Annotated in this window: 54 protein-coding genes (2 of these 54 running past the window's edge); 25 read left to right on the top strand and 29 right to left on the bottom strand. The window is 66.0% G+C overall.

All coding sequences use genetic code 11. The features are described 5' to 3' along the window. The 7 genes from AX284_RS07735 to AX284_RS07705 form a co-directional block, all read right to left on the bottom strand. Positions 1-286, bottom strand: the 5' portion of a protein-coding gene (locus AX284_RS07735) for a dihydrodipicolinate synthase family protein (protein ID WP_068384491.1). The gene continues 635 nt to the left of window position 1, outside the view; only the first 286 of its 921 coding nucleotides appear in the window; the start codon lies at positions 284-286; its stop codon lies off the left edge, out of view. Further along, positions 283-1,074 carry an AraC family transcriptional regulator gene (locus AX284_RS07730; protein WP_017639212.1) on the bottom strand — a complete coding sequence of 264 codons (792 nt, stop codon included), beginning with the start codon at positions 1,072-1,074 and terminating at the stop codon, positions 283-285. Before AX284_RS07730 ends, AX284_RS07735 begins: the two co-directional genes overlap by 4 nt. Further along, positions 1,071-2,306 (bottom strand): NAD(P)/FAD-dependent oxidoreductase, encoded by a 1,236-nt coding sequence (locus AX284_RS07725; RefSeq protein ID WP_068384489.1) that lies wholly within the window; start codon positions 2,304-2,306, stop codon positions 1,071-1,073. The genes AX284_RS07730 and AX284_RS07725 overlap by 4 nt, the downstream gene beginning before the upstream one ends. After that, the gene (locus AX284_RS07720) at positions 2,303-2,539 is read right to left on the bottom strand and encodes a (2Fe-2S)-binding protein (protein WP_068384487.1); all 237 of its coding nucleotides are present in this window, start codon (positions 2,537-2,539) and stop codon (positions 2,303-2,305) included. The genes AX284_RS07725 and AX284_RS07720 overlap by 4 nt, the downstream gene beginning before the upstream one ends. Beyond that, entirely contained in the window at positions 2,533-3,648 is a 1,116-nt protein-coding gene (locus AX284_RS07715) for an NAD(P)/FAD-dependent oxidoreductase (RefSeq protein WP_068384485.1), read from the bottom strand. The genes AX284_RS07720 and AX284_RS07715 overlap by 7 nt, the downstream gene beginning before the upstream one ends. Next, positions 3,645-4,583 carry a 4-hydroxyproline epimerase gene (locus tag AX284_RS07710; RefSeq protein ID WP_068384483.1) on the bottom strand — a complete coding sequence of 313 codons (939 nt, stop codon included), beginning with the start codon at positions 4,581-4,583 and terminating at the stop codon, positions 3,645-3,647. Before AX284_RS07710 ends, AX284_RS07715 begins: the two co-directional genes overlap by 4 nt. A gap of 106 nt (positions 4,584-4,689) precedes the next feature. Continuing rightward, positions 4,690-5,595, bottom strand: coding sequence for a LysR substrate-binding domain-containing protein (locus AX284_RS07705; RefSeq protein ID WP_059316971.1), 906 nt, complete (start codon positions 5,593-5,595; stop codon positions 4,690-4,692). 154 nt (positions 5,596-5,749) lie between these two features. On the opposite strand from AX284_RS07705, the gene AX284_RS07700 reads away from it, so the two are divergent. The 6 genes from AX284_RS07700 (at position 5,750) to AX284_RS07675 (ending at position 12,309) form a co-directional block, all read left to right on the top strand. Beyond that, the gene (locus AX284_RS07700) at positions 5,750-7,183 is read left to right on the top strand and encodes an aspartate ammonia-lyase (RefSeq protein WP_017639206.1); all 1,434 of its coding nucleotides are present in this window, start codon (positions 5,750-5,752) and stop codon (positions 7,181-7,183) included. A gap of 98 nt (positions 7,184-7,281) precedes the next feature. Beyond that, entirely contained in the window at positions 7,282-8,283 is a 1,002-nt protein-coding gene (locus AX284_RS07695) for an AraC family transcriptional regulator (protein ID WP_064307661.1), read from the top strand. Positions 8,284-8,329: 46 nt separating this feature from the next. After that, the gene (locus AX284_RS07690; protein ID WP_068384481.1) at positions 8,330-8,689 is read left to right on the top strand and encodes a cupin domain-containing protein; all 360 of its coding nucleotides are present in this window, start codon (positions 8,330-8,332) and stop codon (positions 8,687-8,689) included. 114 nt (positions 8,690-8,803) lie between these two features. Continuing rightward, complete coding sequence (locus tag AX284_RS07685; RefSeq protein ID WP_068384479.1) at positions 8,804-9,835, top strand: histone deacetylase family protein; 1,032 nt, start codon at positions 8,804-8,806, stop codon at positions 9,833-9,835. A 23-nt stretch (positions 9,836-9,858) separates the two neighbouring features. Next, entirely contained in the window at positions 9,859-10,959 is a 1,101-nt protein-coding gene (locus tag AX284_RS07680; protein ID WP_068384477.1) for a polyamine ABC transporter substrate-binding protein, read from the top strand. A gap of 144 nt (positions 10,960-11,103) precedes the next feature. Then, a complete protein-coding gene (locus tag AX284_RS07675) occupies positions 11,104-12,309 on the top strand; it encodes a GGDEF domain-containing protein (RefSeq protein WP_068384475.1) in 1,206 nt (401 codons plus the stop codon). Here AX284_RS07675 and AX284_RS07670 read toward each other — a convergent pair. Further along, positions 12,306-13,094, bottom strand: coding sequence for a helix-turn-helix domain-containing protein (locus tag AX284_RS07670; RefSeq protein ID WP_017639200.1), 789 nt, complete (start codon positions 13,092-13,094; stop codon positions 12,306-12,308). The two genes, AX284_RS07675 and AX284_RS07670, sit on opposite strands and share 4 nt — an antisense overlap. Positions 13,095-13,370: 276 nt before the next feature. Between AX284_RS07670 and AX284_RS07665 the strand changes: the two genes are divergently transcribed. Further along, on the top strand, positions 13,371-14,825 hold the full coding sequence (locus tag AX284_RS07665; protein ID WP_068384473.1) for an alanine/glycine:cation symporter family protein: 1,455 nt from the start codon (positions 13,371-13,373) through the stop codon (positions 14,823-14,825). A gap of 159 nt (positions 14,826-14,984) precedes the next feature. Beyond that, the gene (locus AX284_RS07660; RefSeq protein ID WP_017639198.1) at positions 14,985-15,968 is read left to right on the top strand and encodes an asparaginase; all 984 of its coding nucleotides are present in this window, start codon (positions 14,985-14,987) and stop codon (positions 15,966-15,968) included. Between the two features lie 380 nt (positions 15,969-16,348). Here the strand turns inward: AX284_RS07660 and AX284_RS07655 are convergent, their stop codons facing one another. Next, positions 16,349-17,251, bottom strand: coding sequence for a D-hexose-6-phosphate mutarotase (locus tag AX284_RS07655; protein WP_017639197.1), 903 nt, complete (start codon positions 17,249-17,251; stop codon positions 16,349-16,351). 170 nt (positions 17,252-17,421) lie between these two features. Between AX284_RS07655 and ampC the strand changes: the two genes are divergently transcribed. Next, entirely contained in the window at positions 17,422-18,570 is a 1,149-nt protein-coding gene (gene ampC / locus AX284_RS07650; RefSeq protein ID WP_068384471.1) for a class C beta-lactamase, read from the top strand. Between the two features lie 199 nt (positions 18,571-18,769). Here the strand turns inward: ampC and AX284_RS07645 are convergent, their stop codons facing one another. The 4 genes from AX284_RS07645 to AX284_RS07630 all read right to left on the bottom strand — a co-directional run bounded on the left by AX284_RS07645 (position 18,770) and on the right by AX284_RS07630 (position 24,166). Continuing rightward, entirely contained in the window at positions 18,770-20,440 is a 1,671-nt protein-coding gene (locus AX284_RS07645; protein ID WP_068384469.1) for a Na/Pi cotransporter family protein, read from the bottom strand. A 164-nt stretch (positions 20,441-20,604) separates the two neighbouring features. Next, positions 20,605-21,357: a TerC family protein gene (locus tag AX284_RS07640; RefSeq protein WP_017639194.1), complete on the bottom strand. Its 753-nt coding sequence runs from the start codon at positions 21,355-21,357 to the stop codon at positions 20,605-20,607. A gap of 116 nt (positions 21,358-21,473) precedes the next feature. Continuing rightward, the gene (locus AX284_RS07635; protein WP_068384467.1) at positions 21,474-22,808 is read right to left on the bottom strand and encodes a CitMHS family transporter; all 1,335 of its coding nucleotides are present in this window, start codon (positions 22,806-22,808) and stop codon (positions 21,474-21,476) included. A gap of 455 nt (positions 22,809-23,263) precedes the next feature. Further along, positions 23,264-24,166 carry a homocysteine S-methyltransferase family protein gene (locus AX284_RS07630; RefSeq protein ID WP_068384465.1) on the bottom strand — a complete coding sequence of 301 codons (903 nt, stop codon included), beginning with the start codon at positions 24,164-24,166 and terminating at the stop codon, positions 23,264-23,266. A 100-nt stretch (positions 24,167-24,266) separates the two neighbouring features. Here AX284_RS07630 and AX284_RS07625 point away from each other — a divergent pair, with 100 nt between their 5' ends. The 4 genes from AX284_RS07625 to AX284_RS11885 all read left to right on the top strand — a co-directional run bounded on the left by AX284_RS07625 (position 24,267) and on the right by AX284_RS11885 (position 26,522). Continuing rightward, positions 24,267-25,088 (top strand): transporter substrate-binding domain-containing protein, encoded by an 822-nt coding sequence (locus AX284_RS07625; RefSeq protein WP_017639192.1) that lies wholly within the window; start codon positions 24,267-24,269, stop codon positions 25,086-25,088. Further along, complete coding sequence (locus AX284_RS07620; RefSeq protein WP_064307056.1) at positions 25,085-25,891, top strand: amino acid ABC transporter permease; 807 nt, start codon at positions 25,085-25,087, stop codon at positions 25,889-25,891. Before AX284_RS07625 ends, AX284_RS07620 begins: the two co-directional genes overlap by 4 nt. A 63-nt stretch (positions 25,892-25,954) precedes the next feature. Beyond that, positions 25,955-26,167 carry a DUF6434 domain-containing protein gene (locus AX284_RS12095; protein ID WP_064307057.1) on the top strand — a complete coding sequence of 71 codons (213 nt, stop codon included), beginning with the start codon at positions 25,955-25,957 and terminating at the stop codon, positions 26,165-26,167. Between the two features lie 61 nt (positions 26,168-26,228). Then, positions 26,229-26,522 (top strand): hypothetical protein, encoded by a 294-nt coding sequence (locus tag AX284_RS11885; RefSeq protein WP_153015330.1) that lies wholly within the window; start codon positions 26,229-26,231, stop codon positions 26,520-26,522. A gap of 138 nt (positions 26,523-26,660) precedes the next feature. Here the strand turns inward: AX284_RS11885 and AX284_RS07605 are convergent, their stop codons facing one another. The 4 genes from AX284_RS07605 to pdxR form a co-directional block, all read right to left on the bottom strand. Further along, positions 26,661-27,494, bottom strand: a complete 834-nt coding sequence (locus tag AX284_RS07605; protein WP_026083629.1) for a hypothetical protein — start codon at positions 27,492-27,494, stop codon at positions 26,661-26,663. 1 nt (position 27,495) lies between these two features. Then, positions 27,496-29,178 carry a hypothetical protein gene (locus tag AX284_RS07600; RefSeq protein WP_068384463.1) on the bottom strand — a complete coding sequence of 561 codons (1,683 nt, stop codon included), beginning with the start codon at positions 29,176-29,178 and terminating at the stop codon, positions 27,496-27,498. A 15-nt stretch (positions 29,179-29,193) separates the two neighbouring features. Continuing rightward, complete coding sequence (locus AX284_RS07595; RefSeq protein WP_153015329.1) at positions 29,194-30,663, bottom strand: OmpA family protein; 1,470 nt, start codon at positions 30,661-30,663, stop codon at positions 29,194-29,196. Between the two features lie 227 nt (positions 30,664-30,890). Continuing rightward, positions 30,891-32,309: a MocR-like pyridoxine biosynthesis transcription factor PdxR gene (gene pdxR, locus AX284_RS07590; RefSeq protein ID WP_068384459.1), complete on the bottom strand. Its 1,419-nt coding sequence runs from the start codon at positions 32,307-32,309 to the stop codon at positions 30,891-30,893. 90 nt (positions 32,310-32,399) lie between these two features. Between pdxR and AX284_RS07585 the strand changes: the two genes are divergently transcribed. From AX284_RS07585 to AX284_RS07565, 5 genes are all read left to right on the top strand, one after another. Continuing rightward, positions 32,400-33,032 carry an FMN-binding negative transcriptional regulator gene (locus AX284_RS07585; protein ID WP_068384457.1) on the top strand — a complete coding sequence of 211 codons (633 nt, stop codon included), beginning with the start codon at positions 32,400-32,402 and terminating at the stop codon, positions 33,030-33,032. Between the two features lie 14 nt (positions 33,033-33,046). Then, a complete protein-coding gene (locus tag AX284_RS07580; protein ID WP_068384455.1) occupies positions 33,047-33,496 on the top strand; it encodes a GNAT family N-acetyltransferase in 450 nt (149 codons plus the stop codon). Then, the gene (locus AX284_RS07575; protein ID WP_068384454.1) at positions 33,493-34,158 is read left to right on the top strand and encodes a GNAT family N-acetyltransferase; all 666 of its coding nucleotides are present in this window, start codon (positions 33,493-33,495) and stop codon (positions 34,156-34,158) included. The genes AX284_RS07580 and AX284_RS07575 overlap by 4 nt, the downstream gene beginning before the upstream one ends. Positions 34,159-34,225: 67 nt before the next feature. Then, positions 34,226-34,954 carry a response regulator transcription factor gene (locus AX284_RS07570; RefSeq protein WP_068384452.1) on the top strand — a complete coding sequence of 243 codons (729 nt, stop codon included), beginning with the start codon at positions 34,226-34,228 and terminating at the stop codon, positions 34,952-34,954. Beyond that, positions 34,951-36,306, top strand: coding sequence for a sensor histidine kinase (locus AX284_RS07565; RefSeq protein ID WP_068384450.1), 1,356 nt, complete (start codon positions 34,951-34,953; stop codon positions 36,304-36,306). The genes AX284_RS07570 and AX284_RS07565 overlap by 4 nt, the downstream gene beginning before the upstream one ends. 266 nt (positions 36,307-36,572) lie before the next feature. On the opposite strand, the gene AX284_RS07560 is transcribed toward AX284_RS07565, so the two are convergent. The 9 genes from AX284_RS07560 to AX284_RS07525 all read right to left on the bottom strand — a co-directional run bounded on the left by AX284_RS07560 (position 36,573) and on the right by AX284_RS07525 (position 46,154). Beyond that, positions 36,573-38,516, bottom strand: coding sequence for a TonB-dependent receptor domain-containing protein (locus AX284_RS07560; protein ID WP_068384448.1), 1,944 nt, complete (start codon positions 38,514-38,516; stop codon positions 36,573-36,575). Between the two features lie 79 nt (positions 38,517-38,595). Continuing rightward, complete coding sequence (locus AX284_RS07555; protein WP_068384446.1) at positions 38,596-39,030, bottom strand: CBS domain-containing protein; 435 nt, start codon at positions 39,028-39,030, stop codon at positions 38,596-38,598. A gap of 66 nt (positions 39,031-39,096) precedes the next feature. Further along, positions 39,097-39,942 (bottom strand): metal ABC transporter permease, encoded by an 846-nt coding sequence (locus tag AX284_RS07550; protein WP_042134935.1) that lies wholly within the window; start codon positions 39,940-39,942, stop codon positions 39,097-39,099. Continuing rightward, positions 39,942-40,796: a metal ABC transporter permease gene (locus tag AX284_RS07545; RefSeq protein WP_068384444.1), complete on the bottom strand. Its 855-nt coding sequence runs from the start codon at positions 40,794-40,796 to the stop codon at positions 39,942-39,944. Before AX284_RS07545 ends, AX284_RS07550 begins: the two co-directional genes overlap by 1 nt. After that, a complete protein-coding gene (locus AX284_RS07540; RefSeq protein WP_064307070.1) occupies positions 40,796-41,566 on the bottom strand; it encodes a metal ABC transporter ATP-binding protein in 771 nt (256 codons plus the stop codon). The genes AX284_RS07545 and AX284_RS07540 overlap by 1 nt, the downstream gene beginning before the upstream one ends. Then, entirely contained in the window at positions 41,563-42,456 is an 894-nt protein-coding gene (locus tag AX284_RS07535; RefSeq protein ID WP_068384442.1) for a metal ABC transporter substrate-binding protein, read from the bottom strand. The genes AX284_RS07540 and AX284_RS07535 overlap by 4 nt, the downstream gene beginning before the upstream one ends. A gap of 187 nt (positions 42,457-42,643) precedes the next feature. Next, complete coding sequence (locus AX284_RS12140; RefSeq protein WP_017639174.1) at positions 42,644-42,775, bottom strand: hypothetical protein; 132 nt, start codon at positions 42,773-42,775, stop codon at positions 42,644-42,646. Between the two features lie 147 nt (positions 42,776-42,922). Then, a complete protein-coding gene (gene oadA, locus AX284_RS07530; RefSeq protein WP_068384440.1) occupies positions 42,923-44,728 on the bottom strand; it encodes a sodium-extruding oxaloacetate decarboxylase subunit alpha in 1,806 nt (601 codons plus the stop codon). 10 nt (positions 44,729-44,738) lie between these two features. Further along, positions 44,739-46,154 (bottom strand): acetyl-CoA carboxylase biotin carboxylase subunit, encoded by a 1,416-nt coding sequence (locus AX284_RS07525; protein WP_068384438.1) that lies wholly within the window; start codon positions 46,152-46,154, stop codon positions 44,739-44,741. Between the two features lie 138 nt (positions 46,155-46,292). On the opposite strand from AX284_RS07525, the gene AX284_RS07520 reads away from it, so the two are divergent. Next, complete coding sequence (locus AX284_RS07520; protein WP_068384748.1) at positions 46,293-47,267, top strand: LysR family transcriptional regulator; 975 nt, start codon at positions 46,293-46,295, stop codon at positions 47,265-47,267. Here the strand turns inward: AX284_RS07520 and AX284_RS12090 are convergent. Next, positions 47,197-47,418, bottom strand: coding sequence for a PA3496 family putative envelope integrity protein (locus AX284_RS12090; protein ID WP_081594569.1), 222 nt, complete (start codon positions 47,416-47,418; stop codon positions 47,197-47,199). The two genes, AX284_RS07520 and AX284_RS12090, sit on opposite strands and share 71 nt — an antisense overlap. Positions 47,419-47,492: 74 nt before the next feature. Next, the gene (gene hexR, locus AX284_RS07515; protein ID WP_017639169.1) at positions 47,493-48,362 is read right to left on the bottom strand and encodes a transcriptional regulator HexR; all 870 of its coding nucleotides are present in this window, start codon (positions 48,360-48,362) and stop codon (positions 47,493-47,495) included. 340 nt (positions 48,363-48,702) lie between these two features. On the opposite strand from hexR, the gene AX284_RS07510 reads away from it, so the two are divergent. The 3 genes from AX284_RS07510 (at position 48,703) to AX284_RS07500 (ending at position 51,954) form a co-directional block, all read left to right on the top strand. Then, complete coding sequence (locus AX284_RS07510) at positions 48,703-49,221, top strand: Hcp family type VI secretion system effector (RefSeq protein WP_017639168.1); 519 nt, start codon at positions 48,703-48,705, stop codon at positions 49,219-49,221. Between the two features lie 132 nt (positions 49,222-49,353). Beyond that, positions 49,354-51,522, top strand: coding sequence for a DNA helicase II (uvrD, locus tag AX284_RS07505; protein ID WP_017639167.1), 2,169 nt, complete (start codon positions 49,354-49,356; stop codon positions 51,520-51,522). 3 nt (positions 51,523-51,525) lie between these two features. Then, positions 51,526-51,954 (top strand): EamA family transporter, encoded by a 429-nt coding sequence (locus AX284_RS07500; protein ID WP_068384436.1) that lies wholly within the window; start codon positions 51,526-51,528, stop codon positions 51,952-51,954. Between the two features lie 180 nt (positions 51,955-52,134). Here the strand turns inward: AX284_RS07500 and AX284_RS07495 are convergent, their stop codons facing one another. Further along, positions 52,135-53,895, bottom strand: a complete 1,761-nt coding sequence (locus AX284_RS07495; protein WP_068384434.1) for a cation:proton antiporter — start codon at positions 53,893-53,895, stop codon at positions 52,135-52,137. A gap of 272 nt (positions 53,896-54,167) precedes the next feature. Here AX284_RS07495 and AX284_RS07490 point away from each other — a divergent pair, with 272 nt between their 5' ends. The 3 genes from AX284_RS07490 to AX284_RS07480 form a co-directional block, all read left to right on the top strand. Further along, positions 54,168-55,025, top strand: a complete 858-nt coding sequence (locus AX284_RS07490) for a Tim44 domain-containing protein (protein ID WP_017639164.1) — start codon at positions 54,168-54,170, stop codon at positions 55,023-55,025. Between the two features lie 179 nt (positions 55,026-55,204). Further along, positions 55,205-55,606 carry an SMI1/KNR4 family protein gene (locus AX284_RS07485; RefSeq protein ID WP_017639163.1) on the top strand — a complete coding sequence of 134 codons (402 nt, stop codon included), beginning with the start codon at positions 55,205-55,207 and terminating at the stop codon, positions 55,604-55,606. Between the two features lie 68 nt (positions 55,607-55,674). Further along, positions 55,675-56,045, top strand: partial view of an SDR family NAD(P)-dependent oxidoreductase gene (locus AX284_RS07480; protein WP_007160108.1) — the beginning only. It continues 388 nt past the right edge of the window; 371 of the gene's 759 nt are visible here — the first part of the coding sequence; its start codon is at positions 55,675-55,677; the stop codon falls past the right edge of the window.

The following is a 56,045-nucleotide window of genomic DNA, read 5'->3' as shown; positions in this document are numbered from 1 at the left end:
GGGCGGTGCGGGTGGCGTTGAGGCTGGTGAATTCGGCCACGCCGCAGATCACCGGCACGCGACCACCGGCGGCGTCCTTGGCGACCTCCACCAGGGCGATCTTCTCTTCCAGGGTCAGGGAGGTGTTCTCGCCCACGGTGCCGCACATCACCAGACCGGAGACGCCATCGCGCACCAGGTTGCTGATCACGCCATGGGTCTGGTCCAGATTGACCGAGAAGTCATCGTTGAATTGAGTGGTGACGGCGGGAAAGACGCCGCTCCAGTTGACGCGGGGAGTGCTCATGCAGGGGTTTCCTCCAGACGCAGACGGGGCTTGAGAGAGTCGCGGTATTGCCGGGGCGACAGGCCGGTGAGACGGCGGAACTGGCGGCTGAAGGCGCTGTGGTCGGTATAGCCACAGGCCAGGGCCACTTCGGTGACGGGCAGATCGCGGGCCAGCAGGCGCGAGGCGGCGTCGAGCCGGGCCTTGTGCAGCAGTTGCTGGGGCGTGAGGCGCAGGATGCGTTTGCACTGGCGTTCGAGCTGGGAGACCGACAAGCCCACCCGCTGACTCAGTTCGCCCACCGAAAGCGGCTGGGCATAGTGTTCGCGCAGATAGCGATCGACCTCGGCCACCTTGGCGTGGGCCGGATGATCGGCGGCCGGCGCCTGCAGATCGTGGGAGATGCCGGCCATGCCCATGAGTCGACCCTGGGCGTCGTGCAGCGGCAGCTTGCGGGTCAGGCACCAGCCCGGGGTGCGGCCGGCATAGAGATGCAGTTCCAGCTGGTCGTCCAGCGCCAGGCCCTCGCGCAGCACGCGGCGATCCTGTTCGGCGTAGGCGCCACCCAGGGGGGCGGGAAACACTTCCTCGGCGGTCTTGCCGAGCAGTTCGCTGACGTCTTCATAGCCGCAGCGCTGGGCCAGGGTCAGGTTGACCAGCACATAGCGCGCCTCCAGGTCCTTGACGAAGAACACCACGCCGGGAATGGCGTCGAGCAGCGGCGCCACCAGGCTCAGGCTCGCCAGCAGCGCGGGCAGGTCGGCGGGCCGGGCGCGGTTCAGGGCGTCCAGGTGGGCAGCGGCGTTCATCTCTCGTCCTCGGTCAGGGCCAGCAGGCTGTCGATACGGGTGGGTTGCAGGGGAAAGCGCGGCACCGGGGGCGTCCAGCCCAGCAAGACGCGGGTGGCCTGGCCGCAGATGCGGCCCTGGCAGGCACCCATGCCGCAGCGGCTGCGCAGCTTGGCCTGGGTCCAGTCGCCATGACCAACCAGGGCACCCAACGCGACGTCCTCGCAGCGGCAGACCAGGGTATCCGGCTGGGCCAGCCGGGCAATGGCCGGATTCAGAGCGAAGGTGCGGGCCAGCTGGGCGGCGAAGCGGCGCCAGGCACGGGCCTCGGTCTGCACCCCAGCGATGGCGTCGAGCTGGTCACTGGCGACCAGGCCGGCGATACGGCCGGTGGCCTGGGCCAGTTCGTTACCGCCGATGCCGGTGCATTCGCCGGCCGCCAGGATGTGTGGCTGGCTGGTGCGCTGATGGTCATCCACCGCCACGGCGCCATCCAGGGTCGCGCAGCCCAGGCTCTGGGCCAGTTCGACATTAGGTACCAGGCCGTAGCCACAGGCCAGGCGGTCGCAGGCGACCTCCCAGCGACGGTCGCCCTGGCGCAGGCGCACGGCTTCGAGACGCTCGGTGCCGAGCGCCGCCTCGACCCAGGTGCCGGGGCTATAGCGGGGAGTGGCCAACGTCAGCGCCTGGCGCAACTTGTTCGGCCAACGCCAGAGCCCCAGGCCGAAGTCGAGCACGGCACGGCGCCTGGCCTGTTCGGCGACCAGGGCGATGTGGGCACCCGCTTGGCGCGCCGTGGCGGCACTGGCCAGCAGCAGCGGACCGGTACCGGCGACGACGATGCGTTCATCGGCGACTTCGACGCCACCCTTGATCAGTGCCTGCAGGCCGCCCGCACCGGTCACGCCGGGCAGGGTCCAGCCGGGAAACGGCAGCAGCAGTTCGCGGGCGCCGGTGCAGAGGATGAGGGTGTCGAAGGCCAGGGGGCGGCTGCCGTGGGCGTCTTCCAGCAGCAACTGGTGCGATCCCAGGACCGCGGCGACACGGGTCTGGGTGAGCAGGGTGACGTCCGCCGGCAACTGACCGACTTCGGCGGCGACTTGGCCCGCCCGCGCGCGCCAGATCTGGCCGCCGGGCAAGGGATTGTCGTCCAGCAGCACCAGCTTCAGGCCGTGGCCACTGGCGGCGCGGGCAGCGGCGAGACCCGCCGGGCCGGCGCCGATGATGAGCAGATCGCAGCTCGCGCCATTCATGACAGGCGCTCCACCTGCATGCCGTCCTGGCAGGGGGTCTGGCACGCCAGCCGGCGCACGCCATCGACCTGCACCCGGCATTCCTGGCAGATGCCCATGCCGCAAAAAGGCGCCCGGGCCTCACCGCCTACCGAACGGCGCGCGGCGGGGTTGCTGCTCTTGGCCAGGGCGGCGGTGAGCAGACTGCCCGAGCGGACCTCCAGGCGCTCGCCATCGATGAACAGGGTCAGCATGCCTGGCTCCTTGGCATGGTGGTGAAACGCGCCGGTGCGAAGGGTTCCACGTGGAACGTCGAAGACTCGCCGAACAGTCCTTTGGCGATGGCTTCGGCAGTGGCCGGCGCGGTGGTGACGCCTAGGCCTTCGTGACCGACCGCCAGCCACAGACCGGGCTGGTCGGGGTGGGCGCCGATCAGCGGCAGGCCGTCGGGACTGGCGGCGCGCTGACCGGTCCAGCCCCGGATCAGCGAGGTATGGGTCAGGCTCGGCAGGAAGTCCAGGGCGCGGCGCAGCAGCTGGCCGACCACCGCGGGTTCCACAGCCATATCCGGACGCTCGAATTGCCGCGACGAACCGATCAGCAATTGGCCGGTGGGACGCGGCTGAACGTTGAAGGCCACCGAGGCGCCGCTGCTGGCGTGAGCGCTGGCGCCGTAACCGATTTCCACCAGCTGGTGGCGGACCTGCTCGGGATAGCGGTCGGTGATTAACAGATGACCCTTCTTCGGCACCAGCGGCAGGTCCGGGCATAGGCTGGCGGCCTGCAGGCCGGCGGCAAGCACCACGGCATCAGCGCTCAGCCAGCGACCATCGTCCAGCCGTACGCGCTGGCCTTCGACGGTGCTTACCCGGGCGCGCTGGAATTCGATCAGTGGCGAGCGCTGCAGCAACCAGACGGCGACTACTGGGGCATAGAGCAGACCATCGCCAGGCACTTCCAGGCTGCCGGCCAGGGCAGTCAGTGCCGGCTCTGCGGCGGCAGTCGCCGCAGCGTCGAGCGGCTGGTTGGCGACGCCCTGGGCGTCCAGGCGCTGACGTTTCTCTTCGATCAGCTCCAGTTCGGCGGCGTCGCGGGCCAGCCAGAGGGTGCCGCAGTTGCGGTAGTCGGCGGCGCTGGGCAACTGGGGCACCAGCTCACGCCAGAGTGCCAGGGAGCGGGCGCTCAAGGTCAGTTCGGCGGGGTCGTCATCCATCACCACCAGGTGGCCCATGCCAGCGGCGGAGGCGCCGGGCAGGCCGGCGTCCAGCACCCGCACGCGACAGCCCCGCGCGGCCAGGGCCGCGGCGCAACTGGCCCCAACGATGCCACCGCCAACGACGAGAACCTCCGCCACCGACTTCACCCCGGAATGCCCCAGGCGAAGGGATCGTCGGCGGCCAGCAGCAGGGTCGCCTCGGCCATGACGTGGGCGCGTCCACGGATCACCGGCAGGATGCGGCCCTCGTCGCCCGCCTGGTAATGGGCCTCGAAACGACTGCCGATGACGCTGGCCTGCTGCCAGACGGCGCCAGGTTCGAGATCGCCGTCCGCCGCCAGGCAGGCCAGCTTGGCGCTGGTGCCGGTACCGCAGGGCGAGCGGTCATAGGCGCGCCCTGGGCAGAGCACATAGCTGCGACTGTCGGCGCCGTCCGGGTCGTCGGCGAAGAGTTCGATGTGATCGATATGGCCGCCCTGCTCGCCGGTGATCCCCGCGGCTTCCAGGGCGCCCCGCAGGGCCAGGCTGAAGGTGAGCAGCTCTTCGAGGTTATCGGCGGCGACGCGCTGGCCGTGATCGGCACAGAGAAAGAACCAGTTGCCACCCCAGGCGATGTCGCCGGTGGCCGGCCCATGGCCGGGAATCTCCACCTGCACGCCCTGCCGGTAACGATAGGCCGGGACATTACGCACGCTGACGCTGCCATCGTCGTGCAGGGTGGCGGTGACATCGCCCACCGGCGTCTCGATCAGGTGATCGCCGGTACCGATCCGGCCGAGATGGGCCAGGGACACTACCAGGCCGATGGTGCCATGGCCGCACATGCCCAGATAGCCGACCTCGTTGAAGAACACCACGCCAGCGCTGGCGGCAGGAGATGCCGGCTCACAGAGCAGGGCGCCGACCAGCACCTCGTTGCCGCGCGGTTCGCGCATGCAGGCCCGGCGGAAGGCGTCATGCTCGCTGGCCAGCCGGGTGCGGCGCTCGGCCATGCTGCCCTGGCCCAGATCGGGAAAACCATCGAGGACCAGGCGCGTGGGTTCACCGCCGGTGTGGGAGTCGATGACGCGGATGCGCTGCATGGCTGACCTCCGTGAGAGAGGCTCCAGTGTCGCGCAGACAGGCGCAAAAGGCTTGCAGGACGTCGGCTAGCTAAAAGCCGATATCGGCATAATCGCCTGCCGTCGATCAGCCGCCGTGGCTTTGACTTTCCAGATGTCGCCAGACCTGCTGCACCAGCCGCTTGCGCAACAGGGCACAGCGGTAGAGGCGGATCTCCAGGCCGACCTGCCAGGCGGCGTCGCCACACACGGCCAGTTCGCCCCGGGCCAGTTCCGCGGCCACCGACAACTGCGGCACCCAGGCCACGCCCAGGCCCTGCAGGGCCATGGTCTTGAGGCTGTCGGCCATGGCGGTTTCGTAGAGGGTCACGGCGCGCAGCTTGCGCTGGCGCAGGAGCAGATTCACCGACCGGCCGAGAAAGGCACCCGCGCTGTAGGCCAGCAGCGGCACACTGCTCTGCCCGTCCAGCTGGAACATGGGGCGGCCCTCGCCATCGGTGGCGCAGACCGGCAGCATGGCGGTGTGCGCCAGGTGCAGCGAAGGAAACAGCTCCGGGTCCATCTGCAGGGCGGCGTCGGGATCGTGGAAGGCCAGCATCAGGTCGCAGGCACCGTCGCGCAGGGCGTGGATGGCATCGCCGACATTGGTGGCCACCAGGCGACTGGCCAGCGCCAGGCCCTGGCCACGCAGGCCGGCGATCCACTGCGGAAAGAAGCCCAGGGCCAGGGAGTGGGCGGCGGCGAATTGCAGCACCTCGCCCTGTCCGCCTTCCAGGTGATGCAGATGGCGCACCGTCTCGCCCAGTTGTTCCACCACGCTGCGCGCCGTGACCAGGAACAGCTGACCCGCCTCGGTCAGGCTGATCGGGGTGTGGGATCTGTCCACCAGGGTCAGGCCGACGCTTTCCTCCAGCGCGCGGATGCGTCGGCTGAAGGCGGGCTGGGTGACGAAACGTTTTTCGGCGGCCTGGGAAAAACTGTAGGTGGCCGCCAGGGCCACGAAGTCTTCCAGCCATTTGAATTCGATGTTCATGGCGCCCATACGTCGTCTGATCTCGTGAGGTCACAACCTGAGTTATGCCGATCCGGCATGAGGCTTGGCGGATTGGCATTGGCCGGGATCGGCTGGCAGGCCTAGATTCTAGGGCATCGCGGCGTCCGCCGCTTGATCGAAGCCCAACGCTATCATGTCCGACTCTGCATCATCCGTCCGCCTCGAAAAAGATCTTCTCGGTACCCTCGACGTCCCCGCCGATGCCTACTACGGCATCCAGACCCTGCGCGCCGTGCAGAACTTCCGCCTCTCCGGCGTACCCCTCGGTCACTATCCCAAGCTGGTAGTGGCCCTGGCCATGGTCAAGCAGGCGGCGGCCGACGCCAACCACCGGCTCGGCCACCTGCCAGCGGCAAAGCACCAGGCGATCAATGAGGCCTGCTCGCGCATCATTCGCGGCGAATTCCACGACCAGTTCGTGGTGGACATGATCCAGGGCGGGGCCGGCACCTCGACCAACATGAACGCCAACGAGGTGATCGCCAACGTCGCTCTGGAGCTGCTCGGCCATGCCAAGGGCGAGTATCGCCACCTGCACCCGAACAACGACGTCAACATGGCGCAGTCGACCAACGACGCCTACCCCACCGCCATCCGCCTGGGCCTGCTGCTCGGCCATGACGCCCTGCTCGCCAGCCTGGACAGCCTGATCACCGCCTTCGCCGCCAAGGGTGTGGAATTCGCCGAGGTGCTGAAGATGGGTCGCACCCAGCTGCAGGACGCGGTGCCCATGACCCTCGGCCAGGAATTCCATGCCTTCGCCACCACCCTGGGCGAAGACCTGGCGCGGCTGAAGAGCCTGGCGCCGGAGCTGCTCACCGAGGTCAACCTGGGCGGCACCGCCATCGGCACCGGCATCAACGCCGACCCCGGCTACCAGCTGCTGGCCGTGCAGCGCCTGGCGGACATCAGCGGCCAGCCGCTGACCCCGGCCGCCGACCTGATCGAAGCCACCTCGGACATGGGCGCCTTCGTGCTGTTCTCCGGCATGCTCAAGCGCACCGCGGTGAAGCTGTCGAAGATCTGCAACGACCTGCGCCTGCTCTCCAGCGGCCCGCGCACCGGCATCAACGAGATCAACCTGCCGCCGCGCCAGCCGGGCAGCTCCATCATGCCGGGCAAGGTCAATCCAGTGATCCCCGAGGCGGTCAACCAAGTAGCCTTCGAGATCATCGGCAACGACCTGGCGCTGACCCTGGCGGCCGAGGGCGGCCAGCTGCAGCTCAACGTCATGGAGCCGCTGATCGCCTACAAGATCTTCGACTCCATCCGCCTGCTGCAACGCGCCATGGACATGCTGCGCGAGCATTGCATCACCGGCATCACCGCCAACGTCGAGCACTGCCGCCGCCAGGTGGAGCACTCCATCGGCCTGGTCACCGCGCTCAACCCCTACCTGGGCTACGAGACTTCCACTCGCATCGCCAAGACGGCGCTGGAAACCGGTCGCGGGGTACTGGAGCTGGTGCGCGAGGAAAACCTGCTGGACGAGGCGACCCTGGACGACATCCTGCGCCCGGAAAACATGATTGCCCCGCGGTTGGTGCCCTTGAAGGCCAAGGCCTGAGTCCCGCACGCCAGACTTGAGCGGTAAGCGCGGCAACTCCTCGTGGGCGCGGTATCCTTCTTGCTTGGAAGGCTGCCACCGCCCCGGGGAGTTTGCCCATGCGTCAGTCCGGTCTGATCAATCTCAACCTGGTGTCCCTGGTCCTCCAGCAACTGGCGGCCGACACGCCTGCCCGGGCGGAACCGCTGCTGGCCGGTAGCGGCCTGCAGCTGGACGACCTCGAACAGCCCCATCGCCTCATCACCCTGGCCCAGGAACAGCGGGTCATCGCCAACGCCCTGCCCGTCGCGCCGCCCGAACTGGGGCTGCTGCTGGGCTGGCGGCTGCGGGTCTCCGGCTACGGCCTGCTCGGCTATGCCCTGCTCAGTGCCCCGACCCTGGGCGCGGCGTTGCAGGCGGCCCTGGCCCACCAGGGCCTGCTCGGTGCCTATTTCAGCCTGCGCCTGGAGCGCCACGGCGAGCTGGCCTGGCTCAGGGCGGATGACCACCCCTTCGCGCCAGAACTGGAACGCTGCAACGCCGAGTGCTGCCTGGCCTCGCTGCGGGCGATTTGCTGCGACCTCCTGGGCACGTCTCTACCCCTGGTGCAGGTGGCTTTTCGGCACCCCGAGCCGACCTATCGCGAGCGCTATGACGATTGCTTCGGCGCCGCGCCCCTGGCCTTCGGCGCCGCCTTCAATGGCCTGGCCTTTCCCGCCACCTGGCTGGAGCGCGGCCTGCCGCTGGCCGATCCGGTGACCCATCGCGACGCCCTGGAGCAGTGTGGTCGCCTGGCTCCGGAACAGGATCGCCAGCGCGCCCTGCTCGCCCGCATCCGCACCCTGCTGGGCGCCGACCTGGCTGCACCACCCTCCTTCGCGGCCCTGGCCGGCCACCTCGGCATGGCCCCGCGCAGCCTGCGCCGCCACCTGCAGGCCGGCGGCAGCGGCTATCAGCAACTGCTCGACGAGCTGCGCTTCGCGCGGGCGCGTGATCTGCTGGCCCAGGAACGCCTGCCCATCTATCGCATCGCCGAGGCGATGGGCTTCAGCGAGACGGCCAGTTTCCGCCATGCCTTTCGCCGCTGGAGCGGACAGTCGCCCCGGGGTTATCGGCTCTAGCGGCAGGCGTATGCTGAGCGCTTTCCGTCCCCAAGGAGGATTTTCCATGCCCTTACTGAAACTGCTCGCGGACCGCGGCCAACCCACCAACCAATACCGCCTGCCGGCGGAAAAGCGCCTGGAGGGCGATCCGCTGCAGAGTCTCTGGCTCGACTACGAAGATGGCAGTGGTGTCTTCGCCGTCGGCCACTGGCACAGCGAGGTGGGCAAGTGGCGGGTGAGTTACACCGAGGAGGAGTACTGCCAGATCCTCGAAGGGGTGAGTCTGGTCACCGATGACCAGGGCCACGCCACCCGCCTCGAACCGGGCAGCAGCTTTGTCGTGCCGCGTGGCTTCCAGGGGACCTGGGAGGTCGTGGAGCCGACCCTCAAGCGCTTCGTGGTCTACGAAGCCAAGGGCGGCTGATGGCCGGCGCCGGGCGAAATCTGGCCGGATCTATCCCCTTTTGGCCGCTGCGCCTCTCGTCGCGGGGCGCCGGGCTGGCAAGAATCAGGACAGAGCCCGCCGCCCGGAGTCGCCATGCGCATCCACCACAGTCCCGATCACGCCCTGCACCACGGCCGCTGCGAATTGATCGATGGCCAGTTGCAGCCCTGTTTCGAAAAGCCCCAGCGCGTCGAATTCATCCTCGCCGAGTGTCACCGCCGGCAGCTCGGCGAGGTGGTGGCGCCCCGCGACTTCGGTCGAGCGCCCCTGGCACGCGTCCATAGCGCGGCCTATCTCGACTTTCTCGCCGGTGCCTGGGACGAATGGGCCGCCGGGGGCGAGACCGTGGATCTGCTGCCCTATACCTGGCCCGCACGCACCCTGCGCCAGGTGCTGCCGCCCACCAGCCTGCATGGGCGTCTGGGCTACTACAGCTTCGACGGCGGCGCGCCTATCACCGCCGGCACCTGGCAGGCCGCCTACAGCGCCGCCCAGGTGGCCCTGAGCGCTGGCGCCGAGGTCGCCGCGGGCACGCGTAGCGCCTTCGCCCTCTGCCGTCCGCCGGGCCATCACGCCGCCGCCGATGTCATGGGCGGCTACTGCTATCTGAACAACGCCGCCATCGCCGCCCAGGCTGCCCTCGATGGCGGCGCCCGGCGGGTCGCCATCCTCGATGTCGACTACCACCACGGCAACGGCACCCAGGACATCTTCTATGCCCGCGACGACGTGCTGTTCCTCTCGCTGCACGGTGATCCGGGTTTCGAATTCCCCTTCTTCCTCGGCTATGCCGACGAGACCGGCACCGGGGCGGGCCAGGGCTTCAACCTCAATCTGCCGCTGCCCGCCGGCAGCGCCTGGGACAGCTGGAGCGCCGCCTTGGAAGTAGCGCTGGCGCGACTCCAAAGCTATGCCCCGGACCTGCTGCTGGTCTCCCTGGGCGTGGATACCTTCAAGGCCGATCCCATTTCCCAGTTCAAGCTGGAGAGCGACGACTACCTGCGCCTGGGCGAACGCCTGGCGCGGCTCGGTCTGCCGACCCTGTTCGTCATGGAGGGCGGTTACGCCGTGGCGGAGATCGGCATCAACACGGTGAACGTCCTGGCCGCCTTCGACGGCGCCTGATCCCTATCGCGAGGAATCCGACCATGCACAGCCTCCTGCGTCCGCTCACCGCCCTGCTCGGTGGCGCCCTGCTCGCCACCGCCGTCCAGGCCGCCGATCCTGGCGAACTGCGGGTCTACAACTGGGCCGACTACATCCTGCCCGAGACGCCCAAGGACTTCGCCAAGCAGACCGGCATCCGTGTCACCTGGGACACCTTCGACAGCAACGAGTCGCTGGAAGCCAAGCTGCTCACCGGCCGCTCCGGCTACGACCTGGTGATCCCCTCCAACCAGTTCCTGGAAACCCAGATCAAGGCCGGAGTGTTCCAGAAGCTGGACAAGACCAAGCTGCCCAACTGGCAGAATCTCGATCCCGAGTTGCTCAAGCTGCTGGAGGTCAACGATCCGGGTAACCAGTACGGCGTGCCCTACATGTACGGCACCATCCTCATCGGCTTCAATCCGGCCAAGGTCAAGGCGGCGCTGGGCGCGGACGCACCGGTGGACAGCTGGGACCTGGTGTTCAAGCCGGAGAACATGGCCAAGCTCAAGAGCTGCGGCGTGGCCATGCTGGATTCGCCCTCGGACATCCTGCCGGTGGTACTGCACTACCTGGGCCTGGACCCCAACAGCGCCAACGCCAAGGACTACGAGAAGGCCACGGCGCTGATGCTCAAGATCCGCCCCTACATGGCCTACTTCAATTCCACCAAGTACATGACCGATATCGCCAACGGCGATATTTGCGTGGCAGTGGGCTATTCGGGCAGCTTCTACCAGTTCGGCAACCGCGCCAAGGAGGCCGGCAACGGCGTGGTGGTGGACTGGCGGCTGCCACGCGAGGGCGCGCCCATCTGGTTCGACACCTGGGCCATTCCGGCCAGTGCCGCCAATGTCGACCAGGCCCATGCCTTCATCAACTACCTGCTCGAACCCAAGGTGATCGCCGGAATCAGCGACTACCTCGGCTACCCCAACGCCAACAAGCCGGGCATGCCGCTGGTGACCGCCGCCATCCGCGACAACCACGACCTGGTGCCCACCCCGGAAATGCTCAAGAAGCTCTATGTGGTGCAGCCGCTGCCGCAGCCCATCGAGCGGGTCCGCACCCGTGCCTGGAGTCGCATCAAGGCTGGCAACTAGCGGCAACGGCGTCCACGACCACCCGAATGGTAGCCAATGGCTACCATTCGGCGGTTACATCCCCGCGTCCGGGAACCCTCTATCGCGCTAAGGGACTTACTGTGCTGAAGTGACCCATTGGATTTACCTGCCAGGTACGGCGTCATGTCCCTCAGTCTCGCCCTCACCCGAGCGCTGGCTCGCCCTTTCTGGGCCCTGCGCTTCGAGTCGGTATTGGAACGGCATTACCAGCAGGACATCGCCCGTGCGCGCCGGCGCCACCTGCTCATCAGCCTGACGGTCGCCATCCTGGCCTACGCCAGCTTCTCGATCTGGGACTGGATCCTGATGACCGAGGCCTTCTGGGTCATCAGCCTGCTCAGTGCCTTGGTGGTGCTCGGCGGGGGCGTGACGCTCTTGGCCCTCAAACTGATGCCGGCCGAGCATCCGGCGCGCGAGTGGCTGGGCATCCTGCCGTGTCTGCTGGCCTATGCACCGCCGCTGTTCGACCTCCAGGCGAGCGATGTCGCGCATCGCGCCCTCTGGCTGGCCACCCTCCCCCTCATGACGCTGTTCACCAACAGCTGCATCGCCCCACCCCTGCGGCAGGCGGCGGCACATAGCCTGTTCGCCCTGCTGACCATCGGCCTGGCCACCCAGATGCATGGTCTGCCCGTCGTGGAGGCTTCGCTGGTACTCACCCTGGCCGGCGCCACCGTGGTCTTTACCCTGCTCAACAGCTTCTGGATGGAAAGGGCCCGCCGGCAGGGCTATCTGCTGATTCTGCGTGATCGGTTGCGCAACGAAGAGCTGGCCGCCACCAACCGCGTTCTGGAACAGCAATCAGCCACGGACCCCCTCACCGGCGTGGCCAACCGCCGAGCCCTGATGCAGGCCCTTACCACCGCCCTGGCGCGTCCCCCGATCCGACCGCTGCTCCTGCTGATGATCGATGTCGATCACTTCAAGGCCTTCAATGACCGCTATGGGCATCCGGCCGGCGATCGCTGCCTGCAACGGGTCGCCACCGCCCTGGCCAATGAATTGCGCGCCGGCGACTGCCTGGCCCGCTACGGTGGCGAGGAGTTCGCCATCCTCTGCACCCCTTCGCGCGAGGAGGATGCCGGCAAACTGGCCCAGCGCCTGCTCGATGCGGTACGACGTCTGGAGATTCCCCACCTCGGCCCCTCTGCCGGTCCGCGCGTGACCGTGAGCATCGGCGGCGCCTGCGCCCGACTGGACCACGACTGCGCCGAAACCTTTATCGAAGCCGCCGATCGCCAGCTCTACTGGGCCAAGCAGGCCGGGCGCGACCGCGCCATCCTGGAGGATTGCGATCGCTGCCAGACCCAGGTCGCTGAACCCAGCTAGCCCAGGCGATAGACCCGATCGACCAGAGTCGCGCTGGCCAGGCGCTGGCGCAGATCGTCGTCCAGGTGAGGGTCCTGCCAGTCGTAGAGACCGATGCGGCCATAGGCCTGACCGCGCCGGGGGCGGGTGCCCAGGTACTCCCAGACCACTCGGGTGCAGGCCGGCTCGCGGCGGTCGGAGGCGCTGACGCCCAGCTTGAGGCCGTTGAGGCGATCGATACGATTGCGCGCGCTGGGCAGCAGCACCGTCTGCGACAACTCGTTGCCGGTGAGGGATTCGTAGTCGGTGAAGAACAGCCGGCTTTCCAGGCTCATGGCCAGGCCTAGGTAACGAAAGCGTGCCTGGCTCGTGGCCTCGCCCTGACGACGCAGGCGTTCGAAACGCACATAGCGAAAGACGCCTTCCTCCTCGAACAGCCGCACCAGCCCACAGAGCACTACGCCTGGGGTGGAGAGCGACGGATAGTATTCGTGGTAGTAGCCCTGGTAACGGACCAAGCCTTCCTGGCGTTCGCCGAACAGGGCCAGCGCCTGCCCCGCCCACCCCGTCTCCTGGCTGACCGGTGCCCCCAGGCGCGCCGCGAATTGCCGTTGCGGCAGCTGCAGATCACTGGCCGGCAGCCCGAAGAACTCCGCCAGTCGCTGCAGGTTGTAGGGCGACGGACGGCTCTGGCCGTTGAGGTAGCGATTGAACTGGGCACGGTTGATACCGACGGCGCGACAAACGGCGGCAATCGAGCGGTGGCGCTGGCAGAGCAGCTGCAAATTGGCGGAAAAATCGCTCATGAACCCTGCCCAAGCTTGACAGACGGCCGGAAAACTAGCATCAAGTCGCGCCATTTTGAAGCGAGGCGCGGAATTGTCCACGCCGGTGGGATAGCCGAACCTAGGCGGCCCGGTCCGTCTTACTGCCCGTTCCACCCGGACCGATCCGTCCCAGCGCCCTGTCCCGGTCGTCTCCCCACGACCGGGCACGGCGTCGGGAGCGGGATATTCCACAATAATAGCCCCAAGGCTTGCGAGCCGGCCTTGGAGCATCACTAGCATGCTCGAGGATTCTTCATGCACTACCTAGAAATGCTCAACGACTTCCTGTCCGGCCACGTGCTCATCGTGCTGATCGTCGGCCTGGGCAGCTATTTCACCCTGCGCTCGCGATTCGTGCAGGTGCGCCACTTCCCGCACATGTTCACGGTGTTCAAGGATTCCCTGCGCAACAGCGGCGACGGCCTGAGTTCCTTCCAGGCGCTGATGCTCAGCCTGGCCGGCCGCGTGGGTGCCGGCAACATCGCCGGTGTGGGCCTGGCCGTGACCCTGGGTGGCCCCGGTGCGGTGTTCTGGATGTGGGTGACCGCCCTGGTCGGCATGGCCAGCAGCTTCTTCGAGTGCACCCTGGCGCAGGTCTACAAGCGCGCCGATGGCGACGGCCTCTACATCGGCGGTCCGGCGTACTACATCCAGCACGGCCTCAACAAACGCTGGATGGCGCTGATCTTCTCGGGCCTGCTGCTGGTGACCTACGGCTTCGCCTTCGTCGGCCTGCAGTCCTTCACCGTGACCCACTCGCTGGAAAACGCCTTCGGCCTGCCGGTGCAGTACACCGGGATCGCCCTGGCCATCCTGCTGGGCCTGGTGTTCATCGGTGGCATCAAGCGCATCGCCGCGGTCTCCGACGTCCTGGTGCCGGTCAAGACCCTGGCCTACATCGCCGTCACCCTCTATGTGATCGTCACCCAGATCGATCTGGTGCCCGGCACCCTGCTGACCATCGTCAAGAGCGCCTTCGGCCTGGAGCCGGCCTTCGCCGGTCTGCTGGGCGCCGCCATCACCATGGGCGTCAAGCGTGGCGTCTTCGCCAACGAAGCCGGTCTGGGCGCCGCGCCCAACGTCGCCGCCGTGGCCGCGGTCAAGCACCCGGCCGCCCAGGGCGTGGTGCAGGCCTTCAGCGTCTTCCTCGACACCTTCGTCATCTGCACCTGTACCGCGCTGCTGATCCTGCTCTCCGGCTTCTATGCCCCGGGCTTCGACGGCGACGGCATCGTCCTGACCCAGAACTCCCTGGCCGCGGTGGTCGGTGACTGGGGCCGCATCTTCATCAGCGTCGCCCTGTCGCTGTTCGTCTTCACCTGCATCCTCTACAACATCTACCTGGGCGAGAACGGCCTGCGCTACCTGCTCGGCCGCGGCAAGGCCGTGCTGCTGGGCTATCGCGGCCTGGTGCTGGTGCTGATCTGCTGGGGCTCCATGCAGAACCTGACCACGGTGTTCGCCTTCGCCGACATCACCATGACCTGCCTGGCCTTCGTCAACCTGATCGCCCTGGCCATGCTGATCAAGGTCGGCATGCGCATCCTCAACGACTACGACGCCCAGCGTCGTGCCGGGGTCGACCAGCCGGTGTTCGACGCCGACCAGTTCCGCGACCTGGACCTGGATCGCCAGGCCTGGCCGTCGCTGGATCGTCTGGAAGACACCGTCGCCGAAGCCCGCGCCGCGCAGCCGCGCCAGGCGCACTGACCGCCGCAGCGGTCACCTTGGGCTGCGCTGCGCTCCCCAACCTGCGCCATCCGTAGGTTGGGTTGAGGCGGCTCCATCGCCGAAGCCCAACGGCCCCGAACCATGATTCGCTTGTCTGCCCCCACCTCGCGTGGGGGCAGTCTTATCAGGAAGTCCCCCATGAATTCTCCCTACCTGCACATCCTCTACACCGGCGGCACCATCGGCATGCAGGCGACCGCCGCCGGCCTGGCCCCGGCCGCCGGTTTCGAGGCGCGCATCGAGGCCCTGCTGGCCAGCCGCCCGGAACTGGGCAATCCGGCCTGGCGGCTGCAGGAGCTGCTGCCGCTGATCGACAGCGCCAACATGACCCCCGCCGCCTGGGAGCGCATGGCCCAGGCCATCATCACCGCCGCCGCGGACCCGGCCTGTCGCGGCGTGCTAGTGCTGCACGGCACCGATACCCTGGCCTACAGCGCCGCCGCCCTGGCCTTCCGGCTGCTGGGCCTGGCCATTCCGGTGCTGCTGACCGGCTCCATGCTGCCGGCCGGCGTGCCGGACAGCGATGCCGACGGCAACCTGGCCGACAGCTTCGCCGCCTTTGCCAGTGGCCTGGCGCCGAGCGTCCAGGTGCAATTCCATGGCGAGCGCCTGCCGGCGGCGCGCTGCACCAAGCAGGCCAGCAGCGGCTGGAAGGCCTTCGTGGCAAGTGCCCGGCCGCGCAGTGGTGACGCCCTGGTCGCCGCACCTGCGGCCCTGCGCTTCGACCAGCCGCGCCAGGCGGTACGGGTAGCGGTGCTGCCGCTGTTTCCGGGCGTCGATGGCGCCACCTTGCGCGGTCTGGCGGGCAGCGGCGTGCAGGGGCTGGTACTGGAGTGCTATGGCAGCGGTACGGGCCCCGCCGACGACGCCGACTTCCTCGCGGCGCTGGCCGAACTGCGCGATGCCGGGGTACCGGTGGTCGCCCTCAGTCAGGGTGCTCGCGGCACGGTGGAACTGGGCACCTACGTCGCCGGCAGCGGCCTGGCCGACGCCGGGGTGATCTCCGGTCGCGGCATGACCCGCGAAGCCGCCCTGGGCAAGCTGCACAGCCTGCTCGGCTGCGGGCTGGATCGCGCGGCGGTGGCCGAGTGGATCGGACGTAATCTGTGCGAGGAGTTGTGATCTTCGGCTAGGTGCCGGCTGCTCCCTCACCCCGGCCCTCTCCCAGGGGGAGAGGGGGCGTTTGGGTAGACGCCGCAGCAAGGCAGTGACCCTGCCAAACCAGGAGTGAGTCCTGCGCACGCTCCAATATCCAACACGCCAAAGCCTATCGGAGCCTCCCCTCTCCCTCTGGGAGAGGGCCAGGGTGAGAGTCCGCTTGACGCCTGACAGCCCCAAGCCCTTCGCACCAAACTCCCCTGCGCGCCCCCTCTCCCCCCGGGAGAAGGCCGGGGGAAGGGCCCGCTTGACGCCTGACACAACGCACCAAGCTCCCCTTGAGCGCCCCCTCTCCCTTTGGGAGAGGGCCGGGGTGAGGGCAAGCCCTGACGCCAAAGTAGCCCCTACAGCGCCTCGCGCCACAGGCTCACCGCCATCTCGGCCGAGGCGCCCGGCGCCACGCTGAGGACGTCGTCCATCACCCGGGCGGTCTCGATGCAGAGCATGCCGGTCCAGGCGTCGTCGGCGAACTGGCTCAGGCGCGCGGCCTTGTCGATCCAAGGATTCCACAGCACCGCCGAATGGCTGTTGCGGGTCTCCACGAACAGTCGGCGCTGCCACTGAGTATCGCGGATCGCCAGACGCGCCGGCAGACCGACATAGACCCGGTCGGTCTCGGCGGTGATGGTCGGCTCGCCGTTCTGCCGCTTGCGGGTCCAGCCGTCCAGGCAGTCGTAGTAGTCGGCGTTGGCCAGGCCTTCGATGCCCACTTCGCGCACGTCGCTCACGGCGAAATAGGTGTGCAGCGCCTGGCTCAGCACCAGCGGGTGATCTTCCAGATTGCGCACGCTTAGGGTCAGCTCCAGGCGTTCGCCCACACTCAGGCTCAGGGTCAGCTCGGTGGCATGGGGCCAGCCCGGAGTGGTCTCGGCGGAGGTGCGGTGGTGGAAATCCAGGCGCACCCGGTCGGTATCCACCTCGACGCCACCGGCCTGCCAGGCGACCTGGCGCGCCAGGCCGTGAGCCGGGGCGTCCGCGGTGGTGGTGCACATCGCCTGGACTTCGGCCGGATTCTTCAGCAGGTCGCCGAACCAGGGCCAGCAGACCGGGATGCCGCCACGGATCGGGGTACCGGGCTCGAACACGGCTTCCGGATTGCCCCAGACGATGTCCGGCTCGCCGTCGAAGCCGTAGCGCAGCACATGGGCGCCCTGGCAGGCCACCAGGGCTTCGGCCTGGCCGACGCGGATGCGCCAGACGGGCAATTGGCCCAGTTGGATCTGTTCGACGAGGGGGGCAGCGGACATGGGATGACTCCTGGAAAAGGTGAGAGGCGACTGTAGTCCAGTCGAGGACCGGGCTCCAGCCAGCCATGGACAGCGCCGGCGGCAAAAGCTTCCAACGTCGCCCGCGTCTCATACCCGCGCGGCGGCGCTCGGCTAGACTCCTGGCCTCGTCCCCCAGGAACCGCTTCGCCATGTCGGCTTTCCCGCGCCTTTCCGTTCTGCTCGGCCTGACCCTGCCGCTCCTGGCCAACGCGGCGACCTCTCTCGACGACGAGGTCCGCACCGCCGCCCGCGCGGTGATGGCCGAGCAGGACCTCCCAGGCCTCGCGATAGGCGTCAGCGCTCCGGGCCTGCGCCGGCTCTACTACTTCGGCGTGGCCGACCGCCGCAGCAGCCAGCCGGTGGACGCCGCCACCCTGTTCGAGATCGGCTCCCTGAGCAAGACCTACACCGCCACCCTGGGTGGCTACGCGGCGGCGACGGGCCGGCTGCGGCTGGACGAAACGGTTGCGCAGGTTCGCCCGGCCCTGGCCGGCAGCGCCATTGGCCAGGCCAGCCTGCTGCAGCTGGCCACCTACAGCGCCGGCGGCCTGCCGCTGCAATTTCCCGACAGCGTCACCCGCGACGATCAGACGACGGCCTTCTACCGCGCCTTCCAGCCGCCCTTCCCCGCCGGCAGCCGCCGCCTCTATTCCAATCCCAGCATCGGCCTGTTCGGCGCCCTAGCGGCCCAGCGCCTCGACGAGCCCTTCGCCACGGCCCTGCAGCGCCACGTACTGACGCCCCTGGGGCTCAGTCACACCTATCTGCAGGTGCCGGCAGCGGCGCAGGACCATTACGCCTGGGGCCACGGCAAGAAAGGCGAGCCGCTGCGGGTTAATCCCGGCATCTATGCCGAAGAGGCCTATGGCATCAAGACCACCGCCGGGGATCTGCTGGGTTTCATCGAGGCCAACCTGAATCCTGGCCGGCTGCCGGCACCTCTGGCCAAGGCGATCACCACCACCCAGCAGGGCTACTACCGCAGCGGTCCCATGACCCAGGGCCTGGGCTGGGAGGCCTACCCCTATCCGCTAGCCAAGACCCAGCTGCTGGCCGGCAATACCCCGGCGATGGCCCTGGAGCCGCAGCCGGTGGACTGGCAACACCCGCCATTGCTGGCGAGCGGCGCCCGGCTGTTGAACAAGACCGGCTCCACCAACGGCTTCGGCGCCTATGCGCTGTTCGTCCCCGAGCGTCGGATCGGCCTGGTGATCCTGGCCAACCGCAACTACCCGAATTCCGCACGGATCGAGACGGCCTGGCGGATCTTGCAGCAGCTCGATGGCGGGGTGCAGTAAGCGAACGTGTTGCCGCGGCCATGGCACTCCGCTCTACCGGTCGCCGTAGGTTGGGTTGAGCGCAGCGAAGCCCAACGTCGTCTTGGGACGCAGGCATTGTTGGGCTTCGACGATGGAGCTGTCTCAACCCAACCTACGGACCAAAGCGAGGGCGTAGGTTAGGTGGATGACGGCGCAGCCTCATGCGCGAAGTCCAACCTCAGGCCCCGCCCGACTCCTCCCGCCCCTCCGCCGGCACCTCGTGCTCGGTGGCGTAGCCGGCGTCGGCCGCTTCCAGCACGCCATGGGCGATGCTGCAGAACAGCGAATTGACCCGACGCATGTCGCTGAGCAGCCCCAGGTGCAGGGAGCTGGTCTCGAAGCTCTCCACCACCTGCTGGTGCAGCCGCTCGACATGGGCATGGGCATAGCGCCGCTCCAGCAGGCGGAAGCGTTGCTTGAGCCGGCGTAGACGGCGCGCCGCGTCCAGGTCGCCAGACAGATAGACCGACAGGCATAGCTTGAGGCTGTCGACTAGCAGCCGGTGCAGCGCGGAGAGTTCATCCACCCCGGAGGCCGAGAAGGACCGCCGCGCGGCGATCTTCTTGCTGTCCACGTCGCTGGCCATGCGCTCGATCAGATCGCCGGCCTGCTCCAGGTTGATCGCCAATTCGATGGTCTCGGCCCAGCGCCGGCTGTCGCGCTCGTCCAGGTCATCGCGGGGCATGCGCGCCAGGTACAGCTTGATCGCCGTGTAGAGGGCGTCGACATCATCATCGAGGCGGCGCACCTCGCGGGCCAGCTGCTTGTCGCCGGCGTTGATCAGCACCAGCAGGTGCTGCAGCATCTGCTCGACGACGTCGCCCATGCGCAGCAGTTCGCGGGAGGCGTTGGTCAGCGCCAGGGCCGGGGTGTCCAGGGCGGCGGTGTCCAGGTGGCGCGGCCGCAGGATGGTCTCGGCGCTGTCCTTGGCCGGCAGCATGGCGGTGCAGAAGCGCGCCAGGGGCCCGGTCAGCGGCAGGAACAGCAGGCAGCGCACCAGGTTGTAGGCGACGTGGAAACCGATCACCACCTCGGCGTCGTTGAAGTCGTAGCCCTGCAGCCAGTCGGCCAGCAGGCCGATCCAGGGCAGCACCAGGATGCAGCCGGCCAGCTTGAACAGCAGGCTGCCCACCGCCACCCGCCGCGCCTCGACGCCCTGCTTGGCCGCGCCCATCAGCGCCAGCACGCCGCTGCCCAGGTTGGCGCCCACCACCAGGCACAGCGCCACCTTGAGCGAGATGACCCCGGAGCCGGCCAGGGTGGCGGTGAGCAGCACCGCTGCCAGGCTGGAGTAGGAGACCATGGCGAAGACCGCGCCGGTCAGGGCATCCAGTAGTTGATCACCGGTCAGCGAAGAGAACAGCACCTTGACCCCGGCGGCGTGGGTCATGGGCGAGGCCGCCTCGACGATCAGCTGCAGCGCCAGGATGATCAGGCCCAGGCCGATGGCGACCCGGCCGAGCTGGCCGGCGCGGGTCTGCTTGCGGCCGAGAAAGAACACCACGCCAAGAAAGATCAGCAGCGGCGACAGCCAGGACAGGTCGAAGGTCAGCACCCGCGCCATCAGCGCGGTGCCCACGTCGGCACCGAGCATGATGGCCAGCGCCGGGGTGAGCGGCACCAGGCCCTGGGCGACGAAGGAGGTCACCAGCAGCGCCGTGGCGTTGCTGCTCTGCACCAGGGCGGTGACGGCGATGCCCGAGAGAAAGGCCAGCGGCATGCGCTGCATGCTGCGGCTGAGCACCCGCCGCAGGCTGGCGCCGTATACCCGCAGGATACCGGTGCGCACGATATGGGTGCCCCACACCAGCAGGGCAACGGCGGATAGCAGATTGAGCAGTGTCAGCATCGTGGCGCCCTCCCGGCGCGTGTCCAAGAGCTCCTGGCGAGCTTGTCACAAAATCGTAATGACCGTTCTGCACAGACGCACGAGCCCGAAGGCAGGGCACCTTCGGGCTCGTGGGGACTTGCTGGATTAGGCGGCGGAGACCCGGGTGGGTTCCGCCGCGGCGCTTAGATCTGCTCTTTGCGCAGCTTGACCGCGTCGCGGGCCTTGGCCTTGCCGCGCAGGCGGATGTTGATGGCTTCCACCGCCAGCGAGAAGGCCATGGCGAAGTAGACGTAGCCCTTGGGCACATGGACCTCGAAGGCTTCGGCGATGAGCACGGTACCCACCACGATCAGGAAGGACAGCGCCAGCATCTTCAGGCTCGGGTGCTTGTCGATGAAATTGCTGATGGCCCCGGCCGCCAGCATCATCACCAGCACCGCGACGATGATCGCCGCCACCATCACCGGCACATGGCTGACCATGCCGACCGCGGTGATCACCGAGTCCAGCGAGAAGACGATGTCGATGATGGCGATCTGGATGATGGTGCCGATGAAGCCGCTGCCCTTCTTCTGGGGGGCGTCCTCGTCCTGCTCTTCCTCGCCTTCCAGGCCGTGGTAGATCTCGGCGCTGCTCTTCCACAGGAGGAACAGACCGCCGAAGAAGAGGATGAGGTCACGCCCGGAGATGCCCTGGCCGAAGACAAAGAACAGGTCGGCGGTGAGACGCATCACCCAGGTGATGGACAGCAGCAGCAGGATGCGGGTGACCATGGCCAGGGCCAGGCCGAAGAAGCGGGTCCGCGCCTGCATGTGCTTGGGCATGCGGCTGACCAGGATGGAGATCATGATGATGTTGTCGATGCCCAGAACGATTTCCAGGGCCGTCAGGGTAAAGAAGGCGACCCAGATTTCCGGGTTGGTCAGCCAGTCCATTGCAAATCCTCTTTTAGCTGAGACGCGCTCGGGCGCGCGCTCCAATGGAAAAGGCGCGTCGGACGACGCGCCGTTTTCGAACAGCCGGCAAGGCTAGTCGTACATTTGGTAAAACTCTAGCGGCTGTACAGCGGAAACACACCCAGTAACAAAGCGCCGACCAGCAGGAACATGCAGGTCACGGTGGCCCATTTCAGGGTGAAGCGCTGATGGTCACCGAACTCCACCTTGGCCAGGCCCACCAGCAGGTAGGTCGAAGGCACCAGGGGGCTGAGCAGGTGCACGGGCTGACCGACGATGGAGGCCCGGGCGATCTCCACCGGACTGATGCCATAGGCCGCAGCGGCCTCGGCCAGCACCGGCAGCACGCCGAAGTAGAAGGCGTCGTTGGAGATGAAGAAGGTGAACGGCAGGCTGACCAGGGCGGTAATCACCGCCATGTACGGGCCCAGGGCGTCCGGAATCACCGCCAGCAGGCCCTTGGACATGGCGTCGACCATGCCGGTACCCGAAAGGATGCCGGTGAAGATGCCCGCGGCGAAGATCAGCGAAACCACTGCCAGGACGTTCTCGGCATGGGCGGCGATGCGCTGCTTCTGCATGTTCAGGCAACGGTAGTTGACGGTCATGGCGATGCCGAAGGCGATCATGAACAGCACTGGCATCGGCAGCACGCCGACGATCAGCGCGGCCATCAGCGCCAGGGTCAAGAGGCCGTTGAACCAGCGCAGGTGCGGGCGCCGGGCCTCGGCGCACTGGGAGACGGTGACGTCGGCGCCTTCGGTCTCGCCGATCTGCAGGATGCCCAGACGGGCGCGCTCGCTGCGACCATAGAGGTAGGCCAGGAAGAACAGCCAGGCGATGGCCAGCAGCATGGGCGCGATCATGGGCACGAAGACGTCGGCCGGATCCACGTGCAGGGCACTGGCGGCGCGGGCGGTCGGACCGCCCCAGGGGGTCAGGTTCATCACGCCGCTGGAGAGCAGCATCAGGCAGGTCATGATCAGCGGATTCATGCCCAGGCGCCGGTACAGCGGGAACATGGCCGCCACGCAGATCATGTAGGTGGTCGAGCCGTCACCGTCCAGGGAGACCACCAGGGTCAGGAAGACGGTGCCCATGGCCACCTTGAGCGGATCGCCCTTGACCAGCTTGAGGATCCAGCGCACCGCCGGGTCGAACAGACCGGTGTCGATCATCACGGCGAAGTAGAGGATCGCGAACAGCAGCATCACGCCGGTGGGCGCCAGCTTGCGGATGCCGTCGAGCATCATCGGGCCGAGGGCGTCGAGCTTGACGCTGCCGAGGCTGGCGAATTCACTGGACAGCGCCCAGGCCAGCACGGCGAAGGCGATGGGCACCATGGTCAGGGCGATCAGCGGAGACAGGCGCTTGGTCATGATCAGGTACATGAAGGTCATGACCATGGCGAAGCCGAGGAAAGTCAGCATGGGAATACCTCTGAATTTTCGCGAAGAGAAGGAGGGTTCAGCCGCGGCGCAGCGGCGCGGAGAGGGCGAAAATCCAGGGGAGACGGGCGCGCGGGGACGCCTGGAGGGAAAGATACGACATGGCAAGAATCCTGGTTATTTTTGTAGGCACGTCGCCCGCTCACGGGGGCGGGTCTTGAGCGGATCCTAAGAGGTCAACCTTTCGCCAGCCTTGCGTGGTGGCGAATGGATGTTGCCGGATGTCACGAAGCGGACATGAAGGAAGGGGTTAGCCGCCCCGCTGCCAGTACAAAACGCTCAGCTGCTCGATGCAGCAATCGAGCGGGCTCTGGATCCTGGTGGACCGCCTGCGCGCCGAGAGGGCCCAGGCGCCGATCTGAATGACGCCTGGTGGCAAGAAAAAAGCGGACAACGCCCTGAGCGCTGTCCGCTTTTTTGCCGACTGAATGCGGGCGTCAGCCGCGCAGTCGCGTGTTGAGCACGGCGATGTGCTCCGGGCCGATGCCGCAGCAGCCGCCGATCAGGCTCGCGCCACGCGCCTGCCAGTCCTGGGCGAAGCTCAGGTAGCCGGGCGGATCCAGGTCCGGACGCAGGGGGTCGAGGCCGTCGTTGGCGGTGGCCTCTTCCGGCTGGGGCGGGAAGGCGTTGGCATAGGCACCAAAGGGAATCTCGATCCCCGCCGCGGCGAAGGTCGCCCGCGCGGTATCCAGCGCCGCGGCCATCACCTCGGGCTGGCTGCAATTGAACAGCAGCGCCCCGGCGCCCAGCTCCACCGCCAGCTGCGCGGCCGCGGCCACCGGCTCGCCGGATCTCAGCCGTGGGATCTCGTCGACGTCTTCGTCCTTCAGGGTGAAGGACAGCCACAGCGGCTTGCCATCCCCGGGCAGCCCGGCGGCGATGGCACGCACCTCGGCCAGGGAACTCTGGGTTTCCACCAGCCAGAGATCGACATGGGGCGTCAGACCGCGGATCAGCGGCTGCAGCACCTCGTCCACCCGCGCCGGCTCGAACAGATCAGGACGATAGGAGCCGAACAGCGGCGGCAGCGAACCCGCCACCCGCACCGGCTGACCACTGGCCACCACCGCCTGCCGCGCCAGCTGACCGGCCCGCGCAGCCAGGGCCTCGCCTTCGGCGGCGAAGCGCTCCTCGCCGATATGGAAGGGCACCACCGCATAGCTGTTGCTGGTGATCACCTGGGCACCGGCCTCGATATAGGCGCGATGCACCGCCTCCACCTGCTCCGGCGCCTCGCTCAGGGCCAGGGCCGACCACTCCGGCTGGCGAAAGGGTGCGCCACGGCGCTGCAGCTCACGACCCATGCCACCGTCGAGCAGAACAAGATTCATGTTGGCCATATAGCTATTTCACTTTTCCTTATAACCAAAACAGAGTTCAATATCGGTTCTCATATCTCTCTAATACCAGGCCCTCTTTCCCTTTGCAAAGGACGCCCCCATGAGAACCGCTCTGCTATCGGCCCTCGGCCTGACCCTGGCGCTGGCCGCCACCTCGGCCTCGGCCGGCGCCACCCTGGACCGCATCAAGGCCAAGGGCGAGCTGGTCAATGTGCTCATGGAGAGCTATCCACCCTTCTCCCAGCTCAATGCCCAGAATCAGCTGGAAGGCTTCGACGTCGACGTGGCCAAGGCCGTGGCCGACAAGCTCGGCGTCAAGCTGCGCCTGGAAACCCCTTCCTGGGACGTGATCGCCGCCGGTCGCTGGAGCGGTCGCTACGACGTCTGCATCTGCTCCATGACGCCCAGCCAGGCGCGCGCCCAGGTGTTCGATTTCCCGGTCAACTACTACGCCTCGCCAGCGGTGATCGTGGTCAACGCCGGTGACGACCGCATCCACGGTGCCAAGGACCTCTCCGGCAAGAAGGTCGGCGTTACCAGCGCCTCCTCCTACGAAGGCTACCTGAACAAGGACCTGACCATCGAAGGCCAGGAGGACAAGCCGCTGAGCTATCCCTTCGACCAGGTGCAGGTGGTGCCCTTCCCCGACGACAACGTCGCCTTCCAGGACCTGGGCCTGGGCGCCGGCAAACGCCTGGACGCGGTGCTGACCAACCTGGTGACCGCCCAGCCGCGCCTGGCCCAGGACAGCAAGTTCAAGCTGGCGGGCGCGCCGCTCTATGCCGAGCCCAACGCCGTGGCCATCGAGAAGGGTGATGCGGAATTCGCCGCCAAGCTGCGCGAGATCATCGAGGGGCTGCGCCAGGATGGCACCCTCAAGCGGATCTCCGACAAGTGGATCGGTGCCGACATCAGCCAATGAGTCCGCTACCGCCCCCAGACCAGCGCCGCCCCCTGCTGAGCTTTCGTACCCGCGTTTGGCTGACCTGGCTGGCGCTGCTGGCCGGGGGTGTGTGCTTCGTGCTCGGCTTCGACCTCAAGTTCGCCAGCGTCTGGCCGCGCCTGCCCAATCTGGTGGGCTGGCGCCTGGGGCCCAACGGCTTCCTGCAGGGTGCGGCCCTGACGCTGTTCCTCAGCCTCAGCTCCATCTTGGTATCAGTGCTGCTGGGCTTCGCCGCGGCCCTGGGTCGGCTGTCGTCCAGCGCCCTGGCCTATGGCGTGGCGACCTTCTACGCCTCCTTCTTTCGTGGCACCCCGCTGCTGATCCAGATCCTGCTGATCTACCTGGGCCTGCCGCAGATCGGCGTGGTACCCGGCGCCATCAGCGCCGGCATCCTCGCCCTGTCGCTGAATTACGGCGCCTACCTCAGCGAAATCTTTCGCGCCGGCCTGCTCGGCGTCCCTGCCGGTCAACGCGAGGCAGCCCTGGCTTTGGGCCTGTCGCCGCGGGTGATCTTCTGGCGCGTCACCCTGCCCCAGGCCATGCGCAGCATCATCCCGCCCACCACCAGCCAGTTCATCTCCATGCTCAAGGACTCCTCCCTGGTTTCGGTGATGGGTGTCTGGGAGGTGATGTTCCTCGCCCAGTCCTATGGCCGCTCCAGCTATCGCTATCTGGAAATGCTGACCACCGCGGCGGTGCTCTACTGGCTGATGTCCCTGGCCATGGAATTCATGCAGTCGCGCCTGGAGCGGCACTATGGGAAGGCGTATCGGGGGCGTTAGGGCCTGTGGCTAGGCTGCGAAGCACTGACGTCCGATCGACGCCTCACCACCGGAGTAGCCAGGATGAAAGTGGATTGGCATGGTGCCGAGCTGACTCGTGCCGCCGTTACTGATCGGCACTACAGGCACACGCAGAACGTTCGCCGCTTCATGCTCGCGGCCTGTGGCGAGGCCTTCCGCTTCGATCGCGACCTCATGGCGTGGATCCGCAGGGGAGTACCCAAGACCCTGGGCGATGTGGTGGATGAATGGCACCGTCGGCAACGCGGTCGATAGCGTCTTGCTGTCTCTAATCACTCGCTGATCCTCGCTGTTTATAAGCGGAAGCGGAGGCCACATGACTGAAACGGAAACCACTACTCAAAAGCTGTCCCGTTTTGAAACGGCGCGTTTTTGTCTTGAATCGCTGATGGCCAACTGTTCGCGGTTGATCCAGGCAGAAGAGGCGAAATCAGAGCCGGATCAGGCCTGTATCGATCAATTGAAGGCCAGGCGTCGCGAATACCGCAGACTTCGTAACGATCTGGATTTCGACGATCGAAGACAGGTCGAGGACGCCATAGCCACCTATGGCCCTCAGGCAAAAGCCGCTATGCAACAGACAGCGAGACAGGATCCTGGTGCGAGCTGATTGACTGGGCGCCAACCGGGATGAATGCCGATCGTGCTGGATGACGTCAGCGTAGGAAAAGCTGCTCCTCAAAGGATCGCACCCGGTACAGGCGGAGTGATCCTTTGAAATCGCAATTATGGCAGCAGGATCCAGCCACTACTTGAGATCGGTCGTCAGCTCCGGCGTACCGAAGCTGACGAGCCTGGCATTGGAACGTTCGAAATAGCCCTGCCAGAAACGTTCGAGACTCTGCAGTACCTTGCCAGAACGATAGGCACCCTTGGCATCGTCACCGATCAAGCCCGCACCCATGACATACACCCGGGCGCCGTCCAGTTGGGCGAACAGCTCCTTCTTCTCTACCTTGGCCAGCTCGGCTGCAGGGTCGATTCCACGAATGCGGTTGGCTTGATAGAAGCTGCCGAAGTCGCTGTTCTCCAGCATGTCTGATACCAGCAGAATGATCTGATCCTCGCTAGGCTCCTGGCCTAGGTCTTCGCCAATCTTCTTGAGGCTGGCGAAGATTTCACTGCGCGATATCTCCTCGTTAGGCTTGCCGAAACTCTCGACGAATTGCTTGCCGAACGTCTTCTGGAAAAAAGCGGCCTGCTGTTGCAGACAGGTATCGAGCTTCTTGAGGCTGGCGTTGCCGATATGGTTACGCACCTTCCCAACCAACGGTTTTTCCAGGATGCCGGCAAACTGCAACTTCATGTAGTTGTTCTGCAACAAAGCCGAAAATTGATAGAGCTTGATGCTGTCGCCTGGCTGTAGGTATCTCAGGGTGTGCTCCCAGGCACTGCTTTTGAGCGCCTGGGGCATATTGACCGTTTCATCGATGACCACCGTCAACGCTCGCCCCGACGGGGCTGGCTGTTCGCTGGCCAATTGCGCATAGCGGTAACAGCTCGGCAAGTCGTTACGTTCAGCCGCCATTGTCGCAGGCGCCAACAATAGGCCCACAATTGCCAAGGTTGTGGTCAGGCGCATTTCAGGCACCCTCTTTCTTGGCACGCTTTATCGCCATCTGAACTTTCTGCTTGCTCAGCAGTGCGGCGCTGTCGACACCCAGTTCTTCGCCGATGGCGGTCAGTTCTTCGGGCGAATAGACCGTGAGGTCGCCCAGGTTGGCGATCAAGGCGTTCTGCTCTAGGGCAGGTGCCGGTGCCGATACAGATGCTGGTGCTGGTGCTGGTGCTGGTGCTGGTGCTGGTGCTTCAACGGTCGCGCTCGACGAACGCTCAGGAGCTGAGGTTTCAGCAACAGCAGCCACGTTGTTGAGCGCAGCCAATTCACGCTGCAACGCCTGTTTTTGCTTGGCGGTATCAAGCGCCTCACGCATCGCTTCCAGCTCGCTGGCAGCCTGATGCGCTTTTTTCTGCCGCTGACTTTCGCTGTTCTGCCGCTCTTTCTCGTTGGCATAGAGCGCAAAGCTCCGACGCAGACCACGGTCGGCACTACCGCCTAGAGAATGACGATGCTCGATCCGCTCTTGCAGACTGCTGAGCTTGGCCTCGGCATCTCGGGCGACTCGATCACGCTGACTCTGCTGATAGGCCGCGAATTCGCTGGCACTGCTGAAGCCGGAGATATAGCCCGCTGCTTCCCGTGACTGGGTGCCGGCGAACGAACGGAAAACGCCGATCAGGATGCCGATGATCTGTACGCCGATGAAAATGACCGACAGGATGAAGAAGGTGAGTTTGTAGGCGAAGATCTGATCGCCAGCCACTTCACTGGCCGCACGCTGGTCAGCCGCCTGACCATCGGCAGTGGCTTCGCTGGGCAACTGGAAAGGCGAAGCGTCTGGGATGAGCGCCGAACTGCTACCCGACGCATAGGGCGAACCGTTTACCTGCTGGGTTTCCAGCTCGTTGATGGTGGACGCTCGGATAAAATAGGCACCAATGGCCAGAGTTAGAATAAGCGCCGTAGCAATGATAGTGGTCCACCAGGTCGGGGAGACCGTGGCGTTGTGCTTTACTCGATTGATGATATGCAGGTACTTGGGCTCTTTATCATCGAGGCCGGTACGGTCCAGATCGACGTTGGCATCGGCCTGAAGATCCTTGGCGTTGTTGTTGCGCCGAGCCTGCCGATGCCATTCGCGGGCTTTGCGGATAAGGCCGTTGCGGTGAATCTCGGCACCCATGAGGTGGGTAGCAGGAACCAGAATGGTACCGATCAGCAGGGAGATGACGATGGCCGAGAATTCCGCCTGATTGGCGGAAATATTGTTGGCAATGAAAGGCGCCAGTACCAGGGCGAAGATGAACGCCTCAAGGATCACCAGAAAGATACTGCCGATCCACAGGGGCAATCCCGTAGGTTTGCGGCCGCGCTCTTCCACCTTGTTCAGATAGTTTGCGCATTTGTCGTAGAAGGTTGCGTCCTTGTTCACGCGCTCATAATAGCGATGGTATTTCGCGCATAGTTCACGCTCGGCCTTGTACCAGGCCGTCCCGCCTTCTTCACGATCCTGCATGAGATCGCGTTTGGACGCCTTGGCGATGAAGCCCACGACCGGAAAACTGACGCCCAGATTGAGAAAGAAGTACTTAACCTCATCCCACCAGCGGATGATTACCACGACCAATACCAGCAGGCTGATCAGCGGCCATATCGCGTAGCGATAAGCCGCCAGCGCTGTTGTCAACGTCTCGAAAAGTTCCATGTTTCGTCCCCGGAATCAGCCGCGCACAGGCGCGTAAGTCGCTATGTAAGGTTTGGTGCCATTGTCGTAAAACAGGTCGCCGTCGATACTCTTGTCGCCGGTCTTTTTAATTACTACATCAATACAACTTACCGGTGCCTGCTCGGGCTTTTCCAAGAAGACCCGGTAGAGAATGGCGTCTTCGCCTTCATAGGTATTGGCGACGGCCGTATAGGCATCGCTGGGTCCGCCTTTGTTTTTTTCATAGTTCTGGGTAATGAAGACTTTCGGATCCTTCACCAGCGCAGCGTTGTCACGCAGCACGGCAACCGGCGACAGGGTCACAAGATGGCCATTGACCAGACCGGCCCAGGCGCGCCCGTTCATGCCGGGCAGGTATTCGCGCGTGACATGGTCAGATAGCGCAGCGCCGGTCGCGAAGCTTTTGACCTCGCCGCTGACGCGCGGGGCGTCCTGTTGACAGCTGCTCATGGGTACCTGGGCATAGGCACTGGAAATCAGCGCGAATCCGCCACTTTTCGGACGCAGGGCCTGACCGAGCTTCCAGGCACCGCTATCAACCGGCTGACCGCCGAAATCGATTTTCGCCAAGCTCGGCTTCGTCTGCCGAGGCGCCTCGGCATCTGTCGTCTTGGCCGCTTTCGACGGCGCAGTGGCAACAACCGGTTTTTTACCCTCGGGCTTGGCCACGGACTCCGTGGCGGTGCCATGGGCCAGATACTTGGCGTTGTTCTTTTCCGCGTTGATGCGCTTGACCAGCATGGCCTTGTCATTCAACTCGACGATCTCGACGCGGCGGTTCTTGCCGCGTTCGAGCGGATTGCTGTTGTCGGCGATGGGGCGCGAGGCGCCGGCACCCTGGAAGTACATGCGGTCTCGCGAAATGCCCTGCTCGACCAGAATGCTCGCCACTGCCCGCGCGCGCTGCTCCGACAGTGCCTGGTTAATGGCCGGCGTACCGGTGGCATCGGTGTGGCCGACGATGAGGATCGGCGTGGCTCCCTTGCCCACATAGGCACTGGCCAACTTGCCGATCTTGCGGCGACCTTCGTCGTTGAGCTGAGCACTCCCTATCGGGAACATACCTTCGTCGGCGATCTGGGCCACCAGGCCCGCCTCTTGCGGCGCGGCCGAAGGTGTAGCGGCGGCGGTCTGCAGCGTTTCCACCTGTAGCGGGATCTTTTCCTGTTCGGCGATCTGCTTGAGTCGCTCAAGACGATTCTTGTAGGCCAGAGCCGCGCCACAACCCACCGAGGCACCGACCACGGCCCCGGCGATCAGCGTCGCACCATCGCCCTTGGCCAGCGCAGCCGCGGCTACGCCCGTAGCGGCACCAAGGAAACCGCCGGCCAGGCAGTTGACGGTGCGACTCTGGCCGCTGGAAAAATTATCGACGGTGGCGCAGCCGGTAACGCCCAAGGAAATGGCTACGGTCAGCGCAGCAAGGCGTACTGGCCGGGAAGGAAGCAAAGAAGCCTGACTCACGTAAGTGACTCCTGGTTACTGGAGATAACGGATAACCAGGATGAAACGACCTATGATGTTTCATCCATGAAAACGGCGGGTGCTTTATCTAGCAGGATAGAAGCCTGGATTATATCCCGATATTACGGGTGGAAAGTGAAGAAGTGGGTTCGATGCAATGACAGCCAACTTGAGTCGGGCCTAATAATCTCAAGGCAATATCATAACTAACGTTATTGCCTGCATAACTACTCCATCCAGGCCCGCCGCAGCCTGGCCAGCGCCTCGACGATCCGCGCCTCCGGCACCGCAGCAAAACCCAGCACCAACCCGGCGCGGGCGTCGGGCGGGGTCGGGCCCTCCGGTAGCCAGTAGCGCGACAGCGCATTGAGCTCCACCCCGACCGCGGCTGCCCGCTCTACCAGTTCGGCTTCGCGGGCCGGATGGGTGACCGGCAGGCACAGATGCAAGCCGGCCACCGGCACGCCCGGCGCGGCGCAACCAGCGACCGCGGGCCAGCCGGCCAGCAGGGCATCGCGGCGGCTACGCGCCGCACGTCGCATGCGCCGGATATGGCGCTGGAAATGGCCCTGTTCGATGAAATCGGCCATGACCGTCTGGGTGGCGCTGTCGAGATGGCGGATGCCGGCCCGTTGCAGTTCCAGCAGCGCCGGCAGCAGCGCGGGCGGGGCCACCAGATAGCCCAGGCGCAGGCCGGGAAAGGCGATCTTGGAAAAGGTGCCGACATAGAGCACCCGACTGTGGCGATCCAGCGCGGCCAGGGGCGCCAGCGGCGCGCCCTGGTAGCGATACTCGCCGTCGTAGTCGTCCTCGATGATCCAGCCGTCCCGCTGGCGCGCCCAGTCCAGCAGCGCCAGGCGGCGCGGCAGGGACAGTACCGCGCCGGTGGGATACTGGTGCGACGGGGTGACATAGACCAGCCGGCAGTCCGGCAGCCCTGCCAGCTGCTCTACCATCAGCCCGGCCCCATCCACCGCAACGCCCTGCAACCGCGCCCCGCCACTCTGCAAGGCCAGGCCCGCGGCGCGATAGCCGGGATCCTCCATGGCCGCCCGGGCTCCGGGCGCCAGCAGCAACCGGGCGCAGAGTTCGATGGCCTGCTGGGCACCGCTGGTGATGAGGATCTGCTCGGGTGCGCAGACCAGGCCCCGCGCCTGGCGCAGGTAAGCGCTCAGCAGGCGGCGCAGCCGCGGTTCGCCGCCGGGTTCGCGATAGCCCAGCAGCGCCGGCTCCGGCTGGCGCCAGAAGCGCTGCTGCAACCGCGCCCAGGTGGCGAAGGGAAACAGGTCCACCGCCGGCAAGCCGACCCGAAAGGCGCACGGCGCGCCGGGCGGCACGCTGGCCAGGGGCACGAGTGTCGCACTGGCCGTGGCTTCGGGAGCAGCCAGCGCCCGGGTCACGGGCGCGACATAGGTGCCGTCACCCGGACGGCTGTCGAGAAAACCCTCGGCCAAGAGCTGCTCGTAGGCGGCGGTTACGGTATTGCGCGACACGCCTAGCAGCCGCGCCAGTTCGCGACTGGCGGGTAGCCGCACTCCAGCGGCCAGCTCACTGGCCAGGATGCGCTCGCGCAGGCCCTGGTAGAGCTGGCGCGCCAGGCCCTGACCCGATTCCAGCAACAGCCCCGACGGCTCGAATCCCAGCATGGATTGGCACCCTGAAAGTCATGGAAATTGGCTCTTACAGGGAGCCAAAGCCGACCTTAGCATGGCCGAACGTCACTGGAGTTCCTGCCCATGTATCCCAATCCCGCCTTCCGCCTCGACGACCTGCCCAGGCTGCACCAGCACCTGCGCGATCACGCCCTGGCGCTGCTCATCAGCCAGACCGACACCGGTCCGCTGGTGAGCCATCTGCCGTTCTGGCTTGAGCCCGACGAGGGCCCCTATGGCACCCTCTACGGCCATCTAGCGCGCAGCAATCCCCAGGCCCCGGCGCTGGTCGAGGCGGGACAGGTACTGGCGGTGTTCCAGGGACCCCAGGCCTATGTCAGCCCGGCCTTCTATCACGGCAAGACCGAACATGGCCGGGTGGTGCCGACCTGGAACTACCAGGCGGTGCACGCCCGCGGCCGCGTCGAGGTGTTCGACGATCCCGAGCGCCTGCTACCGCTGCTGGAGCGCCTCACCGACCGGCACGAAGCCGGGCGCGCCCGGCCCTGGCAGGTCGCGGATGCGCCAGCGGACTTCGTGCGGGGCATGCTGCGCGCCATCCGTGGTCTGCGCCTGCCGCTGGACAGCCTCCAGGGCATCGCCAAGCTCAGCCAGAATCGCACCGCCGCCGACCGCGAAGGCGTCCGCCAGGGGCTGGCCGCCAGCCCTGTACCCGGCGACCAGGCCCTGGCCGCCCTGATCCCCTCTCCCGCCTGACCTTGGAGCCACCCATGACCATCCGCCCCCTGAGCGAAGCCGATCACGCCGTCTGGCACACGTTGTGGCAGGCCTACCTGGCCTTCTACGAGACCCGGCTGCCGGAAACCACCTATGCCCGCACCTGGCAACGGCTGCTCGATCCCGCCCAGCCCCTGCACGGCGCCCTGGCCTGGGACGGCGAGCGCCCCCTGGGCCTGGTGCATTTCATCTATCACCCGTCCTGCTGGACCGAGGGCGACTACTGCTACCTGCAGGATCTCTATGTCGCTGAAGGCCATCGTGGTGGCGGCCTGGGCCGCGCCCTGATCGAGCACGTCTATGCCCGCGCCAGAGCCGACGGCTGCGATCGGGTGCACTGGCTGACCCAGGAGACCAATTACCCGGGACGCCAGCTCTATGATCGCATCGCCACCCGCTCCGGTTTCATCCAGTACCGCCACCTGCTGGGAGACAGACCATGACCCCGCTCGACTGGACCCCGGCCCAGCTGCCCCAGCCCCGCTTGCTGCAGGGTCGCCATGTACGCCTGGAACCCCTGGACCCTCAGCGTCACGGCGACGATCTCTGGGAGGCCCTGCACGACCAGGACCCGGCCCTGTGGGACTATCTGCCCTATGGCCCCTTCACCGAGCAGGCGGCCTTCGACGGCTGGCTGGCGGGCCTGGCCGAAGGTCGCGATCCGCTGTTCTACGCCGTGGTGGATCCCCGCGACAGCCGTGCCCTGGGGCAGCTCAGCTTGATGAGCATCGTCCCTGAACACGGCAGCATCGAGATCGGCCATGTCGCCTTTGGCGGGCGCCTGCAGCGCACGCCCCTGGCCACCGAAGCCTTCTATCTGCTGATGCAGGAAGCCTTCGCCCTCGGCTATCGGCGCCTGGAGTGGAAGTGCGACGATGCCAATGCCCGCTCGAAACGCGCCGCCGAGCGGTTGGGAATGCGCCATGAGGGGCTGTTCCGGCAGCACCGGGTGGTCAAGGGCCGCAACCGCGACACCGCCTGGTTCAGCCTGCTGGATCACGAATGGCCCATGGTGGACGCCGGCTTCCGGCGCTGGCTGGCGGCGGAAAATTTCGATGCCGAAGGGCGCCAGCTCAGCGCCCTGGCCGTCACGCCCGGCAAATGAGAAGCAATACCAACGGAGCAGGCAAAGCGTTATCCTAGAGAGGTTGCTACCACCAGTCTCCTTTGCCGTGACCGCCATCCACGTCCTACTCGTCGACGACCACCGCAAGCTGCGCGAACCCCTGGCGATCTACTTGCGGCGCCAGGGGTTCGAGGCCACCACCGCGGCCGATGCCACGCGAATGAAGGCGCTGCTCGCGCAGCAGCGCTTCGACGTCATCGTCCTCGACGTGATGCTGCCGGATGGCGACGGCTTCAGTCTCTGCCGTGAGCTGCGCCAGCGCGACACGACGCCGGTGATCCTGCTCACCGCCCGGTGCGAACTGGACGATCGGGTGCTGGGCCTGGAACAGGGCGCCGACGACTACCTGACCAAGCCGTTCGAACCGCGTGAATTGGTGGCGCGAATTCGCACCCTGCATCGTCGCTCCCGAACGACCGCGCCGCCGCCTCCGCGCGAGTCCATCCCAGCGGCAATCTATCGTTTCGCGGGTTGGCACTACGCCGCCGTCAGCCAGCGCCTGCAGTATCCCGATGGCAGCACCCGCCGCCTGGGCCAGGCGGAGGCCCGCCTGCTGCTGGCGTTCCTGTGTCAGCCCCAGACCGTGCTGCATCGCGATCTCTTGCTGGACCGGGTGCGACCGCCCGATCGCGAGTTGGAGGACCGCAGCCTGGATCGCCAGGTCAGTCGGCTGCGCCTGCGCCTGGCCGATCCGGCCGGCGAGTCGCCGCTGCGCACCGTCTGGGGCCGCGGCTATCTGCTGGATTGCCCGGTAGAGGCACTGGACGGGCCATGATCGCTCCTTGGCGGCGCTGGCTGCAGGGCATCACGCCGCGCCTCTGTCTGCTGTTCTGCGCCGCCTTGCTGCTGGCGCACGCGGCCGCGGCGCTGGTCCTGCACCAGACCGGCGCGCTGGTCCATCCGCTGTCCTATGGTCAGGCCTTGGAGCGCCTGGCGGTGGCCCGTACCGCGGTCGAACGCCTGCCGACGGTACAGGCGCAGGCCCTGCTACGGGTGCTGGCCGAGGCACCGGCGCAGGTCTGGGTGGCCACGACGCCGGAGGTGGCGCCCTTCCCCATGCTCGCGGAAGAACGCCGCCTGACCCGGGATCTGGCGCAGCGCCTTGGACAGGCCGAAGAGGGTCTGGTGATGCAGCTGGAAGGCCTCGCTGGCGACGCCGCCCGCGCCTCGCCGCTGACCCCGGCCGGCTGGGCACCCCTGCGCTTGCGCAGCAGCGTGCGCCTGCCGGACGGTCGCTGGCTCAATGCCGTGCAGTATCCGGCACGTAGCGACGGCTGGCTGACCGCCCTGGGCTGGTCGCTGCTGCTGGGCGCCCTGCCGGTGCTGCTGCTGGCCTGGCTGCTGATCGGCCAATTGGTACGGCCGCTCCAACGGCTCACCCGCGCCGCGGAGGGACTCAGCCGGGGCGAGCGCAGTCGCCTGGAGGTCCGTCAGGGCCCACGCGAAGCCAGGGAGCTGGCCGCGGCCTTCGAGCTGATGCAGGAACGGCTGCTGCGCCACCTGGATGATCGGGTGCGCATGCTGGCCGCCATCAGCCACGACTTCAACACTCCACTGGCTGCGCTGCGGGTGCAATTGGCCCTGCTGGAGCCTTCGGTCGAGCGCGACGACATGGAAGAAAGCCTGGCCGAACTGGACGCCATGGTGCAGGAAACCCTCAACTTCATCCGTGGCGAGCGCCGGACCGAAAGCCACCAGGATGTCGACCTCGTCGCCCTGCTGCAGGCATTGCAGGATCGCTATCAGGCATTGGGCCAGACGGTGACCTGGTCGGGCACCGGCGCGGCAATGCTCCGCGGTCGCCCACTGGCCCTCAAGCGCGCCCTGGGCAATCTGCTCGACAACGCCCTGCAGCACGGTAGCAGCGCCGCACTGGAGCTCTCGTGCCCCGCGCCACAGCTGCTCCGCCTGGACATCCTCGACGACGGCCCCGGCCTGCCGGAAAACCAGCTGGAACGGGTCTTCGAGCCCTTCTACCGGCCTCCGGGCCAGCACACCGCTCGTGGCCTCGGTCTCGGCCTGGCCATCGCCCGGGCCTGTATCCTCGCCCACGGCGGCGAGCTGCAGCTACGCAATCGCCCGCAAGGCGGCCTCTGCGCCCGGATCCTGCTGCCGTCGACCTCCTAGCAGCCAGATATCCCGTAGGAGCGGCCCATGGCCGCGATCGTCCAAACAAAAGACCTTGTCGCGCCAGGACAATGGCTCCCAAGGTAGCGCCACCTTGATCGATCAGGATCTGGCTGATACTGGAGATGACCGCCTGCTCGAATAGCGCCCTCTCCCTCCGGGGCGCGCCTCACAGCGAAGTCCCAAGTGGAAAAGGCTCCGCCGTTTTCCACGCTACGGTTACAGCACCAACGCAGTGGAGGTTCCACGTGGAGCATCTGGCTCCCTTAGAAGCTCAGAGTCGCGCTCATCCAAAGATGCCGGCCGTAGTTCACCGTGCCATAGGTCTCGTCGTCCAGGCGCCGATCGTTCAGGTTGCGGATAGCGGCATTGAAGCTCAAATTGCGCGTCGCCACGAAACCGCCGCCCACGTCCCAGGTGGTATAGGCCGGCGCCGCTTCGCCGGTCAGGGTGGCGTCGTATTCCTCACCGTAGTAATCCAGCGCCGTCCACAGATTGAGCCGGTCCGACAGGGTCCAGTCCAGGCGGACGTTGGCCTTGCGCTCCGGGGTCAGGGCCAGGGGCGCACCTTGGTTGGGACCGCTGCGCTGCTCCGAGTCGAGATAGGTGAAGTTGCCGCCCAGGCGCAGGGCCTCGGTGATGTCCCAGCCACCGCTGAGCTCCACGCCGCGGATCACTGCCTCGTCGACGTTGATGCGGTCCATGCGGATGTAGCCATTCCAGCGCTCGGTGGTGGTGACCGTGGACAGCTTGTCCTGAAAGTCGTTGTAGAACAGCGTCGCCGCCGCTTCCAGATTGCGCCGGTTGGACCAGAGCGCCGCCACCTCGTAGTTGGTACTGGTCTCCGGCTTGAGATCCGGATTGCCGAGCATGACGAAGCGGTTGCGCCGCAGATAGGCGTAACCCGGCGCCACGGCGCGAATTTCCGGCGCCTTGAAGCCGCGTGAGACGCCACCCTTGAAGGTCCACTCGGGAGTGGCATGCCAGACCCCGTAGAGCCGCGGACTCCAGTGATTGCCGTACAGCTCGTGGTGATCCAGGCGCAGCCCGCCGGTGAGCGCGAAGCTGTCGGTGATGGCCCACTCGTCCTCGGCGAACAGCGCCTGCTGGGTCACCGCGAAGGAATACTGGCGGCGATCGTTCAGCCCCTGGTTCCAGTCCTGCACCTCGCCACGGTTGTATTGCAGACCGGTGGTGAGCAGGTGGTCATCCAGGGGCGTCACCAGCTTGGCATCGAACACGGTGTTCTCGACCTGCGGCTTGCGCCCATAGACATCGGTCTGCTCCGGCGTGGCAAGGCCTTCGCGAGAGGTCTCCTCGTGCAGCAGCGACACGTCCGAGCGCAGCCCGCCGGTCCAGTGGCCGGTATGACTCAGCGACCAGTGATCGCGGTCGTTGTCCTGCTGGCGGGTCGCCCAGTTGTCGCTCAGGCCGTCGCCGTTGCGCAGGCGCGTCTGCCCGGCTTCCAGCAGGAATTCTTGGTTCTCGGTCGGGGTGAAGACCAGGCGCCCGGTCAGATCGCGATGACGCGCCTTGCTGAAGCCCTGGGTCCGCTCTATGTCGTCGTCGGCCTGGCGATCCAGGTAGCGGCCCCAGAGCTGCAGACCGAGCAGGTCGGTGTGCAGCGGTCCGCTCAGAAAGAATTGGCCCTGGCGCGAATTGCCCTGGTCGCGGTGCTGCTGGGCGATGTAGTCGGTGGTCAGGGAGCCGTGCCAGGTGGCGGCGTTCTTCTTGGTGATGATGTTGATCACCCCGCCGATGGCGTCGGAGCCATACAGCGAGGACATGGGCCCGCGTACCACCTCGATCCGCTCGATGGCCGCCGCCGGCGGAATGAAGCTCTGCTCGTAGCCGCGATTGCCGTTGACCCGTGACTCCCGCGCGCTCTGCCGCTTACCGTCCACCAGGATCAGGGTGTAGTCCCCCGGCATGCCCCGGATGGAGATATCGGTTTCATTGGCCGCGCCGTTGACCACCACGCCCTCGACGTCGCGCAGGGCGTCGCCCAGATCGCGGATCGGGCGCTTGCGCAGGGTCTCGGCGTCGATCACGGTGACTGAAGCGGGTGCGTCCTCCAGACGCTGTTCGAAGCCGGCGGCGGTGACCACCGTGGTGTCGAGATCGGTGATCTCTTCGGCTTGGACCGCCAGGCTGGCGGCGGCCAGGCCGAGCGCCAGCGGCGTAGCGATGAAACGTTGCAACCTGGCCATGAGCCATGCCCTCCGGTGAAAGGGCATGGATGGTAATGATTGGCGTTACGAAAATTGGGACAGGTTGGGACAGCGACACTCACTCGCCGCGGATATAACCCTCCAGGTGGCGGATCAGCTCCGCCTGCTGGACGGTGGTCGCCTTGACCAGATCGCCGATGGACAGCAGCCCGATCAGCTTGCCGTTGCCCATCACCGGCAGGTGGCGCAGGTGGTGGTCGGTCATCATCTGCATGCAGTCGCCCACGGTCTGCTGCGGCAGTACGATGATGACCGCCTCGGTCATGATTTCGCTGACCGGGGTCGCATAGGAGGAGCGCCCCTGCAAGGCCACCTTGCGCGCATAGTCGCGCTCGCTGACGATGCCCACCAGTTCGCCGTCTCGCACCACCGGCAGCGCCCCGACGTTCTTTTCCGCCATCAGACGCAGGGCGTCGAGCACCCAGGCGTCGGGGGCGATGGTGTAGACGTCCTGCTGGGTCTTCAGGGCAAGCAACTGGGCGACGGTTTTCATTGTGGTTCTCCTGAGGTGAGACGAGCGTGACCGGAGGTGCCTGGCAGGGCCGGTCAGCCGATTACATCAGGCCACCTGAACGCCCTTGTCGCCCGAACGACGTCGATCCCGCCACAGGCGCCATGCCAGGGCCAGCAGGAAACCGGCCGTCAGCAGCATCACCAGGGTGGGCGCCGGGGCGCTGTCCCAGACCAGGCTCAGCAGCACCCCGCCCAGGGCCGCCGTCACGGCCAGGGTGGTGGCCAGCAGCAGCATCCAGCCAAAGGAACGGGTCAGCAGAAAGGCGGTGGCACCGGGGGCGATCAGCAGCGCCACCACCGGCACCATGCCCACCGCCTGCAGGGCGCCGACCACGGTCAGGGCGATCAGGCCGAGCAGGCCGTAGTGCAGCAGCCCTACCCGTAGGCCCAGGGCCCGGGCCTGGGCCGCGTCGAAGGCCAACACCAGCAGGTCGCGCCAGCGGCAGGCCAGCGCCAGCACTACCAGGCCGGCGATCACCGCCATCTGCCAGAAGGCCGCCGGGGACACCCCCAGCAGGTCGCCGAGCAGGATGTGGTCCAGGTGCAGCTCGGTGGGCAGCCTGGCGTGCAGCACCAGGCCCAGGCCGAACATGCCGGAAAAGACCACGCCCATCAGGGTGTCCTGCTTTACCCGGCTGTGGCGCTTGAGATAGCCGGTGGCCAGGGCGCAACCCAGCCCCGCGACGAAGGCGCCCGCCACCAGCGGTGCCCCCAGCGCCGAGGCCAGCACCAGGCCGGGAAAGACCGCGTGGGCGATGGCATCGCCCAGCAGCGCCCAGCCCTTGAGCACCAGGAAACAGGACAGCAGCGCCGTGGGCACCGCCACCAGCACGGCCATCAGCAATGCCTGGCGCAGGAAGTCGACTTCGAGGGTCAGCAGCAGCCAGTCCATCAGCCCGCCTCCGCCGTCTGCCGCGCCCGGCGCCGGTTGGCCAGCAGGCCGTGACGCGGCGCCAGGACGAAGGCCAGCAGAAAGATCAGGGTCTGCAAGACCACTACGCAGCCCCCAGTGGCGCCGTCGAGGAAATAGCTGAGATAGGTGCCCAAGAGCCCGCTGCCAACGCCGATGGCGACGCTGATCAGCACCACCCGCGAGAAGCGATCACTGAGCAGATAAGCCGTCGCCCCCGGCGTCACCACCAGGGCGATGACCAGGAAGGCGCCCACCGTCTGCATCGCCGCCACGGTGCTCAGCGCCAGCAGGGTAAAGAACAGCAGCCGGTACAGGGTGGGATTGAGACCGCAGGCGCGCGCCTGGCCCTCGTCGAAAAACACCAGCAGCAGGTCGCGCCACTTGAGCAGCAGCACCAGCAGCGAGACGGCGGCGATAGTCAGCAACTGGCGACTGGCCTCGGGGGTAATGGCCAGGATGTTGCCGAAGACGATGGTCTGGATGTCCACCGCGACCGGCGCCAGCGAGACCAGGAACAGCCCGCCACCAAAGAAGGCGCTGAAGATCAGGCCGATGATGACGTCTTCCTTGAGTCGGGTGTAGTGCCGCAGCCCGAGCATGGCGCCAGCCGCCGCGCCGCCGGCGAGAAAGGCGCCCAGGGCCAGCGGCAGCCCGAGCAGATAGGCGCCGGCCACCCCCGGTACCACGGCATGGGACAGGGCATCGCCGATCAGCGACCAGCCCTTGAGCATCAGATAGGCGGAGAGAAAGGCGCATAGCCCACCCACCAGGGCCGCCGCGCCCAGGGCGTTTTTCATGTAGCCGTAGGCCAGGGGTTCCAGCAGCCACTCCATCAGGCACGCTCTCGCCACTGGGGCGGTTGCGACGCCTGGCGTCCCCCCTCGAACAGGCGCAGGGCGCCACCGAAGGTCCGCTCCAGATTCTCCCGGGTAAAGACCTCGGCCGTCGGCCCCTGGGCCAGCACGGTGCGATCGAGCAGCACGGTGCGGTCGCAGAAGCGCTCGATGCTGGCCAGGTCATGGGTCGAGACCAGCATCGAGCGACCCTCGGCGCGCAGGGCCTGGAGCAATTCGATGATGGCGCGCTCGGAGGTGGCGTCCACCCCGGTGAAGGGTTCGTCCAGCAGGATCACCCGGCTGTCCTGGGCCAGGGCGCGGGCGAGGAAGACGCGCTTCTTCTGGCCACCGGAGAGTTCACCGATCTGCCGTTTGCGCAAGTCGGTCAGCCCTACCCGGGCCAGGGCGGCGGCCACCGCCTGGTGATCGGCGGCGCGCGCCAGGCGCAGGAAATTCATCCGGCCATAGCGCCCCATGAGCACCACGTCTTCCACCCGCACCGGAAAGTCCCAGTCGACGTCTTCGCTCTGGGGCACATAGGCGACCAGATTACGCTTCAGGGCCTGGGCCACCGGCAGGTCATCGACCCGCACCTGACCGGTGCGCAGGGGCACGAAGCCCATGATCGCCTTGAACAGGGTGGACTTGCCGCTGCCATTGACGCCCACCAGGGCGGTGATGGACCCGCCGGGCACCACCAGGCTGGCGTCGCGCAGGGCGGTATGGCCATTGCGATAGGTCACGCCGACCCCGTCGAGAGCGATCATGGCGCCAGCCCCTTGACCAGGGTTTCGGTGGTGACCCGCAGCAGGTCGAGATAGGTGGGCACCGGACCGTCGGCGGCGCTCAGGGAATCCACATAGAGCACCCCGCCGTAGCGGGCACCGCTCTCCCGCGCCACCTGCTCGGCCGCTGCGGCGGACACGGTGCTCTCGCTGAACACCGCCGGAATCCGCTCGGCGCGCACTGTCTCGATCACCCGGCGCACCTGCTGCGGGGTGCCCTGGGCATCGGCGTTGATTGGCCAGAGATAGAGCTCCTTGAGGCCCAGATCGCGCGCCAGATAGCTGAAGGCACCCTCGCTGGAGACCAGCCAGCGGCGCTGCTCGGGAATCCCCTGCAGCTGCTGGCGCAGGGGATCGAGGGTGGCGGTGATGCGCGTCTTGTAGGCCTCGGCGTTACGGCGGTAGGTCTCGGCATTGGCCGGATCGTGCTGCACCAGCGCATCGCGGATGTTGTCGACGTAGACCAGCGCCGCCTGCGGCGACATCCAGGCATGGGGATTGGGCTTGCCGGCATAGGGGCCCTGGGCGATGGCGATGGGCGCGACGCCCTGGGAGACCACCGCGCTGGGCACGTCCTTCATGCGGCTGAAGAAACGCTCGAACCAGAGCTCCAGATTCAGGCCGTTCCACAGCACCAGCTGGGCATCGCGCGCCTTGAGCAGATCGCCCGGGGTGGGCTGGTAATTGTGGATCTCGGCACCGGGCTTGGTGATGGACTCCACCTGGGCGGCGTCGCCCGTCACGTTGCGCGCCATGTCGGCGATCACCGTGAAGGTGGTGACCACCTTGAACGGCTCCGCCGCCTGGACAGGGTTGCCCAGCAGCAGTCCCAACAAACCCATCAGGGTCCAGCGTTTCGTCTTCTCCAGCATCCGGCCAGCCCCTCGGTAGTTATAGCCTCGGCTAAATTAGATAGCACAACCTATCAGAGGTGCAGGGAGACTTTGTAACCTGGGATGAGAACGCTCGACAGGGATACGAGCAGGGAAAGGCGCCTCGGCAGGAACGCACGCGAGGCAGCGCGGCAGGACCAAGCGGCCCTGCCTGCTAGGTAGAAGGTCAGTGCGCGGTGTGCGCCAGGGCAACGCGCGACCGCTCGGGCTGGGGCTCCAGCGGACGACGTTCGGCAGGCTGATCGAGCAGCTTGTCCAGCAGACCACGCAAGGCACGTCTCTTGAGATCTTTCAGCATCGCGAATCCTCCCGGGATCGTTATAGCCTTGGCTATATTAAATAGCAGACCCTATCGAGAGGCGTTAGTGCTTTTTCTCAATCGAATGGATAGAAACCGCCCATAAAAAAGGGGGCCTAGTGGCCCCCGAGGGAAATCGAAGTGATCTCAGCCTTCGATTTCAATCAAGACTTCACCCGGATTGACCCGGTCGCCCTTGGCCACCCGCACCGCGGTGACGGTGCCGGCGATGGACGCCTGGATCTCGGTCTCCATCTTCATGGCTTCGGTGACCAGCACGCCCTGCCCGGCCTTGACCTGATCGCCTTCCTTGACCAGCACCTCGACGATGTTGCCCGGCATGGTGGTGCTGACATCGCCCGGACGCTCCGCCTGGCGCCGCCGCTGGCCGCCTTCGGCGACGAAATCGCCACTGGCCTCGAACACCACCTCTTCCGGCACCCCGTCGATGGACAGGTAGAAGTGCCGCTTGCCCTCACTCTTGAGGCCGATGCCGGTGATGTCCACCTGGTAGGTCTCGCCATGCACATCGACGCTGAAGGCGGTCGGCACACCCTGGCCACCCACCGCCGCCACGCCATCGGTCGACGGCATGGGCAGCAAGGCTTCCGGCACCAGGGTGCCGGCAGCGCGTTCTTCGAGGAATTTGCGTCCGATATCGGGGAACATGGCGAAGGTCATCACGTCCTCTTCGCGCTTGGCCAGGTCGCCGATCTCGGCACGCAGTCGCGCCAGCTCGGGGCTGAGCAGATCGGCCGGACGTCCCTCGATGACCTCTTCCTGGCCGATGGCCTGCTTGCGCAACTGCTCGCAGATGGCGCCCGGCGCCTTGCCATAGCGACCCTGCAGATAGAGCTTCACCTCGTTGGTGATGGTCTTGTAGCGCTCGCCGGCCAGCACGTTGAAGAAGGCCTGGGTGCCGACGATCTGCGAGGTCGGCGTCACCAGGGGCGGATAGCCCAGGTCCTTGCGCACCCGCGGGATCTCCTCCAGCACCTCGTTCATGCGATTGAGAGCGCCCTGCTCGCGCAACTGGTTGGCCAGGTTGGAGATCATGCCGCCCGGCACCTGGTTGACCTGCACCCGGGTATCGACCCCGGTGAATTCGCTCTCGAACTGGTGGTACTTCTTGCGCACCGCATGGAAGTACAGGCCGATCTCCTGCAGCAGTTCCAGGTCCAGCCCGGTGTCGTAGGGCGTATCGCGCAAGGCGGCGACCATGGATTCGGTACCCGGGTGGCTGGTGCCCCAGGCCATGCTGGAAATGGCCGTGTCGATGCGATCGGCGCCGTTCTCTACCGCCTTGAGCTGGCACATGGCGGCCACCCCGGCGGTGTCGTGGGAGTGCACCACCACATCCAGCGTCAGGGCCTCCTTGAGCGCCTTGACCAGCTCGCCGGTGGCATAGGGAGTGAGCAGACCCGCCATGTCCTTGATGGCGATGGAATCCACGCCCAAATCGGCCATGCGCTTAGCCTGGTCGACGAAGGCCGCCACGCTGTGCACCGGGCTGGTGGTGTAGCAGAGGGTACCCTGGGCGTGCTTGCCGCTGGCCTTGACCGCCCGGATGGCGGTCTCCAGGTTACGCACATCGTTCATGGCATCGAAGATACGGAAGACGTCGATGCCGTTGGCTGCCGCGCGCTCGACGAAGGCCTCGACCACATCATCGCTGTAGTGCCGATAGCCCAGCAGATTCTGCCCGCGCAGGAGCATCTGCAGGCGGGTATTGGGCAGCGCCTGGCGCAGCTGGCGCAGACGCTCCCAGGGGTCTTCCTTGAGGAAGCGCACGCAGGCGTCGAAGGTGGCGCCGCCCCAGACTTCCAGCGACCAGTAGCCGACCTGGTCGAGCTTGGCGCAGATCGGCAGCATGTCTTCGGTACGCATGCGGGTCGCCAGCAGCGATTGGTGGGCGTCGCGCAGGATGGTGTCGGTGATCTGGATGCTTTTCATTGTTCTGTCCTTACAAACCGGCATGGGCGGCGATGGCGGCGGCGATGGCGATGGCCAGGTGCGTCGGGTTGCGCTTGATCGAGTACTGGGTCAGCTCCGGATGGCTCTCCACGAAGCTGGTGTTGAAGCGCCCGCTGCGGAATTCGGGATCGCGCAGGATGGCCTGATAGTAGGGCGCGGTGGTCTTCACCCCCTGCACGCGCATGTCGTCCAGGGCGCGCAGGCCACGGTCCATGGCCTCTTCCCAGGTCAGCGCCCAGACGATCAGCTTGAGGCACATGGAATCGTAGTACGGCGGTATCACGTAGCCGGTGTAGATGGCGGTGTCGGTACGCACCCCCGGGCCGCCCGGCGCGTAGTAGCGGGTGATCTTGCCGAAGCTCGGCAGGAAGTTGTTCTTGGGATCCTCGGCGTTGATGCGGAACTGCAGGGCGAAGCCGCGGTGCTGGACGTCTTCCTGGGCAAAGGACAGCGGCAGCCCGGAAGCGATGCGGATCTGCTCGCGGACGATGTCGATGCCGGTGATTTCCTCGGTGATGGTGTGCTCCACCTGCACCCGGGTGTTCATCTCCATGAAATACACCTCGCCCTCGGCGAGCAGGAATTCCACGGTACCGGCGTTCTCGTAGCCCACCGCCTTGGCGGCGCGCACGGCGAGATCACCGATGTAGGCGCGCTGCTCGGGGGTCAGCTGGGGGCTGGGGGCGATCTCGATCAGCTTCTGGTTGCGCCGCTGGATGGAGCAGTCGCGCTCGAACAGATGCACGGTGTTGCCGTGGCTGTCGGCGAGGATCTGCGCCTCGATGTGCTTGGGATTGACGATGCACTTCTCGAGAAACACCTCGGCCGAGCCGAAGGCCTTGGTCGCCTCGGAAATCACCCGCGGATAGGCCTGCTCCAGCTCCTCACGCGAGTTGCAGCGGCGGATACCGCGCCCGCCGCCGCCGGAGGTAGCCTTGAGCATCACCGGGTAACCGATACGATCGCCTTCGCGCAGGGCCTCGGCGATGTCCGCCACGTTGCCTTCGGTGCCCGGGGTGCAAGGCACGCCGGCGGCGATCATGCTGCGCCGCGCTTCCGTCTTGTCGCCCATGCGGCGAATGACCTCGGCGCACGGCCCGATGAAGCGGATACCGCGCTGGGCACAGATTTCCGCCAGTTCGGCGTTTTCGGAAAGGAAGCCATAGCCGGGATGCAGGGCATCGCAGCCGGTCTCCACGGCCAGGTTCACCAGCTTGCGCGGGTTGAGATAGCCCTCCAGCGGATCGCTGCCGATCCCATGGGCTTCGTCGGCACGTTTCACGTGGAGCGCTTGGCGATCGGTGTCGGAATAGACCGCTACCGAGCGGATGCCCATCTCGGCACAGGCACGCACGATGCGCACGGCGATCTCGCCCCGATTGGCGATAAGTATCTTCTTGATCACACCTGGCTCCTTGTCTGCTGCAACCTGCAGCCGCTTGTTATTGCCGGTGATCCGAAGCTACGCCAGGGCCTCTCTTATGGAAAATAAATAATTGTTGGATACTCCATAAGTCATCCCTTATGGATCTCGCCGATGCCCATGCGCAAGCCCTTGATGCGACTCACCTTCCGCCAGCTGCAGGTGTTCGAGGCCGTCTGCGAGGCCCGCTCCTACAGCCGCGCGGCCGACATCATGGCGCTCACCCAGCCGGCGGTGAGCCTGCAGGTGCGCCAGCTCGAAGAGGTGGTGGGCGCGCCGCTGTTCAACTACGTCAATCGCACCCTCTATCTCACCGAGGCCGGCGAGGCCTTGCGTCAGACCGGTCGCGATCTCTTCGCCCGGCTGGGCAGCCTGGACATGCAGCTGTCGAATCTGCGCGGTGCACTGCACGGCCAGCTACGCCTGGGGGTGGAGAGCAGCGCCCAGTACCTGGCGCCGCACCTGTTCAGCCAGTTTCGTAGCAGCCATCCCCAGGTCGATCTGGCGCTGACCGTGGGCAACCATGCCCGGGTGCTACGAAGGCTGACGGAGAATCGCGAAGACGTGGCGCTGATGTCCGGCGTGCCGAGCGGCACGGATCTGGAGTTCCTGCCGCTGCTGGACAACGCCATCGTCGCCGTGGCGCGCCCGGGCCATGCGTTGGCCGGGCGCCGCGGGCTGAGCCTGCGCGACCTGACGACCTATCCGCTGCTGGTGCGCGAAGTCGGCTCCGGCACGCGCCAGGCCTGCGAGGACTATCTCAAGCAGAAGCGCGCCCACTTCGTCCAACAACTGGAGATCGGCGCCTTCGAGGCACAACGTGAAGCGGTCCGCGCCGGCCTCGGGCTGGCCCTGCTGCCGCGCCAGGCCATTCGCAGCGATCTCGCCGCCGGCAGCCTGGTCGAGCTGGACGTCGCCGAATTGCCGCTGCGACGTTCCTGGTGCGTGGTCCAGGTCCGTGGCAAGCCGCTGTCGCCAGTGGCCCAGGCCTTCGTCGACTATCTGCGCGGCCAGCGCAGCCTGATCAATGCGTTAGGTATTGCCCTGGAGCCTGCTGTCGGCGCTGGGCCTGGCGTTCGTCCAGCAGCTGATTGAGAAACAGCAGTTCATCGAGCTCCACGGCAAGCCGCTGTTCTTCGGCTCGGGCCTCGATGGCACGGCGGAATTTCATCCGCCGTTGATCCTGTAGCTTTCTGCGAGTCTTGCTGTCGAGACGAACGCTGGATTGCTGGATGAGAGCGGTCATGCCAATTCCTCCGGGCTGGGATCGGAATGGGCAGCTTCACCCTAACAGGTGACGGTTTGGCGACAGCGAGACGACTATTGAGTGTCGCTGTGCTTGGTCGACTTTGACGACAGTCGCAAGCTGCGCAGGCTGCGCTTCACGCTCTTGAGATGCTCGACCAGCGCCGGACCACGGGACATGGCCACGCCCATGGCCAGCACATCGATCACCACCAGGTGGGCGATGCGCGAGGTCAGGGGCACATAGATGTCGGTGTCCTCGTGCACGTCGATGGCGATGTTGACCGTGGACAGATCGGCCAGCGGCGTCTGCCCCGGGCAGATGGTGATCAGCGCGGCGCCGTTGTCGCGCACCAGATTGGCGGTGATCAGCAGATCCTTGGAACGCCCCGACTGGGAGATGCAGATGGCCGCATCGGAAGGCGTCAGGGTCGCCGCCGACATCGCCTGCATGTGCGGATCGGAATAGGCGGTGGCGCTGAGCTGCAGGCGAAAGAACTTGTGCTGGGCGTCGTTGGCCACCGAACCCGAGGCGCCAAAGCCGTAGAACATCACCCGCTGGGCCTTGGCGATCGCCTCGATGGCCGTTTCCAGGGCGCGCATGTCCAGGCGCTCGCGCACGTCCATGAGGGTGTGCAAGGTGGTGTCGAAGATCTTCAGGCTGAAGTCCTCCACCGCATCGTTCTCGTGGATGGCGAACTGGCCGAAACTGGCCCCCGCCGCCAGGCTCTGGGCCAGGCGCAGCTTGAGATCCTGGAATCCATCGCAGCCGATGGCCCGGCAGAAACGCACGATGGTGGGCTCGCTGACGCCGACGTTGTGGGCGAGGTCGGCCATGGAGCTGTGCATGACGGCAGCCGGATCCACCATGACCTGCTCGGCGACCTTGAGCTCCGACTTGCGCAGCAGGTGGCGGGATTGAGCAATGTGTTGCATGAGGTTCACAGGCGTATCTCGTCTAGCGGGCGGATGTAGTGCGTCGCACTTATACTACATAACGATCGCCAAGGCTCTTGGTCATTACGATTCAGCACGGTCTTTTTCGCCCTCCCGCCAGCACTTGGTAGTCGCCCGGACAGGCGACTACCTGAGCCGGAGCAGCTTTTGAACCGCTCTGCGCAAGGCCTTGCACAGATTCCCGAGCAGTGGCGCACAGTAGTCCGGCCCATGACTTGTAGTACTTTTACAAGTCACTGATCAGAAAGGATTTTTCGGTTATGGCACAGCCCTTGTTAAGACCTGGTACCCGGGCCATGAAGCCCTATTACCAGGCAAGGAGAGCACCATGCCAACCCCCGCGTATCTGTCCCTCGAAGGCACCAAGCAAGGCCTGATCACCGCCGGCACCTTTACTGAAGACTCGGTCGGCAACATCTTCCAGGAAGGCCACGAAGACCAGATCCTGGTCCAGGCCTTCAACCATCAGGTGATCATTCCCCGCGATCCCCAGTCCGGTCAGCCCACCGGCCAGCGCGTGCACAAGCCGCTGATGATCACCAAGGTCTTCGACAAGGCCTCGCCGCTGATCTTCAACGCCCTCACCTCCGGCGAACGCCTCGGCAAGTGCCGCCTGGAGTGGTACCGCACCTCGGCCACCGGCACCCAGGAGCACTACTTCACCATCGAACTGGAGGACGCCATCATCGTCGACGTCCAGTCGCGCATGCCCAACTGCCAGGACCCGAGCATGGCGCACTTCACCCACCTCGAAGACGTCTACTTCACCTACCGCAAGATCGTCTGGACCCATGAGGTCTCCGGCACCTCCGGCTCCGACGACTGGCGCTCGCCGATCGCCGCCTGACGCATCGATCACAGGCGTCCTTCCGAACCCCGGCCAGCCCCGCTGGCCGGGGTTCGGCTGTCCTGCCCTACCCGCTTCGCCTCCCATCCGTCCGGTTTGGCGCTCCTTTCACCGCATCGGTAGAATGCGGCGATGAACGACGACATCTCCCTGCTGCTCAATTCCCTCAACGATGCCCAGCGCCAGGCCGTGGCCGCGCCCCTGGGTCGCCAACTGGTCCTGGCCGGTGCCGGCTCGGGCAAGACCCGGGTGCTGGTGCACCGCATCGCCTGGCTGATCCAGGTCGAGCGCGCCTCGCCGCACTCCATCCTCTCGGTGACCTTCACCAACAAGGCCGCCGCCGAGATGCGCCACCGCATCGAGCAATTGCTGGGCATGAGTCCGCAGGGCATGTGGGTCGGCACCTTCCACGGCCTGGCCCACCGTCTGCTGCGTGCCCACTGGCAGGAAGCGGGGCTGTCGCAGAATTTCCAGATCCTCGACAGCGATGACCAGCAGCGCATCGTCAAGCGGGTGATCCGCGAACTGGGCCTCGACGAGCAGCGCTGGCCAGCGCGCCAGGCGCAGTGGTTCATCAACGGCCAGAAGGACGAAGGCCTGCGGCCGCAGCACATCCAGGCCGCCGGTGACCTCTTCCTCAGCACCATGCGCAGCATCTACGAAGCCTACGAGGCGGCCTGCGCCCGGGCCGGGGTGATCGACTTCTCCGAGCTGTTGCTGCGCGCCCTGGATCTGTGGCGCAACAATCCCAGCCTGCTGGAACACTACCAGCGGCGCTTCCAGCATCTCTTGGTGGACGAATTCCAGGACACCAACGCCGTCCAGTACGCCTGGCTCAAGCACCTCGCCCAGAACGGCGCCAGTCTCATGGTGGTGGGCGACGACGACCAGTCCATCTATGGCTGGCGCGGTGCCAAGATCGAGAACATCCAGCAATTCAACGAGGACTTCTCGGCGGAGATCATCCGCCTGGAGCAGAACTACCGCTCCACCGACACCATCCTCAAGGCCGCCAACGGTCTGATCGCCCACAACTTCGGTCGTCTCGGCAAGGAATTGTGGACCGATACCGGCGAAGGCGAGGCCATCACCCTCTATGCCGGCTTCAACGAGCACGACGAGGCGCGCTACATCGTCGAGACCATCGAGAGCGAGTTCAAGAAGGGCACCCGGCGCAGCGAGATGGCCATCCTCTACCGCTCCAACGCCCAGTCGCGGGTGCTGGAAGAGGCACTGCTGCGCGAGAAGATCCCCTATCGCATCTATGGCGGCCTGAGGTTCTTCGAGCGTGCCGAAATCAAGAACGCCATGGCCTACCTGCGGCTGATCCAGCATCGCCACGACGATGCCGCCCTGGAGCGGGTGATCAACGTGCCGCCGCGGGGCATCGGCGAAAAGACCGTGGAGGCGCTGCGCACCGCCGCGCGTGCCCAGAACACCTCGCTGTGGCAGGCGTTGCACGACCTGGTCGGCGCCCGCGCCGTGTCCGGTCGCGCCGCCTCGGCGCTCAACGTCTTCGTCGAGCTGGTCGATACCCTGGCGCTCAAGGCCGAGGACCTGTCCCTGCACAATCTGGTGCAGCAGATCATCGAACAGACCGGCCTGGTCACCTTCCACAAGGAAGAAAAGGGCGAAAAGGGGCAGGCTCGGGTGGAAAACCTGGAAGAACTGGTCAGCGCCGCCCGCTCCTTCGACTTCAGCGGCGACGAGGAGATGACGCCCCTGGCGGCCTTCCTCGACCACGCGGCGCTGGAGTCCGGCGATACCCAGGCCGACAGCCATGAAGACAGTGTCCAGTTGATGACCTTGCACAGCGCCAAGGGCCTGGAATTCCCCCTGGTGTTCCTGGCTGGCATGGAGGAAGGGCTGTTCCCGCACAAGATGAGCCTGGAAGAGCCTGGCCGGCTGGAAGAGGAACGCCGCCTGGCCTATGTCGGCATCACCCGCGCCATGCGCCGGCTGGTGATGAGCTATGCGGAGACCCGTCGGCTCTATGGCAGCGAGACCTACAACAAGGTCTCGCGCTTCGTCCGCGAGGTACCGGATGGCCTGATCCAGGAGGTGCGCCTGTCCAATGCGGTCAAGCAGCCCTTCGCCGGCAGTCGTCCCAACCTCTTCGCCCAGGCACCGGTGCCGGAAACCACCTTCAGCCTCGGCCAACCGGTGCGTCATGCCCTGTTCGGCGACGGTGTCATCCTCAACTACGAGGGCTCCGGCGCCCATGCCCGGGTGCAGGTGAACTTCAAGTCCGAAGGCAGCAAGTGGCTGATGGTGAGCTACGCCAAGCTCGAACCGCTCTAGGCGATGACCAGTTCCTGGCTGTTCTGGGCGCTCCTGGCAGCGGCCTTCGCCGCGCTCACGGCCATCTTCGGCAAGCTCGGCGTGGAACAGGTCAACGCCGACTTCGCCACCCTGTTACGCACCCTGGTGGTCGTGGTGATCCTAGCGGCCATCGTCCTGGCTACCGGGCAAACGCAACCCCTGGCCAGCATCGCCGGCCGTAGCTATCTGTTCCTGCTGCTCTCGGGCGTGGCCACCGGCCTGTCCTGGCTGTGCTACTACCGGGCGCTCAAGCTGGGCCCGGCCTCGCTGGTGGCGCCGGTGGACAAGTTGAGCGTGGTGTTGGTGGCGATCTTTGGTGTGGCGCTGCTGGGCGAGCGCCTGGACCTGCGCCAGTGGTGCGGCATCGCCGCCATTGGTGGGGGCGTACTGCTGCTTGCCTGGCGACCTTGAGGGGGCGCAGGAAAAGGGCCTGACCGCCGGTGGGAGATTGCCGGAAGGCAGAAAGCGGCCAAGCCCATTTCCTGCATTGCGCATTCCTTTGCCATCGACCCGCTTATTCAAACGAGCGACTTAGAGCGATTCTGCCGCGTCGATCCCCAGCCGGCAATGGCTGGATTCCGCAAAAGCGGCCTAATGATGTCCGCCCTTGTCCTGTTCCAGGGTCTCGATGAAGGCGATCTGCAGCCGCGAATGGACGCGGATGAACCAGCGCCACAGCACTGCGATCACCACCACCGCGACCAGGCCGATCAGCAGCAGCAGCTCGCCACGCGGCAGGATGCTGCTGCTCAGGGCGGCCAGCAGCACCAGGATGCCGGCCAGCGACAGCAGCGGGATCAATTCGCTGACCAGTCGCCGTACCGGCTGGGTATAGCGCCCGGCCTGGTTCTGTCGCACGCTGAGTTCGGCCATCAGCATGGCCAGCGCCTTGAGCTTGCGATAGGCGGCGATCAGGCAAGGCAGTGAGAGCAGCAGCGCTCCACCCCAGATGCAGGCCTTCTGCAGATCGGGATCGGCGATCCAGGTGCTGAGCCAGCCCGCCAGCCCGCCGGCGAAATAGGCGCCGCCCAGGAAGATGGCGATGACCAGCGACAGGTTGATGCCGACCTGCAGCAGGATGCGCCTCATCATGCCGGCCAGGACCGCCTTCTCGCCCTGGGGCTGGATGCTGCGCAGCCATTCGCCATAGATACCCAGCACCCGTTGCATGGGCTGCGGCAGCCAACGCCCGATCCACAGCGCCAGTGGATCGGCGGCCTTGATCAGATAGGGGGTGAGCAGCGTGGTGACCGCCGAGACGGCCACCGCCACCGGATAGAGGAAGTGGCTGGTGACGCCCAGGGTGATTCCCAGGGTGGCGATGATGAAGGAGAACTCGCCGATCTGCGCCAGTCCCATGCCGACCCGCAGCGAAGTCCGACCGTCGTTGCCGGCGATCAGGGTTCCCAGGCTGCAGGCAAGGATCTTGCCCAGCACCACGACGACACTGATCACGGTGATCGGCCAGGCGTATTCCACCAACACCTTGGGATCGAGCAGCAGGCCGATGGCGACGAAGAAGATGGCGCTGAACATGTCGCGCAGCGGCTCCACTAGCTTCTCGATCTGCAGCAGCTGGCGCGACTCGGCCATGATGGCGCCGATCAGGAAGGCGCCCAGCACCACGCTGTATTCCAGCTTGGCCACCAGCAGGCAGAAACCGAAGCACAGCCCCAGCACCGTGATCAGCAGCATCTCGTTGCTTTCGAAGGTGGCCACGTAGGCCAGCAGGCGCGGTACCAGCAGGATGCCGACCACCAGCGCCACGATCATGAACAGACTCAGTTTGCCGAGGGTCGAGGCCACCGCGCCCGGCTCCACCGAGCCGCTCACCGCCAGGCCCGACAGCAGGGCGATGATGCCGATGCCGAGGATGTCCTCGACGATCAGCACGCCGAAGATCTGCTGGGCGAAGCGCTCGTGCTTCATCTTCAGTTCGTTGAGCGCCTTGACGATGATGGTGGTCGAGGAGATGGCCAGGATGGCGCCGAGGAACAGCGAATCCATGTGCGACCAGCCGAACATCTGCCCCACCTGGTAACCCAGCCAGAGCATCAGGCTGATCTCCAGGAAGGCGGCGATGAAGGCCGTGGCGCCTACGCGGAACAGCTTGCGCAACGAGAATTCCAGGCCGAGGCTGAACATCAGGAAGATCACCCCCACCTCGGCGAGGGTCTTGATGCTTTCTTCGTCGTGAATCAGACCGAATGGCGGTGTATGGGGTCCGATGATGAAGCCGGCGAGGATGTAGCCCAGGACCACGGGTTGCTTGAGGCGGTGGAAGAGGATGGTCACCACGCCGGCCACCAGCATGATGACGGCCATGTCCTGGATAAAAGCTAGAGCATGCATCGGCCGGGCCCTCCTATGACGGGCCGGGTTATCTCCCGACACCTGCGCTGACTGGAGTCCAAGACTAGCATCTGCAAACTCTTGTGACGGATTTTGCAAAAATCTGTAATAGATTGATGTGGCTAGAGATTTTCCGCTGTCCGCGGGGGCGACGTTGGTCGCCCAGGCGGCGAGCGCAAAGGGCAAAATACCGAAACAATTCACGCTGGCTGTACTTGACCGGGCAGCGCAAGATGTATCCAACACCAGACTCTTCACAGAGAGAACACCACATGCAACGCCTGATGAGCTTCTTCATGATCCTGTGCCTGGGCCTCACGCTCAGCCTGGACGCCAACGCCAAACGCATGGGCGGCGGCAAGTCCGCTGGCGCCGCGCCCATCCACCAGACCCGCCAGGCCGCGCCGCCGCAGCAGCCGGGCATGGCCGCGCCCGCTGCTGGTGCTGGCGCCGCCGCTGCCGCCCGTCCCAGTGGCGCCTCGCGCTGGCTCGGCCCGCTGGCAGGTATCGCCGCCGGTGGCCTGCTGGCCTCCATGTTCATGGGTGATGGCTTCGAAGGCTTTCAGTTCTTCGACTTCCTGATCCTCGCGCTCATCGCCTTCGTGATCTTCCGCCTGATTGCCCGTCGCAAGCAGCAGGCCGGTCCGCAGCCTGCCGTGGCCGGTCATGCGCCCATGCAGCGTGAGATGCCCAACCAGCCCACCAATGGTGGTCTGTTCGGGGGTGCCACCGCTGGCGCTGCGCCGGTGATCAACGCGCCGAGCTGGTTCAATGCCGAGCGCTTCGTGGCCGCCGGTCGCGATCACTTCATGAGCCTGCAGCAGCACTGGGACGCCAACGAGATGGACAAGATCTCCGAGTTCGTCACCCCGCAGATGCTGCAATGGCTGCGTGACGAGCGCGCCGCGCTGGGCGAAGGCTTCCAGTCCACCTACATCGAGAACCTGAACGCCACCCTGGACGGTGTCGAGGATCTGCAGGGCAAGACCATCGCCACCATCACCTTCAACGGTGTGTCCAAGGAATCGCGTTTCGACCAGGGCCAGCCGTTCAGCGAAAGCTGGCGCATGGAGCGCATGGCCGGCGAGAACCAGCCTTGGCTGCTGGCCGGTATCCGCCAGAACGCCTGATAACGGCGCTTTACCCGAAAGCCCGGCTCTACGCCGGGCTTTTTCATGGGCGTCGCCTGCCGAACATCTCTCGAAACCGCTATCAAGTCCGTACGGAAGCTGCCGTTATCCCGGACTGAACTGCTAACCTTGCGCGCCTCTTTCCCTTTATCCGGCGCGCATTCCGAGAGAGGCCTGCTATGGAAGACGTCATCGAACGCCTGCGTGAAGAAAACGAACCCGTTCCCGTACCCCTGGAGCTGCCCGACGAAGACCTGCTGGTCGAGATCGAGGAAGAACTGCTCATCAGCCTGCCACCGGAATTCCGCGAATTCCTGCTGACCGTCAGCGACGTGGTCTATGGCCGTATCGAACCGGTGACCGTCACCGATCCCCAGTCCCATACCTATCTGCCGGAAGTGGCTGCCACCGCCTGGGACGAAGGCCTGCCGCGGGAGTACATCCCTCTCTGCGCCAGCGACGATGGTTACTACTGCGTCAGCCAGGAAGGCGAGGTACTGTTGTGGGAAGACGGTGACCTGACCGACGAGTCCTGGGATTCGGTCTGGATCTGGGCTCGCGACGTCTGGTTGGAAAGCTGACCGAGCCGGTACTGAACGACCTTGCCTGACACGGGTCTGGATAAGGCCATCACTCCGGAGGAAGCGTCATGAGCACTCCCGTCGTCCTGATCACCGGCGCCGCGGGCGGCCTCGGCCGCGCCCTGGCGCAACGCTTCGCCCAGAGCCGCTGGCGCGTCGCCGCCGCCGACCGCGATGCCGAGGGCCTACACGGACTCAACGGCATCGTCGGCCTGGATTCCAGCGTGACCGCCGATATCTCCAGCGCCGAAGGCTGCCGCTCCCTGGTCAGCAAGGTCATGGCCCGCACCGGGCGCCTGGACGCCCTGATCAACGCGGCCGGCATCTGGCGCGAAGGCGAGGTGGAGACCTTTACCGAGGACGACTACGACCTGGTGATGGCGGTCAATCTTAAGGCCACCTTCTTCATGTGCTCGGCGGCCATCCCCTTCCTCAAGGA

It is taken from the genome of Pseudomonas sp. HUK17 (assembly GCF_001566765.1).
This window is presented reverse-complemented; position numbering and strand designations above follow the sequence as displayed.

Bases quoted from the DNA above. Each gene is read 5' to 3' on its own strand.
- AX284_RS07560 (WP_068384448.1), bottom strand. From the start codon at position 38,516: ATGGCCAGGTTGCAACGTTTCATCGCTACGCCGCTGGCGCTCGGCCTG.
- ampC (WP_068384471.1), top strand. From the start codon at position 17,422: ATGTCGGCTTTCCCGCGCCTTTCCGTTCTGCTCGGCCTGACCCTGCCG.
- AX284_RS07705 (WP_059316971.1), bottom strand. From the start codon at position 5,595: ATGAACATCGAATTCAAATGGCTGGAAGACTTCGTGGCCCTGGCGGCC.
- uvrD (WP_017639167.1), top strand. From the start codon at position 49,354: ATGAACGACGACATCTCCCTGCTGCTCAATTCCCTCAACGATGCCCAG.
- AX284_RS07605 (WP_026083629.1), bottom strand. From the start codon at position 27,494: ATGCGCCTGACCACAACCTTGGCAATTGTGGGCCTATTGTTGGCGCCT.
- AX284_RS07690 (WP_068384481.1), top strand. From the start codon at position 8,330: ATGCCCTTACTGAAACTGCTCGCGGACCGCGGCCAACCCACCAACCAA.
- AX284_RS07655 (WP_017639197.1), bottom strand. From the start codon at position 17,251: ATGTCCGCTGCCCCCCTCGTCGAACAGATCCAACTGGGCCAATTGCCC.
- AX284_RS11885 (WP_153015330.1), top strand. From the start codon at position 26,229: ATGACTGAAACGGAAACCACTACTCAAAAGCTGTCCCGTTTTGAAACG.
- AX284_RS07585 (WP_068384457.1), top strand. From the start codon at position 32,400: ATGTATCCCAATCCCGCCTTCCGCCTCGACGACCTGCCCAGGCTGCAC.
- oadA (WP_068384440.1), bottom strand. From the start codon at position 44,728: ATGAAAAGCATCCAGATCACCGACACCATCCTGCGCGACGCCCACCAA.
- AX284_RS07635 (WP_068384467.1), bottom strand. From the start codon at position 22,808: ATGCTGACTTTCCTCGGCTTCGCCATGGTCATGACCTTCATGTACCTG.
- AX284_RS07545 (WP_068384444.1), bottom strand. From the start codon at position 40,796: ATGGAGTGGCTGCTGGAACCCCTGGCCTACGGCTACATGAAAAACGCC.
- AX284_RS07600 (WP_068384463.1), bottom strand. From the start codon at position 29,178: ATGGAACTTTTCGAGACGTTGACAACAGCGCTGGCGGCTTATCGCTAC.
- AX284_RS07630 (WP_068384465.1), bottom strand. From the start codon at position 24,166: ATGGCCAACATGAATCTTGTTCTGCTCGACGGTGGCATGGGTCGTGAG.
- pdxR (WP_068384459.1), bottom strand. From the start codon at position 32,309: ATGCTGGGATTCGAGCCGTCGGGGCTGTTGCTGGAATCGGGTCAGGGC.
- AX284_RS07625 (WP_017639192.1), top strand. From the start codon at position 24,267: ATGAGAACCGCTCTGCTATCGGCCCTCGGCCTGACCCTGGCGCTGGCC.
- AX284_RS07640 (WP_017639194.1), bottom strand. From the start codon at position 21,357: ATGGACTGGCTGACCAACCCGGAAATCTGGGTCGCCTTCTTTACCCTG.
- AX284_RS07495 (WP_068384434.1), bottom strand. From the start codon at position 53,895: ATGCATGCTCTAGCTTTTATCCAGGACATGGCCGTCATCATGCTGGTG.
- AX284_RS07500 (WP_068384436.1), top strand. From the start codon at position 51,526: ATGACCAGTTCCTGGCTGTTCTGGGCGCTCCTGGCAGCGGCCTTCGCC.
- AX284_RS07680 (WP_068384477.1), top strand. From the start codon at position 9,859: ATGCACAGCCTCCTGCGTCCGCTCACCGCCCTGCTCGGTGGCGCCCTG.
- AX284_RS07730 (WP_017639212.1), bottom strand. From the start codon at position 1,074: ATGAACGCCGCTGCCCACCTGGACGCCCTGAACCGCGCCCGGCCCGCC.
- AX284_RS12140 (WP_017639174.1), bottom strand. From the start codon at position 42,775: ATGCTGAAAGATCTCAAGAGACGTGCCTTGCGTGGTCTGCTGGACAAG.
- AX284_RS07535 (WP_068384442.1), bottom strand. From the start codon at position 42,456: ATGCTGGAGAAGACGAAACGCTGGACCCTGATGGGTTTGTTGGGACTG.
- AX284_RS07725 (WP_068384489.1), bottom strand. From the start codon at position 2,306: ATGAATGGCGCGAGCTGCGATCTGCTCATCATCGGCGCCGGCCCGGCG.
- AX284_RS07670 (WP_017639200.1), bottom strand. From the start codon at position 13,094: ATGAGCGATTTTTCCGCCAATTTGCAGCTGCTCTGCCAGCGCCACCGC.
- AX284_RS07575 (WP_068384454.1), top strand. From the start codon at position 33,493: ATGACCCCGCTCGACTGGACCCCGGCCCAGCTGCCCCAGCCCCGCTTG.
- AX284_RS07620 (WP_064307056.1), top strand. From the start codon at position 25,085: ATGAGTCCGCTACCGCCCCCAGACCAGCGCCGCCCCCTGCTGAGCTTT.
- AX284_RS07675 (WP_068384475.1), top strand. From the start codon at position 11,104: ATGTCCCTCAGTCTCGCCCTCACCCGAGCGCTGGCTCGCCCTTTCTGG.
- AX284_RS07665 (WP_068384473.1), top strand. From the start codon at position 13,371: ATGCACTACCTAGAAATGCTCAACGACTTCCTGTCCGGCCACGTGCTC.
- AX284_RS07540 (WP_064307070.1), bottom strand. From the start codon at position 41,566: ATGATCGCTCTCGACGGGGTCGGCGTGACCTATCGCAATGGCCATACC.
- AX284_RS12090 (WP_081594569.1), bottom strand. From the start codon at position 47,418: ATGACCGCTCTCATCCAGCAATCCAGCGTTCGTCTCGACAGCAAGACT.
- AX284_RS07550 (WP_042134935.1), bottom strand. From the start codon at position 39,942: ATGGACTGGCTGCTGCTGACCCTCGAAGTCGACTTCCTGCGCCAGGCA.
- AX284_RS07710 (WP_068384483.1), bottom strand. From the start codon at position 4,583: ATGCAGCGCATCCGCGTCATCGACTCCCACACCGGCGGTGAACCCACG.
- AX284_RS07485 (WP_017639163.1), top strand. From the start codon at position 55,205: ATGGAAGACGTCATCGAACGCCTGCGTGAAGAAAACGAACCCGTTCCC.
- AX284_RS07685 (WP_068384479.1), top strand. From the start codon at position 8,804: ATGCGCATCCACCACAGTCCCGATCACGCCCTGCACCACGGCCGCTGC.
- AX284_RS07520 (WP_068384748.1), top strand. From the start codon at position 46,293: ATGCGCAAGCCCTTGATGCGACTCACCTTCCGCCAGCTGCAGGTGTTC.
- AX284_RS07660 (WP_017639198.1), top strand. From the start codon at position 14,985: ATGAATTCTCCCTACCTGCACATCCTCTACACCGGCGGCACCATCGGC.
- AX284_RS07565 (WP_068384450.1), top strand. From the start codon at position 34,951: ATGATCGCTCCTTGGCGGCGCTGGCTGCAGGGCATCACGCCGCGCCTC.
- AX284_RS07580 (WP_068384455.1), top strand. From the start codon at position 33,047: ATGACCATCCGCCCCCTGAGCGAAGCCGATCACGCCGTCTGGCACACG.
- AX284_RS07490 (WP_017639164.1), top strand. From the start codon at position 54,168: ATGCAACGCCTGATGAGCTTCTTCATGATCCTGTGCCTGGGCCTCACG.
- AX284_RS07555 (WP_068384446.1), bottom strand. From the start codon at position 39,030: ATGAAAACCGTCGCCCAGTTGCTTGCCCTGAAGACCCAGCAGGACGTC.
- AX284_RS07695 (WP_064307661.1), top strand. From the start codon at position 7,282: ATGCGTCAGTCCGGTCTGATCAATCTCAACCTGGTGTCCCTGGTCCTC.
- AX284_RS07510 (WP_017639168.1), top strand. From the start codon at position 48,703: ATGCCAACCCCCGCGTATCTGTCCCTCGAAGGCACCAAGCAAGGCCTG.
- AX284_RS07720 (WP_068384487.1), bottom strand. From the start codon at position 2,539: ATGCTGACCCTGTTCATCGATGGCGAGCGCCTGGAGGTCCGCTCGGGC.
- AX284_RS12095 (WP_064307057.1), top strand. From the start codon at position 25,955: ATGAAAGTGGATTGGCATGGTGCCGAGCTGACTCGTGCCGCCGTTACT.
- AX284_RS07700 (WP_017639206.1), top strand. From the start codon at position 5,750: ATGTCCGACTCTGCATCATCCGTCCGCCTCGAAAAAGATCTTCTCGGT.
- AX284_RS07645 (WP_068384469.1), bottom strand. From the start codon at position 20,440: ATGCTGACACTGCTCAATCTGCTATCCGCCGTTGCCCTGCTGGTGTGG.